Source organism: Bradyrhizobium prioriisuperbiae, from assembly GCF_032397745.1.
GTDB classification, from domain to species: Bacteria; Pseudomonadota; Alphaproteobacteria; order Rhizobiales; family Xanthobacteraceae; genus Bradyrhizobium_A; species Bradyrhizobium_A prioriisuperbiae.
The window spans coordinates 6,469,011-6,526,681 of record NZ_CP135921.1; the positions used below are offsets into that span (position 1 = coordinate 6,469,011).

At 62.6% G+C, this 57,671-nt stretch carries 46 protein-coding genes and 1 pseudogene (2 of these 47 cut by a window edge); 25 read left to right on the top strand and 22 right to left on the bottom strand.

The features are described 5' to 3' along the window. The 4 genes in view from tssM to RS897_RS30640 are tightly spaced (at most 49 nt apart) and all read left to right on the top strand, a layout consistent with a single transcriptional unit that may run on beyond the window. Positions 1-3,262, top strand: partial view of a type VI secretion system membrane subunit TssM gene (gene tssM / locus RS897_RS30625; protein WP_315832430.1) — the 3' portion only. The gene continues 284 nt to the left of window position 1, outside the view; 3,262 of the gene's 3,546 nt are visible here — the last part of the coding sequence; the start codon falls outside the window, past its left edge; it ends in the stop codon at positions 3,260-3,262. Beyond that, complete coding sequence (tagF, locus tag RS897_RS30630) at positions 3,259-3,957, top strand: type VI secretion system-associated protein TagF (protein WP_315832431.1); 699 nt, start codon at positions 3,259-3,261, stop codon at positions 3,955-3,957. The genes tssM and tagF overlap by 4 nt, the downstream gene beginning before the upstream one ends. A 49-nt stretch (positions 3,958-4,006) precedes the next feature. Beyond that, positions 4,007-4,777 (top strand): PP2C family protein-serine/threonine phosphatase, encoded by a 771-nt coding sequence (locus tag RS897_RS30635; protein WP_407654350.1) that lies wholly within the window; start codon positions 4,007-4,009, stop codon positions 4,775-4,777. After that, positions 4,774-6,630, top strand: coding sequence for a serine/threonine-protein kinase (locus RS897_RS30640; protein ID WP_315832433.1), 1,857 nt, complete (start codon positions 4,774-4,776; stop codon positions 6,628-6,630). The genes RS897_RS30635 and RS897_RS30640 overlap by 4 nt, the downstream gene beginning before the upstream one ends. Positions 6,631-6,688: 58 nt before the next feature. On the opposite strand, the gene RS897_RS30645 is transcribed toward RS897_RS30640, so the two are convergent. Continuing rightward, complete coding sequence (locus tag RS897_RS30645) at positions 6,689-7,702, bottom strand: DUF4424 domain-containing protein (RefSeq protein ID WP_315832434.1); 1,014 nt, start codon at positions 7,700-7,702, stop codon at positions 6,689-6,691. Between the two features lie 54 nt (positions 7,703-7,756). Further along, positions 7,757-8,038: a hypothetical protein gene (locus RS897_RS30650; RefSeq protein WP_315832435.1), complete on the bottom strand. Its 282-nt coding sequence runs from the start codon at positions 8,036-8,038 to the stop codon at positions 7,757-7,759. A 162-nt stretch (positions 8,039-8,200) separates the two neighbouring features. Between RS897_RS30650 and RS897_RS30655 the strand changes: the two genes are divergently transcribed. The 3 genes from RS897_RS30655 to RS897_RS30665 all read left to right on the top strand — a co-directional run bounded on the left by RS897_RS30655 (position 8,201) and on the right by RS897_RS30665 (position 12,337). After that, the gene (locus RS897_RS30655) at positions 8,201-9,931 is read left to right on the top strand and encodes a hypothetical protein (protein ID WP_315832436.1); all 1,731 of its coding nucleotides are present in this window, start codon (positions 8,201-8,203) and stop codon (positions 9,929-9,931) included. 88 nt (positions 9,932-10,019) lie between these two features. Beyond that, positions 10,020-11,756, top strand: a complete 1,737-nt coding sequence (locus RS897_RS30660) for a caspase family protein (RefSeq protein ID WP_315832437.1) — start codon at positions 10,020-10,022, stop codon at positions 11,754-11,756. A gap of 20 nt (positions 11,757-11,776) precedes the next feature. Further along, positions 11,777-12,337 carry a DUF4384 domain-containing protein gene (locus tag RS897_RS30665; RefSeq protein ID WP_315832438.1) on the top strand — a complete coding sequence of 187 codons (561 nt, stop codon included), beginning with the start codon at positions 11,777-11,779 and terminating at the stop codon, positions 12,335-12,337. Positions 12,338-12,396: 59 nt separating this feature from the next. Here RS897_RS30665 and RS897_RS30670 read toward each other — a convergent pair whose 3' ends face one another. Then, positions 12,397-14,331, bottom strand: a complete 1,935-nt coding sequence (locus RS897_RS30670) for a caspase family protein (protein ID WP_315832439.1) — start codon at positions 14,329-14,331, stop codon at positions 12,397-12,399. A 33-nt stretch (positions 14,332-14,364) separates the two neighbouring features. Further along, positions 14,365-15,282 carry a DUF4399 domain-containing protein gene (locus tag RS897_RS30675; RefSeq protein WP_315832440.1) on the bottom strand — a complete coding sequence of 306 codons (918 nt, stop codon included), beginning with the start codon at positions 15,280-15,282 and terminating at the stop codon, positions 14,365-14,367. A 473-nt stretch (positions 15,283-15,755) separates the two neighbouring features. Here RS897_RS30675 and RS897_RS30680 point away from each other — a divergent pair, with 473 nt between their 5' ends. From RS897_RS30680 to RS897_RS30710, 7 genes are all read left to right on the top strand, one after another. Then, positions 15,756-16,544, top strand: coding sequence for a formylglycine-generating enzyme family protein (locus RS897_RS30680; RefSeq protein WP_315832441.1), 789 nt, complete (start codon positions 15,756-15,758; stop codon positions 16,542-16,544). A 42-nt stretch (positions 16,545-16,586) separates the two neighbouring features. Then, positions 16,587-17,357, top strand: coding sequence for an exodeoxyribonuclease III (locus RS897_RS30685; RefSeq protein ID WP_315832442.1), 771 nt, complete (start codon positions 16,587-16,589; stop codon positions 17,355-17,357). A 204-nt stretch (positions 17,358-17,561) separates the two neighbouring features. Then, positions 17,562-19,112: an acyl-CoA synthetase gene (locus RS897_RS30690; RefSeq protein ID WP_315832443.1), complete on the top strand. Its 1,551-nt coding sequence runs from the start codon at positions 17,562-17,564 to the stop codon at positions 19,110-19,112. Positions 19,113-19,176: 64 nt separating this feature from the next. Beyond that, positions 19,177-20,403, top strand: coding sequence for an ABC transporter substrate-binding protein (locus RS897_RS30695; RefSeq protein WP_315832444.1), 1,227 nt, complete (start codon positions 19,177-19,179; stop codon positions 20,401-20,403). A 213-nt stretch (positions 20,404-20,616) separates the two neighbouring features. After that, positions 20,617-21,129 carry a hypothetical protein gene (locus tag RS897_RS30700; RefSeq protein WP_315832445.1) on the top strand — a complete coding sequence of 171 codons (513 nt, stop codon included), beginning with the start codon at positions 20,617-20,619 and terminating at the stop codon, positions 21,127-21,129. A gap of 214 nt (positions 21,130-21,343) precedes the next feature. Beyond that, positions 21,344-22,756: an MFS transporter gene (locus RS897_RS30705; protein WP_315832446.1), complete on the top strand. Its 1,413-nt coding sequence runs from the start codon at positions 21,344-21,346 to the stop codon at positions 22,754-22,756. 151 nt (positions 22,757-22,907) lie between these two features. Continuing rightward, positions 22,908-23,666, top strand: coding sequence for a GntR family transcriptional regulator (locus tag RS897_RS30710; protein WP_407654351.1), 759 nt, complete (start codon positions 22,908-22,910; stop codon positions 23,664-23,666). 4 nt (positions 23,667-23,670) lie between these two features. Here RS897_RS30710 and RS897_RS30715 read toward each other — a convergent pair whose 3' ends face one another. Genes RS897_RS30715 through RS897_RS30730 form a run of 4 tightly spaced genes read right to left on the bottom strand, consistent with a single transcriptional unit; the run spans position 23,671 to position 25,444 of the window. Further along, positions 23,671-23,982: a DUF6166 domain-containing protein gene (locus RS897_RS30715; protein ID WP_315832447.1), complete on the bottom strand. Its 312-nt coding sequence runs from the start codon at positions 23,980-23,982 to the stop codon at positions 23,671-23,673. Positions 23,983-24,007: 25 nt separating this feature from the next. Next, positions 24,008-24,205, bottom strand: a complete 198-nt coding sequence (locus RS897_RS30720) for a hypothetical protein (protein ID WP_315832448.1) — start codon at positions 24,203-24,205, stop codon at positions 24,008-24,010. 21 nt (positions 24,206-24,226) lie between these two features. Beyond that, on the bottom strand, positions 24,227-24,619 hold the full coding sequence (locus tag RS897_RS30725; RefSeq protein WP_315832449.1) for a hypothetical protein: 393 nt from the start codon (positions 24,617-24,619) through the stop codon (positions 24,227-24,229). A gap of 33 nt (positions 24,620-24,652) precedes the next feature. Further along, a complete protein-coding gene (locus RS897_RS30730) occupies positions 24,653-25,444 on the bottom strand; it encodes a sterol desaturase family protein (protein WP_315832450.1) in 792 nt (263 codons plus the stop codon). A 326-nt stretch (positions 25,445-25,770) separates the two neighbouring features. On the opposite strand from RS897_RS30730, the gene RS897_RS30735 reads away from it, so the two are divergent. The 4 genes from RS897_RS30735 to RS897_RS30750 all read left to right on the top strand — a co-directional run bounded on the left by RS897_RS30735 (position 25,771) and on the right by RS897_RS30750 (position 30,770). Next, entirely contained in the window at positions 25,771-27,750 is a 1,980-nt protein-coding gene (locus RS897_RS30735) for a phospholipase D-like domain-containing protein (protein WP_315832451.1), read from the top strand. Between the two features lie 175 nt (positions 27,751-27,925). After that, positions 27,926-28,726 carry an AMP nucleosidase gene (locus tag RS897_RS30740; protein WP_315832452.1) on the top strand — a complete coding sequence of 267 codons (801 nt, stop codon included), beginning with the start codon at positions 27,926-27,928 and terminating at the stop codon, positions 28,724-28,726. 335 nt (positions 28,727-29,061) lie between these two features. Next, entirely contained in the window at positions 29,062-29,838 is a 777-nt protein-coding gene (locus RS897_RS30745) for an alpha/beta hydrolase (protein WP_315832453.1), read from the top strand. A gap of 122 nt (positions 29,839-29,960) precedes the next feature. After that, positions 29,961-30,770 carry an NAD-dependent protein deacetylase gene (locus tag RS897_RS30750; RefSeq protein ID WP_315832454.1) on the top strand — a complete coding sequence of 270 codons (810 nt, stop codon included), beginning with the start codon at positions 29,961-29,963 and terminating at the stop codon, positions 30,768-30,770. Here RS897_RS30750 and RS897_RS30755 read toward each other — a convergent pair. The 10 genes from RS897_RS30755 to RS897_RS30800 all read right to left on the bottom strand — a co-directional run bounded on the left by RS897_RS30755 (position 30,724) and on the right by RS897_RS30800 (position 44,983). After that, a complete protein-coding gene (locus RS897_RS30755; protein ID WP_315832455.1) occupies positions 30,724-32,088 on the bottom strand; it encodes a L,D-transpeptidase family protein in 1,365 nt (454 codons plus the stop codon). The two genes, RS897_RS30750 and RS897_RS30755, sit on opposite strands and share 47 nt — an antisense overlap. 151 nt (positions 32,089-32,239) lie before the next feature. Then, on the bottom strand, positions 32,240-32,692 hold the full coding sequence (locus RS897_RS30760) for a hypothetical protein (protein WP_315832456.1): 453 nt from the start codon (positions 32,690-32,692) through the stop codon (positions 32,240-32,242). 288 nt (positions 32,693-32,980) lie between these two features. Then, on the bottom strand, positions 32,981-34,102 hold the full coding sequence (locus tag RS897_RS30765) for a Gfo/Idh/MocA family protein (protein WP_315832457.1): 1,122 nt from the start codon (positions 34,100-34,102) through the stop codon (positions 32,981-32,983). A gap of 58 nt (positions 34,103-34,160) precedes the next feature. Further along, positions 34,161-35,246, bottom strand: a complete 1,086-nt coding sequence (locus tag RS897_RS30770) for a Gfo/Idh/MocA family protein (protein WP_315832458.1) — start codon at positions 35,244-35,246, stop codon at positions 34,161-34,163. Positions 35,247-35,499: 253 nt separating this feature from the next. After that, a complete protein-coding gene (locus RS897_RS30775; RefSeq protein ID WP_315832459.1) occupies positions 35,500-36,582 on the bottom strand; it encodes a Bug family tripartite tricarboxylate transporter substrate binding protein in 1,083 nt (360 codons plus the stop codon). A gap of 154 nt (positions 36,583-36,736) precedes the next feature. Continuing rightward, a complete protein-coding gene (locus tag RS897_RS30780; RefSeq protein ID WP_315838798.1) occupies positions 36,737-37,852 on the bottom strand; it encodes a metallophosphoesterase in 1,116 nt (371 codons plus the stop codon). A 208-nt stretch (positions 37,853-38,060) separates the two neighbouring features. After that, on the bottom strand, positions 38,061-39,227 hold the full coding sequence (locus tag RS897_RS30785; RefSeq protein ID WP_315832460.1) for a Wadjet anti-phage system protein JetD domain-containing protein: 1,167 nt from the start codon (positions 39,225-39,227) through the stop codon (positions 38,061-38,063). After that, entirely contained in the window at positions 39,224-42,847 is a 3,624-nt protein-coding gene (locus RS897_RS30790; RefSeq protein WP_315832461.1) for an SbcC/MukB-like Walker B domain-containing protein, read from the bottom strand. Before RS897_RS30790 ends, RS897_RS30785 begins: the two co-directional genes overlap by 4 nt. Beyond that, positions 42,844-43,548, bottom strand: a complete 705-nt coding sequence (locus RS897_RS30795; protein WP_315832462.1) for a DUF4194 domain-containing protein — start codon at positions 43,546-43,548, stop codon at positions 42,844-42,846. Before RS897_RS30795 ends, RS897_RS30790 begins: the two co-directional genes overlap by 4 nt. 1 nt (position 43,549) lies before the next feature. Next, positions 43,550-44,983, bottom strand: a complete 1,434-nt coding sequence (locus RS897_RS30800; RefSeq protein WP_315832463.1) for a Wadjet anti-phage system protein JetA family protein — start codon at positions 44,981-44,983, stop codon at positions 43,550-43,552. A 447-nt stretch (positions 44,984-45,430) separates the two neighbouring features. Here RS897_RS30800 and RS897_RS30805 point away from each other — a divergent pair. Beyond that, positions 45,431-46,188 (top strand): annotated as a pseudogene (locus RS897_RS30805) (IS5 family transposase). Between the two features lie 160 nt (positions 46,189-46,348). On the opposite strand, the gene RS897_RS30810 reads toward RS897_RS30805, so the two are convergent. After that, on the bottom strand, positions 46,349-50,104 hold the full coding sequence (locus RS897_RS30810; protein WP_315832464.1) for a vitamin B12-dependent ribonucleotide reductase: 3,756 nt from the start codon (positions 50,102-50,104) through the stop codon (positions 46,349-46,351). A gap of 665 nt (positions 50,105-50,769) precedes the next feature. Here RS897_RS30810 and RS897_RS30815 point away from each other — a divergent pair. Further along, on the top strand, positions 50,770-51,693 hold the full coding sequence (locus RS897_RS30815; protein WP_407654352.1) for a DMT family transporter: 924 nt from the start codon (positions 50,770-50,772) through the stop codon (positions 51,691-51,693). Between the two features lie 217 nt (positions 51,694-51,910). Here RS897_RS30815 and RS897_RS30820 read toward each other — a convergent pair whose 3' ends face one another. Further along, the gene (locus RS897_RS30820) at positions 51,911-52,540 is read right to left on the bottom strand and encodes a BA14K family protein (protein WP_315832466.1); all 630 of its coding nucleotides are present in this window, start codon (positions 52,538-52,540) and stop codon (positions 51,911-51,913) included. A 177-nt stretch (positions 52,541-52,717) separates the two neighbouring features. Beyond that, entirely contained in the window at positions 52,718-52,960 is a 243-nt protein-coding gene (locus tag RS897_RS30825; protein ID WP_315832467.1) for a hypothetical protein, read from the bottom strand. Between the two features lie 35 nt (positions 52,961-52,995). Here RS897_RS30825 and RS897_RS30830 point away from each other — a divergent pair, with 35 nt between their 5' ends. From RS897_RS30830 to RS897_RS30840, 3 genes are all read left to right on the top strand, one after another. Continuing rightward, positions 52,996-53,406, top strand: a complete 411-nt coding sequence (locus RS897_RS30830) for an NADH:ubiquinone oxidoreductase subunit NDUFA12 (protein WP_315832468.1) — start codon at positions 52,996-52,998, stop codon at positions 53,404-53,406. 132 nt (positions 53,407-53,538) lie between these two features. Beyond that, positions 53,539-54,438 (top strand): AraC family transcriptional regulator, encoded by a 900-nt coding sequence (locus RS897_RS30835; protein WP_315832469.1) that lies wholly within the window; start codon positions 53,539-53,541, stop codon positions 54,436-54,438. Between the two features lie 9 nt (positions 54,439-54,447). Then, positions 54,448-54,867 carry a hypothetical protein gene (locus tag RS897_RS30840; protein WP_315832470.1) on the top strand — a complete coding sequence of 140 codons (420 nt, stop codon included), beginning with the start codon at positions 54,448-54,450 and terminating at the stop codon, positions 54,865-54,867. A gap of 8 nt (positions 54,868-54,875) precedes the next feature. Here the strand turns inward: RS897_RS30840 and RS897_RS30845 are convergent, their stop codons facing one another. Continuing rightward, positions 54,876-55,574 (bottom strand): DJ-1/PfpI family protein, encoded by a 699-nt coding sequence (locus RS897_RS30845; protein ID WP_315832471.1) that lies wholly within the window; start codon positions 55,572-55,574, stop codon positions 54,876-54,878. Between the two features lie 109 nt (positions 55,575-55,683). Between RS897_RS30845 and RS897_RS30850 the strand changes: the two genes are divergently transcribed. After that, positions 55,684-56,643, top strand: coding sequence for a GlxA family transcriptional regulator (locus tag RS897_RS30850; protein WP_315832472.1), 960 nt, complete (start codon positions 55,684-55,686; stop codon positions 56,641-56,643). A 140-nt stretch (positions 56,644-56,783) separates the two neighbouring features. Continuing rightward, positions 56,784-57,671 carry the 5' portion of a DUF2155 domain-containing protein gene (locus RS897_RS30855; protein ID WP_315832473.1) on the top strand. The gene runs 114 nt beyond the window's last position, so the window shows 888 of its 1,002 coding nt (coding positions 1-888); its start codon is at positions 56,784-56,786; its stop codon lies beyond the right edge, outside the window.

Below are 57,671 nucleotides of genomic sequence, written 5' to 3' on the forward strand. Positions count from 1 at the left end.
GGATGCGCTCGCGACCCTGAAGACGTCGAGCGGCAACAAATCAGGCTATCTCTACGATCTGCCCTGGTATGTCATCATCGGACCGCCCGGCGCGGGCAAGACCACGGCGCTGGTGAATTCCGGGCTGAAGTTCCCGCTGGCGCGGGGCGCGACGCCGGCGGCGATCGCCGGGGTCGGCGGCACCCGCTACTGCGACTGGTGGTTTACCGAAGAGGCGGTGCTGATCGACACCGCGGGGCGCTATACGACCCAGGATTCCGACAGCAAGGCCGACAAGGAGAGCTGGTTCTCCTTCCTCGACCTGCTGAAGAAAAACCGCTCGCGCCAGCCGATCAACGGCGTTCTGGTAGCGATCAGCATCGAAGACATTCTGACGCTGCCGAAGCCGGAACTGGCCGCGCATGCGGAAGCAATCCGCATGCGGCTGCTCGAACTGCACCAGCGGCTGAAGGTGAGTTTCCCGGTCTATGCGCTGTTCACCAAGGCCGACCTAGTTGCGGGCTTTACCGAGTACTTCAGTTATCTCAACGAGACCGGCCGACGCCAGGTTTGGGGCGCGACGTTCCAGACCGCGGACAAGAAACAGAACCTAGTCGGGCAGATTCCCGACCAGTTCGATCATCTGCTGGAACGTCTCAGCGAGGAGACGCTCGACCGCCTGCAGGACGAGCCGGCGCCGCAGCATCGGGTGCAGCTGTTCGGATTCCCGGCACAGATGGCGCGACTGAAGCCGCAGATCCATGATTTTCTGAACCAGATTTTTGAGCCGACCCGCTACCACGTCAATGCCAATCTGCGTGGTTTCTACTTCACATCCGGCACCCAGCAGGGCACGCCGATCGATCAGTTGATCGGATCGCTGGCGCGGACGTTCGGCGCGGAAGAGGTCAGCGCTGGCGGTTATTCCGGATCTGGCAAGAGCTTCTTCCTGACCGATCTGATTTCGAAGGTGATCATTGGCGAGGCCGACTGGGTTTCGACCGATCGGGGCGCGGTGCGCCGTGCGCTGATCATCAAGACCGCGGCGCTATCGCTGATCGGGCTGGTCTCAGTCGGATTGATCGTTGCCTGGCTGACCAGCTTCAAAAAGAATTCCGACCTGATCGAGCAGAGCCTGCAGGTCGACGGCGATTATGCGGCCGCCGGTGCGCCGCTGATCAAGCAGACCCTGATCGCGGATCGCGAGCTCGACAAGGTTCTGCCCTTGCTGCATCGGCTGCGCAACGCGCCCGCTGGATATGCGTCGCGCGAAACCCCGGTGCCGCTGTCGGCGCGCTATGGGCTGAACCAGCAGCCGCGATTGCTGTCGGCCTCGAATGCCGCCTATCACACGGCGCTGGAGCGGCTGTTCCGTCCGCGGCTGCTGTATCGTCTCGAAGAACAGCTCAATGCCAGGCTCACCGAGCCGGCCTTTGTCTATGAGGGCTTGAAGATCTACCTGATGCTCGGCGGACAGCATCCGCCGGAGCGTGAGCTGATCCGGTCCTGGATGCAGCGCGACTGGGCCGACAATCTCTATCCCGGCGCCACCAACGCAGAGGGACGCCGCCTGCTGGAGGAGCACCTGGTCGCGATGTTCGACCTGGAGACCGAGCAGCCGCCGCTGGTCGAACTCGACGGTCGCCTGGTCCAGGAAGCGCAGAAATCGCTGGCCCGGCTCAGCGTGTCGCAGCGCGCCTATGAGTTCCTGAAATCGGAAGCCCGCGCCGCGAGTTCCGGCGACTGGATCGTCAGCCGCAGGGGCGGGCCGGATGTCGCTGTTGTGTTCGAGACCACGAACGGACAGCCGCTGGATGCGGTGCGCATCCCCGCCTTCTTCACCTACAACGGTTTCCATCAGCAGTTCGTGGGGCGGTTGAGCGGGCTGGCGGATCGCATGAAGAACGAGCGCTGGGTGCTGGGCGACGCCGGTCAGCAGGCCGCGGTCGGGCAGCAGTACGACGATCTCGCCAACGATTTGCTGAACGTTTATTCGAACGAATTCGTGGTCGCCTGGCGCAATGCGCTTGGAAACCTGCGGCTGAAGAAGCTCCTGGCCGACAAGCCGAAGTACGAGGTGCTGCGCGCGCTGTCGGCGCCGACATCGCCGATGCGGCAGATCCTGGAATCGATCCGCGACGAAACCCTGCTGACCAAGGAACGGCAGAAGCCGGCGAACGCCGCCGCCAGCCCCGCCGGGGTGCCGGCCATCCCGTCGCCGACGCTGTTCACCAATGCGCAGGACGGACCGCCCGGCGCGAAAATCGAGTCCCAGTTCAAGCCGTATCATTCCGTGCTCGAGGGTGACAGCACGCGGCGTCCGATCGATTCCACCATCGCCAACCTGAACGACATTGCGCAGAACCTGACGCTGATGATCGAGAATCCGCAGCTGACGGCGCAGGCGACGCAGTCCCTGCAGACCCAGGTCGCGGCGCTGCGCAACAATGCGTCGCGAATGCCGCCGCCGTTCTCCGACATGATGCGCGCCGCCGCCGGTGAATTCGAAGGCAACATCGCGGCCTCGACGGCAGGACAGTTGTTGCAGACCCTGCGCGATCAGGTCACGCCGGTGTGCCAACAAACCGTGACCAACCGCTACCCCTTCGTCCGCGGCAGTGCCCAGGAGGTGCCGCTTGCGGATTTCGCCAAATTGTTCAGCCCGAACGGCATCATGGACAAGTTCTTCACCCAGTCGCTGGCGCCTTATGCGGACACCTCGCGGCCGGAGTGGGTGTGGCGCAAGGAGAGCCCGGTCGCTCGCTCGCTGTCTCCGGACACGCTGAAACAGTTCCAGAACGCCGCCTATATCCGCGATGCTTTCTTCCAGACCGGCGGCGGGGTCCCGATGGTGACCTTGTCGATCAAGCCGCCGGGTGCCGGTGCGCCCGGGGTCTCGATCAAGACCGAAATCGGCGGCACGGTGATCGACAGCCCGACAACACCGGGGGCGGCAGCTCCTCCGATGTTCGGCGCACCGCCGCCGCCGCCGCCATCCCCCAAAAGCGATGCGCCGACCACAGTACAGTGGCCAGGACCATCGACGCGGACAGCGATTTCGGTGAGCAACGAAACCGGGCCGCCGTCGGTGCTGGAACGGACCGGGCCGTGGTCGTTGTTCCGGATGCTTGAGGCGGGCTCGCTGACGGCCAAAGCCGAGACCGCCAGCGCGACCTTCATCGTTGCCGGGCGCGAGCTCAATTACCGGATTTCGACCGGGTCGGTTCGCAACCCGCTCAACCTGGTGACGCTCCGGGAATTCCGCTGCCCGACCGGAATATGACCATGCGCTGTGGCCTGTTCGGAAAACTGAGTGCCAAGCGCGATTTCATCGCGCTGGCGACACCGCGGAGCCTCCTCGAGGTTTGGGAGCCGTGGGTGCAGGCATCCTTGTCGGCGAGCCGCCATCAACTCGTTGACCGCTGGCAGCAGGCGTTTCTCACCGCGCCGGTGTGGCGGTTCTGGCTCGGCGCCGGGATCTGCGGAACCCCGATTGCGGGCGCGATCATGCCTTCGCTCGATGGTGTCGGCCGATACTATCCACTCACAGTGCATGCGGTAGCGGACGCCGGCGTGCCGATCGCGCCGCCCGATGTCGATATCCAGGACGACTGGTTCGGTATTGCCGAGAACTTCCTGCTGTCGACGCTGGACCGCGACGCTACGTTCGAGGCGATCTCGCAAGCCCTGGAGGGCCTGGCGACGCCGCGGGTGCAGACGCAACAAGCCGGCGAGGGCGAGGCCGTGATTGTCGCACTCGGCGACGACATGGCGGGGATGATGTCGGTCGGCAACACCTTCGCCGCGTCGTTCGCGAGCCTGCGCGCGGCACGCCCGGACATCTATGCGGCGGCGAGTTTCTGGTGGACGACCGGTGGCGGCGATTTTCCGCCGCTCGCGCTGAGTTGTCGCGGGTTGCCGGACCCCTTCCAGTATTCCACATTGTTGACCGGACAGCTCGCGGGGAGCGGGACGTGACACGTGCATTGAACAGCGATGCAAAATTCAAATGCAAGAATTGACGTCCATGTTTGATGTCGGCAGCGTGACCCATGCCGGCCGAGTGCGGGAGCGCAACGAGGATTCGTGCCTGGTGCGCACCAATGTCGGCCTCTGGGCGGTGGCCGATGGCATGGGCGGCCATGAGGCCGGCGACGTGGCAAGCCGGATCGTGGTCCAGTCGCTGGATGCCATTGGCGAACCGGCCTCGGCCGCCGATCTGCTGGCCCAGTGCGAGAACCAGATCTTCAACGCCAATCAGCAGATCTTGGCGCTGAGCCGCACGCGCCGTGGTGCTGTGATCGGCACCACGGCAGCGGTCCTGCTGATCCGCGACGAGCATTATGCCTGTGTCTGGGCGGGTGACAGCCGGGTGTACCTGATCAAGCAGGCGGCGATCAGCCAGATTTCCCGCGACCACACTGAAGTTGAGGATCTGGTGGCCGGCGGGACGCTGTCGCGCGACGAGGTGCGCAACTGGCCCAACAATGTCATCACCCGCGCTGTCGGCGTGGCGAAAGACCCGGAGCTGGAGGTTGTGATCGGCCCCGCCGAGCCCGGCGACATCTTCGTGGTCTGCAGCGATGGCCTGACCAAGCATCTGCAGGATGAGGAAATCCTGCAATGGGTGACGACACGCCACGCCCAGGCGTCCTGCGACGCGATGCTTGAACTGGCGCTGGAGCGGGGAGGTCTGGACAACGTCACGATCATCGTCGTTCGGCTGCAGCCGCCGGTGCGGACCTCATCGGAGCCGACGCAATCGCCCTTTACCGGCCGGCCGGAGCTGAGGTCATGAGCCCGAACGAGCCATTCCGGTCGAGCTATCGCGGCGTCCCAGCGGGGACGCGCCTCAACGGCATCTACGAGATCGACGAGATGATCGGTGCCGGCGGTATGGGCGAAGTCTACAAGTGCCGCGAAATCCAGACCGGCGCGCCCATCGCGATCAAGATGCTGCTGCCGGACATGGCGGAGAACGAAGCCGCGCTGGCGTTGTTCCGGCGCGAAGCGGCTGCGCTGCATAACCTGCCGCACGAGGCCATTGTCCGTTACTTCCTGTTCACGGTCGAGCCGGTTCTGCAGCGTCCGTATCTGGCGATGGAGTTCGTCGATGGACGTTCCCTGTCAGATATCCTGGCGGAAGGCCCGCTGACGTTCGAGGCGATGGTCAAGCTGATGCGACGTGTCGCGTCGGGGCTGCAGGCCGCTCACGAGCGCGGGATCATTCATCGCGACGTGTCGCCTGACAACATCATCATTCCCCTGGGCGACGTGACGCGCGCCAAGATTATCGATTTCGGCATCGCGCGCTCGACCCAGGTGGGCGACAAGACGATCATCGGCAACGGATTCGCCGGCAAGGACAATTACGTTTCTCCCGAGCAGGTTGGCCTGTTCAACAACGATGTCACAGCGAAATCCGATATCTACAGTCTCGGCCTGGTGCTGTTCCACGTTCTGACCGGACAGAAGCTCGACATGGGCGGAAGCCAGTATCAGCTGGTGGAAAAGCGCCGGCGTGTGCCCGATCTCGGAGCGATCGACATGCGCATCCGGCCGTTGCTGGAGCAGATGCTGCAGCCCGATCCGGCGCAGCGGCCGGCGTCGATGGCCGACATCGCCAACTGGACCATTGGCAGTCCGCGCAGCTTCAATCCAATGGCGGCTCCCGACGCCGCGGCGGCTCAGCCAGCTGCGCCATCCCAGCCGGTTCTTGCGCGCATTCTCGGCAATCGTGGCGTCCGGCTTGGCGCAGCAGTCGTCGGTGTCGCGGCCCTGCTGGGGCTAGGCGGCTACGGATTTTACGAGTTTGTCTGGTCGACACCGCCGGCTGCGATTCCGCCGCCATCGCCGGTGTTTGGCCAGACCACGCCGCCGGCCAAGACCGACACCAAATCCGACACGACCAAGACTGCAACCAAGTCCGATGGCAAATCTGACGCCAAGTCCGAAACCAAGCCGGAGACCAAGTCCAACCCGGCCGTGGTGAAGTCGCCACCACCGGTCACGCCACCGAGCGGCGATCTGGCCGGTCGTCCCGATCGCATCCGCAAATATGTCGAGCAGTACGATGGCGGCGACTGCTTCTTCATCCTGCCGGTGGCAGTGACGCAGAGCGCGGCGGTGATCGAAGGATTCGGTGCATCGACGGTGCCGTTCGATACGTTCGATCGGGCTTTCAAGCGCGATCAGGGGTTTGAGGCGACCGTCGGCGTTCGGCAGGTGACGCAGGCCCAGTGCCCGGCGGTCAAGTTTCTGAGTCAGCTCGGCAGCCAGGCCAGGGCCCCTCGGATCAATCTGACCTCGACCGAACTCAAGAGCGGTGAAACGCTGAATGGCACCATCGAAAATTTCGCCAACCGCGTTGTCGAGCTGTTGCTGGTGTCGGATCGGGGCGAGGTGCAGAGCCTGTCGTATCTTTTGAAACAGGGGACGGATTCGCTGTCGTTTTCGATCGGCGGACAGCGCGGGGGCAGCGGCAGTGGTCCGCAGCTCCTGATGGCGGTGACCACGCCGCGGGTACTGGATTCCCTGCGGCAGCCACGGCCGCTCGCGGCCGACATGTTTTTCCTGCAGGCCTTGAGCGAGGCCCAGCGCAACAACGTGACCATGGCGACGTCGGCGCGGTATTTCCAGATCAAGAACTGAGAACGGTTCAGGATACGCCGAATATCCGGCAGGATCGCACGAGCCACGATGCCGATCGTCAGAATTTGCCGATGATCAGGATATTCAGGTCGCGATCGGGTTTGAAATCGGCGGCCGTGAATTCAGTGGCCGCCGGAGAGGCAGCTTTCAGCGGGCCGGCACAGAAGCTGATCAGGCGATCGCCGCCGCCTGCATCGATGGTCAATTTGAAAGACTTGATCGGGCCGGCCCAGTTGGCGCCGGTCTTCAGCACGTAGCTGATGCGCCGTTCCTGCAGCATCGCGACATTGCCTTCGCCGGTTCCGGCGCGCTTGTCGAGCTCGGCCAGGAAGGCATCGGAAATGCAGTAGTCCTTGCGATAGCGTTTGATCTCCGAAGCCAAGCCTTGGCTGCCGCGGAGCGGGGCGCGCAGGATGGTGTCGGGCGCGGAGCCGACGCTTGGATGGTACTGGTGCTCGACCACGGTCTTGCGATCCGCCGGAAAGGTTTGCTGGCGGACGGCGGACGTCTTGGTGGTCCAGGCGGCCGCGTATTGCTCGTGACCTTTTTGGTCGAGATTTCCGTTCGGCAACACCAGCTTCTCGGCCAGCAGTTGGCTGCGGGCGGCGGCCGGCAGGTTGTCGAGCGGAATTTCGAGGTCTCCGACGGGCAGCAGCGACAGCTTGAGCTGGTTGAGCAGAGTGGTGAAGTCCTTGTCGCCGACCATCGCCCGCTGATCCATGGTGAACTGGACCGGACTGCCGTCGACTTTGGTTTCAAAGCCGACAAAGTTGGTTCGATCGTTGCTCGGCAACACCAGGCTGTCCGCGTCGGTAAGATCGATGTCGGGCAGCGGGAAGGCCACCGTCAGCGTGACGGGCTTGCCGGAGGTATTGGCGAACAGGTAACGGACGCTCACACGATCGAGGGAGATGCGCAGATCCTCGCTCTCCATCGCAACGTCTTTGGTCTGAACGAACTGCAGGCCGCCGATCGAGAGTTCAGCGCTGGAATCGTTGGCGCAGGCCGGCGCCGTGGCTGCCAGCAAGGTTGCTGCCGTGACGATAAAATGGCGATATTTCAATGTCTTCATGGCGCTTCCTTCCGTGCCGCAGCGCGATGGTCCTAAGCGGACGCAGCGACCAGATCAATCTACCGGATGATAGAGATCGCCCCAGTCCGGTTTCCACACGCCATCGGGATCGAACACTACGATGGCGGTCTTCATCTGATTGGCCAGACGAATGGCGCCGCGATAGGCGTCCTGGGCCGGAAGCGGGGAGGTGATCTGGTCCGTGCTCAGCCGGCCACCGCTGGCAGTGGCTGGGAACACCACCGACCCGGTTTCCCCGTCGCTCGCGCGCTTGAGGACCAGCGTGATCGCGTCGGGCTGGACCTCGTTGACCTGTTCAAATCGATTTTTCGCCATGGTTTTTGCACCGCAAGGCTCTGGGGTTTAGAATATCGCCGGTCCCGGTGATACTATTGAACTTTAGCGAGATACCTCGCCACTAATCAGGTGCCGCGCCTTCGCGCTGCATGGATTAGTCGATCCGACACCAAAATTGGTTCGGATATCATTGAGGCGAACATGCTTCGTCAAAATTGGTTGGCCTGGACGCTTCTGCTTGGATGTGCCGGCATTGTTACAAGCCCGGCACTCGCCGACGACGTCGTGGTCCGGACGTTCTCCAGCGGAACGACAGCGAACACGGTCGGCATTGTCGATGCCAGTGAAGACGTTGAACTCGCAGGCCCCCAGGCGTTGACCTCCGACGGCCAGGGCAGCCTGTTCCTGCTTGACCAGATCAACGGACGGATCCTGCAATTCGATCCCAAGCAGCCGACCAACGAGCCTGATGTCCTGAGCATGCCCGCCGACGTCCAGCCGACCGACCTGATCGTCCGCAACGACAGCATCATGGTCTGGGACGGTTCGGTCCGGACGCTGAAGGCGGCCGGCGACACCTCGACCCGCAGCATTGGCGGCAAGACTATTCAGCTCGAGGAAGTCACGACGCGCGACGTGGGAGATCCGTTCGCCACGTCGGCGTTCTCGCAAATGGGATCGCAGCCGCCGAGCAGCGCCGCCGAATTACTCGATCAGGGCACCCGCGCCGCCATCGTCAAGACCACCCGGCAGCCCGATCGCCAGTACGTGTCATCCCGTGGCAAGGGATCGGTGACCGCCGACGTTCTCCCCGACAAGGGCGACAACAGCGTCCGTGTCGAAGTGCGCACCATGACCACCGATGAGACGATCGCCCAGCTCGAGCTGAAAGTACGCAACCAGCTTGGGACGGTGGAGTTTCTCGAGATCGACAACAGCGACCGGTTCTACGTGCTGGGTGAGGATATTTCCAAGTCGACGAAAGGCGCCATCACCTTCGTTGCGCGATATGCGGCCAACGGCAAGCTCGAGGGTGTCTACGAACTGCCGCTGGAGAACACGCCGCTGACGCGGCGCTTCGTCACCATCTCTGGTGACGGCGACGTTTATTTCCTGCGGACCAAGGACGACGGCGTCGACGTGGTGGGGGTCGGTTTCCGTCCGCTGCGCAGTGCCTCGATCATCGATATTCGCCCCAAGAAGATCGCAACGAAGACGCCGTCGGCCACGCCGAGCGGAAAATTCAGCGCGGTTGCGGCGGTGCGGCCCTCGAACCGCCAGCAGGCGATCGAGACCGCTTTCGCTTTCGAGGGTATCCAGTGGAAACTGACGCCTGCGAATTACGGCGCCGATCCGGACAGCGCCTGCAGCGGTTTCAGCCGGATTCGGCGTCCCTGGTATTTGCAGGGCAAGGTCAATCAGGAGGTGCGCGGCGTGCCTTATTGCTGGGGCTGTCACGGTTCGCTGGCCAACTTCCGGCAGCGGATCGATGCCGGAACCATGGCCGGCAACGTCTGCACCCGCAACAATCCGCGAACCGATGTCGCCGGCGTCGACTGCTCGGCCTTCGTCAGCGCGACCTGGGGATTGTCGGTTCACTACACCACGGCGGCGATCCCGGCGATCGCCAAGCCGGTCGAGAATCCATGGGACCTGAAACCGGGAGACGCGCTGAACAAGCCGGGTTCCCATGTCATGCTGTTCCTGCGCTTCACGCCGGACCGCAAGGCCGAGGTGATGGAAGCGTCGACCGGCGGATGCAATGGGCGCGTGTGCCGCAATGTCTATCCGCTCGCCGGATTGCTGGCGCGGGGCTACGCACCGGTCCGCTTCAAGGCATTTGCCGATGACCAGATGGTGGTTTCGACCAATGCCTATCAAGATACCGGGCCGACCGGGCGCGCCAAGAAGCAGGGCAGTCAAAAACGGTGAACCTGCAAAGGCATGGGTGAGACTGATGGGTATCGAGCGACGATGGTTTGAATGCGTCGAGCAACGCAACTTGTTGAGGTGGTCGGCCATGCCCACGCTGGGGAAGGTGTTTCGAATTGCCGCGCTGGTTGCGGTTTCGGGTCTTGCCGCTCTGGGTCCGCGTGGCGCGCTGGCCGCCAGCGAATTCACCATCAACAATCCCGCCGGCGGCGAGGTGCGGGCCTTCGTGGTCGGGGTCGACGACTATCAGTATGTTCGCAAGCTGAAGGGGGCGGTGGCGGATGCCCGCGACCTGACATCGACGCTGAAGGAACTGGGCGTTCGCGACGTGATCTCGCTGATCGATGCCAAGGCCGACCGCGCGACGGTGGTGCGGGAGATCAGCGCGCTGGTCGAGCGGACCAAGCCCAACGACCTGATCTTCCTGTCGATCGCCGGACACGGCACCCAGGAGCCGGAGCGCATCAAGGGATCGGAACCTGACGGCATGGAGAATGTGTTCCTGCTGCCCGGTTTCGAGCCGACTGCAACCGGATCGCAGCAGCGCGTTCTCGGTGGCGAATTCAACCATTTCATCAAGCAGTTCGAATTGCGCGGGGCAAAGGTGATCTTTGTCGCCGATACCTGCCACGGCGGCGGCATGGCGCGGGACATCGATCCGCGCGCCAGTGAGATGAGTTTCCGCCAGGTTCCGAAGTACACGCTGCTGGTCGATACGCTGAAGCCGGTCGGCGACAAAAGCGATCCCCGGTCGGAGCTGGACTTCGACCACACCGCCTTTCTGGCGGCGGTCGATCGCAGCACAAAGGCGCCGGAGGTTCGCATCCCCGGTGTCGAGGGCCTGCGCGGCGCGCTGAGCTACGCCGTTGCCCGTGCGATGGAGGGAAGCGCGGACGCCAACCGTGACGGCAAGGTGACGCTCAAGGAACTGTTCGCCAACGTTCGCCAGGTGGTCTACCAGCTCTCCGACCAGCGCCAGAATGTGGTGACGATGTCGTCGCCGAACCTGTCGCCGGAGACCGACGTGGCTTTCGGGCTGACACGCGGGGTGGTGTTGATCCAGGGTGCCAATCCGTCGACCGACAGCGGCAAGAGCGTGGTGCCGGCGAACGTTCCGGCCACGGGAGCGCCGACCACCGCCACTGCGCCGGCGACGCCTTCGCCAGCCACCAGCAGCGCCACTGCATCGCCGCGGATCAGCACCCCGATCCGGCTGGCGGCGCTCGACGGAAAAACCAGTTATTTCCCCAATCTGAAATCGCGCGACACCGCGATCGAAGCGGTGCAGCCCACCGACAATCCCGACCTGATCTGGGATCCGACATCGCGCGATGTCATCGCCTGGGGTGATGTGATCGCTTACGGAGTCGATGTCGCTGATTTGTCGACGGTGGTGGACCGGACCGCGGCAATTCGCGAACTCAAGCGCATGGCGACGCAATCGCCGCAGCTGATGCGAGTCTCTCCGGACGACCGGCAGCACCGCAACGACCAGACCGTCGAGATCGATCTGTCCGACGTGGCGTCGCGGGCCGTGGTGCTGTTCAATGTATCCGGCGACGGCACCATCCAGATGCTGTATCCGATCGGCTCCGACGCGACACCGGCGCAGTCCGCCAACCTGAAGCTGCCGCTGCGTGTGCGCGAACCGTTTGGTGCGGAACAGATCGTCGCCGTGACGTCGCAGCAGCGAATGGTCGACCTGGAAAAGGTGTTGCTGCAGTTGAATCGCCGCCGTGCTCCCGGCCAGGTGATCAAGAGCCTGGAGCGCTATGCGCCGCCGGATGCCCGCATTGGATCGATCGGATTTTTCACCGTTCCCTAAGCTTTGTCGATGAGGCTGTGATGCGCTTGTTCCGGCCGGTTGGCGTTGTTTCATTCTGCCTGGCTGTGACGGCAAGTGCAGTCGCTTGGGCCCAGAATGCAAATCCGGCGAGCGTGACGCTGCGGATGATGCCGGAAAAGTCCGTTGATATCGGGACCAAGGTGTCGTTCCGCGTATCGACGAAAAAAGCCGGCTATCTCTTGTTGTTGGACGTCGATGCCGACGGCAAGATGTCGCAAATTTTCCCGAGCCCTGAATTGCTGGCGCGGTCCGCCGGCAAGGATATCAATTTCGTCAAGGCCGGGGATGAACTGCAGGTACCCACTGCCGCAGCCAAACAGCAGGGGTTCGAGTATGTCATCACGCCACCAACCGGCACCGCCACCGTTGTTGCCATCCTGAGCGAGCGGCGGGTGCAGATTCTGGACTTGCCCGACTTGCCGAAAAAGCTGCAGACACAGGCGGACGCCGTCACCTATTTGGCGACCTGGACCAGCGAGCTGCGGATTCCGGATTCGGACAGCGGAAAGCTGCTGCAGAACAGCTGGTCGTTCGACGTCAAGCAGTATTCGATCCAGTAAGTGAGGACATTCGGTGCGCGGTAGATCCCCAGCCGCTGCTCGAGCCGATTCGTGCCGCTCTACCGCGAGTTGGCAAGGCTCTCGCGCAGCCGCAAAACCTGGGGCCGCAAGTGTTCGCAGGCGAGTTCGCGCTCGAAGCGGACGACGTCGTCGCGCGATGAGCTGCTGCGCAGGCGCGCCAGTGTCGCCCGATCGCGTTCGCACGATTGCTCCGGCGACAGGGCAGGTGAGGCCGGTTGTTTGATGTCGACCTGGCGGGACGAACTGTCGCCGGTGGCGGTGGCCTGATCCGCCGGCCCAAGGCTTTCGCGCAGCCGTGCGATTTGCCGACGCAACCGATCACAGCGCAGCTCACGTTCGAAGGTGATGACATCGGCCAGCGACGGATTGGCGCGGAGCTTGGCAAGGCGGGCCTCGTCCTGCTTGCAGGCCGGCCCCTGGTCGACCGCTATCGCGGGTGGAACGGGCTGCGCAGCAGGCAGGCTGTTGAGGTTGGCCTGTTGCTCCGGCGGCTTTGGCGGCTCGGGGCGGGGCTGAACAGCGGCGGGTGGTGGCGGGGGCCGGATTGGTTCGGCGCTGGCTGATGCAGCCGAAGGCAGGGCGGCGGGTCCGAGGCTTTCCCGCAACCTGACAACCTGAGGACGCAGCCGCTCGCATCCGAGTTCACGCTCGAACTGGGTGATCTCATTCAGTGTTGGATTGCTGCGCAGACGGGTCAGCCGGGCATTGTCCTGCTCGCACGACTGCGTCGACGAGACCGGAGGCGGCAAAGGCGGTGTGACGACCGGGTCGATCCTGGCTTCCGGTCTTGTTTCCGGAGCTTTCAGGTCCTGTCGTTCGACCGCGGCAACCTGCTGTCGGGCATTTGGCCGAGGCGGATCCGGGGCGAGGGCCGGGGGATCGAGCCGGGCGGTTTGATTGCGCCGCTGCTCGTCCTGCAGGCGTTGCGCGGCCTCGCGTTCGGCGCGCGCACGTTCGGATTCGGCGGCTTTCGCGCGCGCCTCGTCCTGTCTGCGCTGCTCCTCCAGGATGCGTGCGGCGTCCTGTTGTCGGGCCTGCTGCAGCTGCCGCTCCTGCGCCTGCAGCTCGATGCGCTGGATCCGGTAGCGCGCATCGGTGACGAAGCTCGACGATGGAAATTTGGTGATGAAGTCGCGCAGTGCCGCCGGGTCCGCGGCCTCCTTGACGTCATCAAAGGCGATCCGGTCGGTCTGATTCAGATAGTAGTCGCTCAGCAGCGACACATAGGTTTCGGGCCGCTGCCGTCCACCGGTCTCGGAGTTGACGTCGGCGGCGACGCGCCGAAACAGTTGTTCGATCTCCAGCCCCGGTTCCTTGATGCGCTTCAGGAACGCGCGGGTGAACGGGCTGTTGCGGCCGCGTCCGTCGGCAGCGACTTCGTCCGCTGCGGTGGAATAGGCGATCACCATGCCCTGGGTCTTGTCGATCCGGGCCAGCCCGCGACTGCCGCCGCCGAAATTGCGGGTTTCGCCGCTGGCGCGGCGGCGGATCGATTCGACAATGGGATTGTTCCGGCAGGCATCCAGGATCATGACCTTGACGCCGGTGGCGCGGTCGAGCGCCGCGCGGACGTCGTCGATCGGCATCAGCTGATAACGCAGGCTGATCTCGTCCTCGACCTCGGCGTCAGTCGGAATCAGATAGTTGCGTCCCTGGTACTGCAACGCGTGACCTGCGTAGAAAAACAGCGCGGCATCGGAATCCGTCGCCTGGCGGGCGAACTTCGCCATCGCCAGATCCATGTCGCGTTTGTTGGCGTCGGTCGCCTGCAACACTTCGAAGCCGACACCGCGCAGCGCGGCGGCGACGTCCTCGGCATCGTTCTTGGGATTGGACAGTGCAAGGCTCGGATTGCCGTAGTGGGCATTGCCGATCACGAGCGCGATCCGCCGCTCAGCGCGCACATCACCAATGGCGCCGAGCGTCAGCACGGCACACAGCACGGCAATCCAGGCCGACGAACGCTTGCTCATGCTAGTCTCCGGATGCTCCGGATTGCATGCGGCTCAATCGTAACGGTACTTCCAGCGAAATCTCCTCTTCTTCTTGGCTGGCTTTGGTTTCTTGCCGCTTGCCGTCACCGTCACTTCGATCGGTGCCGAATAGATCGGCGGTTCGTGGGCGATGTGGTTCTCGTCCGCGAGCAGCAACTGCAATTTGTGCCGGCCCGGTGTCAGCGTCACCTTGGCTTCGGTCTGGCCAGCCCCAAAATGCAGATGGTTGAAGTCGTTCGGGATCGGTTGATCGAAGGGCGGCAACTCCGCGTCGACCAGCAGGTGGTGATGGCCGGTGTTGACCTTCTCGAAGCCAGCCGGTGCGACGCCCATTCCGATCAGGCCGAAGCGGATGACTGGATTTGGCGTCACATAAGCGCCGTCAGTGGGATACACGAAATAGACTTTCGCACCCGGCGGCGATGTATGGCGACCGCCCCGCGCCCCAGCGGGGGCCTGCGCAGCCGCCGGCGCTGTTGCACCGTCGACGACACGAACGCGGATGCGCTCGGAGATCACCGGGGGCGAATTCGGAATGTGCCCCTTGTCGCCCAGCAGGAGTTGCAGTGTGTGATCGCCGGGCGGAAGCGTCACTTCAGCCTCGGTCTGGCCGGCGCCATAGTGCAGATGATTGAAGTCGTTGGGGATGGGTTGGTCCATCGGCGGCGGATCGGTGTCGATCAGCAGATGATGATGCCCGGAATTTTCCTTATCGGAGCCCGCCGGCGCGACGCCCATGCCCCTGAGACCGAAATGCACCGTGAACTTGGTCGGAACGGTCTGGCCGTCCTTGAGATCGATGAAATAGACTGTGGCTCCCGCGGGCGACGGCGAGGGGCCTCCTTGGGCATTTTGTGCATTGGCGCTCCCGAGCGATCCGACAAGAATCAGGAGCGAGACCGAACTCGCGGCCACTGCGTTTGAGAACAAGAGCTCCTCCATAAGAATAGTGGCGCGCGGCTAAAGCCAATCGCCCAAATACTTTAAGGACCTGGTCCCTCGCAGGTATGAAAATGATACACTGGATTTATGCGAATGAATACGTTGTCGACTGGGGACGTCACCGATGATTGATAGTCCCGGTCAATCGACGGATATCGGCGTCATGGCGCAGGCTCTAATCATACAAACGGTTGATTGTTGAGGGTATTAAATTACCTCAAAGGAATTTGAACCTATTTGCGGATTCCTCATCTCCCTTCAATGCATGCGACTTTTTGATTTCCACCCACGATCGCTGGCGGCATACATAGTGCCTCGATCGGGATGAGAGTCACGTCGATAGGAATGAAATGATCAGGGCTTTGGTTCTTGTTGCAGTGTTGTTCGCGACCAGCGGAGTGGCTGCTCCGCTGCTCGGTCCGAGGCTTGATGTCCGAGCGCCTGTTCCGGACAGCATCGATTTGACTGCCGGTGCACCAGCGCAACGCAATGGCGTGATCCTGATCCAGGCCCAGTCGGCTACAGCGCCTGAGCCGGGCGAGACGTTCAACGATTGCCCGGACTGTCCGGAAATGGTGGTGGTCCCATCGGGCGATTTTGAAATGGGCAGCCGCGACTCTCCGTTTGAAGCCCCGCCGCACAAGGTCACCATCGGCAACCCGTTCGCCATTGCCCGACGTGAAACCACGTTCGCCGAATGGGATGCCTGCGTCGCTGGAGGCGGCTGCAAGTATCGGCCCGACGATCACGGCTGGGGCCGCGGCAACCAGCCAGTGATCGACGTGAGTTGGGAAGACGCCAAGGCCTTCGCAGCGTGGCTGAGCCGGAAGACCGGGCGGAAGTATCGCCTGCCGAGCGAGGCGGAATGGGAATACGCCGCCCGGGCCGGGACCACCTCGAAATTCTGGTGGGGCAAGGATGTCGGAAAGTCCAACGCGAATTGTGATGGGTGCGGCGACCTGCCGATCCGCAAGACGACGCCGGTCGGATCGTTCCGGCCGAACGGGTTTGGCCTCTACGACACGTCTGGGAATGCCTACGAGTGGGTGGAAGATTGCTGGAACGACAATTTCGGCAAGGCGCCCAAGGACGGTGCCGCCTGGACCACCGGGCAATGCGGCCAGCGCGTCCTGCGCGGCGGCTCGTTCGTCAACAAGTTCACGGCGGCGACGTCGTCGGCGCGCTTCCGTTACGATATCGACGTTCGCTATTATGCCAACGGATTTCGCGTGCTGCGCGATCTGCAGTGAGAAGACGCCGCGCCGGCTTGTGAGCGGATGGAGCCGCGCCCGGTGAAGATCGCCACTTTCAACATCAACAATGTGGTTCGCAGACTGCCGAACCTGCTGGCGTGGCTGCAGGCGGCGAAACCCGACGTGGTCAGCCTGCAGGAACTGAAATGCGACCACGACGCTTTTCCGGCCGATGCACTGGCGCGCGCCGGCTACGGTGCGGTGTGGCGGGGACAGCGGACCTGGAACGGCGTCGCAATCCTGGCGCGCAAGGCCGAACCGATCCTGATCCGCGACAGGCTGCCCGGCGACCTCGCCGACGATCAGAGCCGCTACATCGAGGCCGCGGTCAAAGGCATCGTGGTGACATCGCTCTATGCGCCCAATGGCAATCCGCAGCCGGGGCCGAAGTTCGATTACAAACTGAAATGGCTGGCGCGACTGCAGCGTCATGCTCGCGGACTGCTGCGCGAGCGGGTGCCGGTGGTGCTCGCGGGCGACTACAATGTGGCGCCGACGCCGCTGGATATTTATCCCACCAAGTCCTGGGACAAGGACGCCCTGATCCAGCCCAAAAGCCGCGCCGCCTTCGCCAAGCTGATCGCGCAGGGCTGGACCGACGCGCTGCGCACCCTGCATCCGGATCGGCCGATGTTCACCTTCTGGGACTACAAACGCAACCGCTGGGCCCGCGATGCGGGGCTGCGACTGGATCATTTGCTGCTGTCGCCGGACCTTGTCGACAGGCTCAGGCGTGCCGGCGTCGACCGGGAACTGCGAGGGGAGGAGAATGCGAGCGACCATGCGCCGGCCTGGATTCGGCTGAAGTGACCTTAATTTGAACAGGGCCATTCACCGTGCAGGGAGCACACTGTCGATAGCGACTTAACGCAAGACAGTTGGGTGAGGCGACGTCTCAACTGACGTCAAAAAACTGCGTGAAAACAAGGCGAGCGAAGTCTTCGGCCTGCCGCTCTTCAGTCTGACGCAGAGGCGGCACAAGAGCGCCGGGAGATCGCTGGGAGGAGAGGACGCATGCCGGTTCGGTATTACGACTGGATCGCTCACTATGCTCGTCGTACACCGGCGAAGATCGCCGTCATCGATCTCGCCAGCGAACGGCGCTGGTCTTACGCCACCTTCGACGATCGCATCGCGCGGCTCGCCCGGTTTCTGCGCGACCGGCTCGCCGTCGCACGTGGCGACCGGGTCGCCATTCTCGCCCTCAACACCACCGATACCCTCGAGCTGCAGTTCGCCTGCGGGCGGCTGGGCGCGATCTTCGTGCCGCTGAACACCCGTCTCACGGTGCCCGAGTTGCAGTTCATTGTCGGCGACGCGGCGCCACGCGTTCTGATCCACGACGGCGATCTCGCCGAGACGGCGCTTGCGGTGGCGAAGCTGTGCAACACGCCATCGACGCTGCTGCTCGGCCCGGGGCAATCCTATGAGGCGGCGATCGCCGGCACGGAGCGGCTGGCGACACCCGAGGTCGCGACCCTCGATGACATGTCGACGATCATGTACACCTCCGGCACCACCGGCCAGCCGAAGGGCGCCATCATCACCCACGGCATGACGCTGTGGAATTGCATCAATCTCGGCGGTCCGGCCTACATTACGCCGTCGTCGGTGCTGTTGACGGTGCTGCCGCTGTTCCACACCGGCGGGCTCAATTGCTACACCAATCCGGTGCTGCATGCGGGCGGCACCGTGCTGATCATGCGCGCGTTCGATCCCGGACAGGCGCTGAAGCTGATCAGCGATCCGGCGTGGGGGATCAACGTCTTTTTCGGCGTGCCGGCGATCTACCAGTTCATGGCGCAGCATCCGGCGTTCGCGGAGGCCGATTTCAGCCGGCTGGTCATCGGCGGCGTCGGTGGCGCCGCGATGCCGGTGCCGCTGCTGAAGATCTGGGAAGGACGCGGCGTCGCGCTGCAGCAGGGCTACGGCATGACCGAAACCAGCCCCGCGGTGCTGGCGCTCGATCGCGAGGATGCCGCGCGCAAGGCCGGCTCCGCCGGCAAGCCGGTGCTGCACACCGAAGTTCGGATTGTACGCCCCGACGGCACTGATGCCGAGATCGGTGAGCTCGGCGAGCTGTGGGTGAGGGGACCGAACATCACCCCCGGTTACTGGAACCGGCCCGACGCCAACGCGGCTTCGTTCACCGACGGCTGGCTGCACACCGGCGACGCCACCCGCGTCGACGACGAAGGCTTCTATTATATCGTCGATCGCTGGAAGGACATGTACATTTCCGGCGGCGAAAACGTCTATCCGGCCGAGGTCGAGAACGTGCTCTATCAGATGCCCGCGATCGGCGAGGCGGCAGTGATCGGCATCGCCGACGAACGCTGGGGCGAGGTCGGCGTTGCGATCGTGGCTGTGAAGGCCGGCCAGGCGATCAGCGTATCCGACATTCATGCGCACTGCCGCACCAACCTGGCGCGCTTCAAATGTCCCCACCTGATCCATTTTGTCGAGGCCTTGCCGCGCAATGCGACCGGCAAGGTGCACAAGCCGACGCTGCGGGACAAATTCGGCACGCCGGGGGCGGTCGACCGGGCAAAGGCGGCCTCCTGATGCTGAGGGCCCCGCGAAGCCATCCATGACGATTGTCGAAATTCATTCTCAAAGGGGACTGCCGATGACGATTGGACGATTGATTGCTGCATCCACCATTCTGGCACTGGGCACGCTGGTCACGGCGCAGGGTGCGCTGGCGCAGAAAAGATACGATCCCGGCGCCACCGACACCGAGATCAAGATCGGCAACATCGAGGCCTACAGCGGTCCGGCCTCCGCCTACGGCATCATCGGCAAAACCGAGGATGCCTACTTCAAGATGGTCAACGACCAGGGCGGCATCAACGGCCGCAAGATCAACTTCATCTCCTACGACGACGCTTACAGCCCGCCGAAGACTGTCGAGCAGGCGCGCAAGCTGATCGAGAGCGACGAGGTGCTGCTGATCTTCAACGCATTGGGGACGCCGCCGAACAACGCGATCCAGAAATATCACCAGGCCAAGAAGGTCCCGCAGCTGTTCGTCGCCACCGGCGCCAGCAAATGGGACGACGCCAAGCAGTTTCCCTGGACCATGGGATTCCAGCCGAGCTATCGCTCCGAAGCGCGGATTTTCGCCAAATACATTCTGAAGGCGAAGCCGGATGCCAGGATCGCGGTGTTCTATCAGAACGACGACTTCGGCAAGGACTATCTGGCCGGTATCAAGGATATCTTCGGTGACAGCGCGGCGAAGCTGATCGTCGCTGAAGAGAGTTATGAGATCTCCGAGCCGACCATCGATAGCCACATCGTCAAGCTGAAGGCGACCGGCGCCGATGTCCTGATCGATATCGCGACGCCGAAGTTCGCGGCCCAAGCCATCAAGAAGGTCGCCGAACTCGACTGGAAGCCGGTGCATCTGCTCACCGACGTCAGCGTGTCCATCGGCGCGGTGATGAAGCCGGCCGGGCTGGAGAATTCCGAGGGCGTGCTGTCCGCCACCTATCTCAAGGATCCCTCCGACCCGCAGTGGGCGAACGATGCTGGCATGAAAAAGCTCGAGGCGTTCCTCGACAAGTACATGCCGGGCGCCAATCGCTCCGACCTCAACATCGCATATGGCTATGCCGCGGCCCAGACCATGGCCCATGTGCTGCGGCAATCCGGCGACGACCTGACGCGGGCGAACGTCATGAAACAGGCCGCCAGCCTGAAGGACTTCGTCGCCGACACGCTGATCCCCGGCGTCCGGATCAACACCAGCGCCACCGACTTCGCACCGATCGAGCAGTTGCAGATGATGCGTTTCAGGAACGGCAGGTGGGAGATGTTCGGCGACGTCATCAGCGCCGAAACCGGTGGCTGATTTCCGCACGCTTTCATACAGTTGAGGCCGGCGATCCCGTACGATCGCCGGCCTTTTTCATGGGGGCTAGTCTAGCTCTTATTGCGGGCCACTGTGATGCACATCACGTTCGAATTCGCTCCCCGAAATTATGATGGTGGGGTCGGCAATCCAGGCCATTGAGAGAACCGTCGCACATTTTAATTTTATTGATGCGATTTTTGGAGAAGCAAAATGTGGATTGGAGCCATCAGATTTGTCGTACAGACCAAGGACACGTCGAATGCCGGTACCGATAGCCTGGTCACCGCGCACATTCTGCGTGACGGCGGGCAGCTTCCGGGTTTCAAGCTCGACTATCCGACCGAGGACGACCTCGAGCGTGGGGCGATCCGCGCCTATGATTATATCGGAGCGACCAAGCTGCCGCGTCGCAATGACCAGACCCCATCGTTGCCGCCCGGAATCGGCCAGAGTCCGATGCCGTATCCCGGCTGGGGTTATGAGTTTTCCAATGGCATGAACGGGCATCTCAAGATCCAGCTGCGCATTCACGGCGACGACATGTGGGTCAAGGACAATGTCGATTTCTACGTCCGCCGCATCCGCAATGTCGCGACCAGTTTCGACACGCTCGCCTGGCAGATGGATTCCGACTGGAGTTATGTCGCGTCCTGGACTCAGGATGTCGCCATGAGCACCGATGGATCGGAAGGCAAGACCGTCTGGAATTTGAACCTGAACTGATCAGGAGATGCTGCGTCGGCAGCATTGGATCGCCGCGCTGCAAAAGGCCGCCCTTTGGGCGGCCTTTTGACTTTGGGCGAACGCCAGAGCCCGTCGTCGATTGACAGACAACTGACATATTACTAACGTATCAGTTGATGAAGTCCTGATCGCATGATGACAAGCAGGAGCGCCGGCTCGAACCGGCGCCGGTTGCAAAGGGAGGACTCCGGACATGACCACCATTGATGCGGCCCGTGGATTGGCCGCCGATACGTCATTGGCGCAGCGCCGCGCGCAGACCGCCCAGGTCGCCGAGATCGCGGCACGGCTCGAACGGTTGCCGCTGACGTCCTATCAGCGCGGCATTTTCGGGATCATCGCCACCGCATGGTTGTTCGACAGCATGGATCTGGCAGCGCTCACTTTCGTGCTCGGTTCGATCCGGCAGACCTTCCAGTTGTCGACGGCGGAAGCGGGATTGCTGTCGAGCATGAGTTTCCTCGGCATGTTTCTCGGCGCAGCGTCTGCCGGCGTGCTGGCGGACCGGTTCGGCAGGTCCCGCGTGTTTCAGGTCAGCATGATCTTCTGGGGTCTCGGCAGTCTGTTCTGTGGTTTGTCGACGACTGTCACCATGCTCGGCGCGTCGCGACTCCTGCTGGGATTCGGAATGGGCATGGAGTTTCCGGTTGCCCAATCGATGGTGTCGGAAATCATGCCGGCAGCCAATCGCGGCCGCTACATCGCGCTGCTGGAAGGCTTCTGGCCGCTGGGGTTCATTGTGTCCGGCCTGCTGAGTTACGTCGTGCTTTCGGTCGCGGACTGGCATTGGGTGTTCATCCTGCAGGCCATTCCGGCGCTGTTTGTGCTGGTGATCAGGCGCTATGTGCCGGAATCGCCGCGCTGGCTCGCCTCCCGTGGCCATTCCGACCGCGCTGAAGCGACCATCCGCGAGATCGAGCGCAAGGTTTCAGAGCGTCTCGACGGCAAGCCGCTGCCGCCACCACAACCACAGCAGGCCTTCGGTACGGCGTCGGAAGGCGGCGGAATTGCGTCGCTTTTCTCCGGGATCTATGCCCGGCGCACCGCGATGCTGTGGTCGCTGTGGTTCTTTGCGCTGCTCGGCTTTTACGGGTTGACCACGTGGCTGGGCGCGCTGCTGCAGGCCAAGGGATTTCCGGTGACCAAGTCGGTGTTCTACACCATCCTGATTTCGCTGGCAGGCATCCCGGGGTTCCTGTGCTCGGCCTGGCTGGTGGAAGCCTGGGGGCGCAAGGGAACGCTGGCCCTCAACCTGCTTGCGGGGGCTGTAGCCTGCTATGCCTACGGCTCGGCCACCGGCCAGACCCAGTTGATCGTCGCCAGCCTGTGCATGCAGTTCTTCCTGTTCGGGATGTGGTCGGCGCTCTACGCTTACACGCCGGAGCTTTATCCGACACGGATACGCGCCACCGGGACCGGATTCGCCTCCGCGATCGGGCGCGTCGGCTCGCTGATCGGTCCTTATGTCATCGGCATCATCCTGCCGACGGCGGGGCAGGCCGGCGTGTTCGCGCTGGGTGCGGGAGCGTTCGTCCTGGCCGCACTTGCCGTCCTCATCCTTGGCGAGGAAACGCAGGGACGGACGCTGGAAAGCATTTCGCACTAGCCTTCACCATCCGGCTGTGACGAAGGGACGGCTTTTCGCCGTCCCTTATCGTTTGTGTAACAATGCCGTGCAACGATCGCTGTTGCCCGCACTGGAACGGGTGTGAGATATCTGTTGCCGACAACTGATTGGCGATCGAATCGAAGGTTTCATGGTCGACAGACGAAAGCGTGCGGCGGCACCGCGAGCGCCGGGCAAGGCCGCAACTCCCAAGCGTGCGTCAGCGGCGGTGCAGGCCGCGATGAGCCGCAAGGCCACCCGGCCGGTAACCGCGCCAGGGGACGCCACAATGACCGACAAGGCCTATGCCTTGCTGGAAGAGCTGATCGTCACCCTGCAATTGCCGCCCGGCGCTGTGCTGTCGGAGATCGTGCTGGCCAAGCGGCTTGCGACCGGGCGCACGCCGATCCGCGAGGCGTTGCAGCGGTTGTCGCGCGATGGCCTGGTGAACATCCTGCCGCGCCGCGGCGTGCTGGTCTCCGACATCGATCTCAGTGCGCAGCTGCGGCTGCTCGAGGTTCGCCGCGAGCTGGAGCGGTTGATGGCGCGGGGTGCGGCCAAACGAGCCACACCGGACGAGCGCCAGGAGTTTGCCGAAATCGCGCGCGGCATGCGCCTTGCGGCGGACAAGGAAGACGATCTGGCGTTCATGCGGCTCGACCAGCAGTTCAACCTGCTGATCGCCACTTCCTCGCGCAACGAGTTCGCCATGCGCGCGATGGGGGTGATGCATGGCCTGTCGCGCCGCTTCTGGTATCAGCACTACAAGCAGGCCGCCGACCTGCCGCTGGCCGCACGGCTGCACGCCGAAGTCGCCGAAGCGGTTGCCGTCCAGGATATCAAGCAGGCGGGGGCCGCATCCGACGCGCTGATGAGCTACATCGAGAGCTTCGCCCGCTCCACATTGTGACCGATCAGGCCGGCTGGGTCTTGCCGCGGAGAACTTCGACGGCAGCGGCGAGATCGGCCGAGGTCAGCTCCCACTCATTGTCGAAATTGGCAACGACGCGCTCCATGAATGTCTTGTGCAGGCTCCTGGCGGCTTCGGCGTCGGCCAGATGGTCGTACAACAGGGCGAATGCCAGTTGCGCCGGCTCCGGGCCCTCATAGCTCCACTCGAATCCAAAGTCGGTCAGCCGCAATTGATCGCAGGCAGCGGACAGCGGCTGGCCGTCGACCGTGACGACAATCCCGTCGATCGTCCGGTCACCCGCATAGTGTTTCATGAAATTCCTCCAGCGCTGTCACGGACTACTTCGGCGGCGCGGTCGGCTTGACGTCTTTTTTGACGACTTCGGGAAACACCCACATCGCGGCGGTGGCGAACACGCCGAGAAAGGCGACGGCGTAGCTGGGGCCGCTCTGACCGAGATGGATCATGAAGGCATAGCCGGCCGCGGCCGTGGCGAGGCAGGCCACCGACAGCAGCGCTTTGATGTGAGGGGGCATGGCAGTCTCTCCTGGTCCGGATCAGATCAGCGGTGCAATCCCGCCAACGACATTGCTCGCAAGCAGCAGCAGCGCAAGGGCAAACGTACAGGCGGAGAGGGCCAGTCCTTGCCGTCCGTCGCGGAGGCGTCGCGGCAGCGCCTGGAACAGCTCGGGCATGAACAGGAACAGCAGGCCGGCCATGATGATAATGGTGGTCCAGCGCAGCGCGCCGGCGGCAAAATGCAGCGTCGCGGTTGATAGCGCAAGCCAGAGCACGGTGTTCGTCAGCACCAGGAGTGTCGAAATCGGCCCCCGGTCGGTCCGGCGAGCAAGCGGATACATTCCGGCCAGTTGAAAGAAACCGAGGCAGCAGATGCCCCAGAGCAGGGAAAACCAGCCCAGCGCCTGGATGTTCGGTTCGATCTGGCTCATGGGCATCTCCCGGACAGCGCAGGGGGCGGCGGCTTATTCCGCCGGGGCTGAGACTGATGTCGCCGACAGGCGCGGAGTCCTGGCGGTCCGGCGCATGTCGGTTTTGACATGGCGTGTGCTGGTGCCATTGAAGACATGACCGAGCAGGCCCCGATTGAGGTCCGAGGTAGCGAACAGATAGTCCATCACCGGGAAAGTGAGGTTCATGTTGCGCTCCATCATGATCGACTGGTGGTGGTGCGCGGTGTGGTGCCGGCGGATGGTGTTGACGAACGGCATGGTGCGGACGAACCAGTTCTCCTCGACATGGCAGCAAAAGTGCATGAACTCGTAGATCAGGTACATCGAGGTGGTGGTCGAGATCAGCAGCCAGCCCACGTTGGGCGAAATCAGCAGGCCGGCGACGATGGCGGCGGGGATCGACATGAAGGTGAAAACGACAAGCGCATAGGGCGGGAAGAACGTCACGCGCCAGTCATGGTGATCGGCGAAGCGCATCTCCTGCTCGGTGAAGAACTGGTGATGCATCAGGGTATGGCGGCTGTAGATCGCGCGCAGCAGCGCGATGTTGGACGGGCGATGCATGACGTAACGGTGCACGGCCCATTCGAAGAAGTTGGCGATCAGAAAGATGGCCGGCACCGTCAGCCACTCCCACCAGCGAACGGCGCGAATGTTGGCGATGTAGACGTACAACGCGGTGAAGCCGATGGTGTAGATCAGCACCACATGAAGCCAGCCATTGTACCAGCCGGCCACGCGCTGGCGATAATTCGCCCGGTAGCTGCGTTGCCGGTCGGTCATGGGGGTAGCTGCGAGTTCCATGGAGGCCTCCGTGCGATCCTAAATTAGTGCAATTCCATCTGACATATTAGTCGCATGTCAGATAAAAGCAAGTCCGGCCGCGAAGGGGCGTCTCGTCGCGGAATCGGTCGCCAGCAGTCGCGAAATGGTGTGGTCGAAACGACCGCTCCGGCCGGTCGCATTCCCCGTATTTTCCTAAACTGTGAGGTCCGTCACATTTCCCGGCGCATCAAGCGATTATGGTTGAGTCGCGCATTTCAGGGCTCGCAAGTCTGGGCCACCAGTTTTTGATGACGGATTTTTTTCACTTGGGACAGCCTTCAATTCAGGGCTGGGGGAGCATCATCATGAGCGCCGTCGCAATTTCCAACAACGACATGGTTTATCTGCACTGGAACGTGGCCGAGAAAATCCCGGATTGTCTCGGCTTCAGTGTGATCCGGCATGATGCGAAGACCGGCTCGAGGCAGCCGGTGCCGGCCATGGTCGGCTTTTCGTCGACCCCGGCCAAGGCGGCCGGCGTCAACAAGGCGGCGGGAAAAACGTTCGAAACCACCGACATCTGGCCGGTGCAGAAATATTCCTGGAAGGATCTGTTTGCGAAGCGGGGCGGGACCTACTGGTACGAAATCGTGCCGATGCTGGGCAAACCCGGTAGCTTGAAGCCGGATGCCGGCCGTACCATGCGGACCAACAGTGTCACGGTCGACAGCCATCACGGCGATTGTTCGGTGTATTTCAATCGCGGCATCATCTCGACACAGGCGATCGCGCACAGCCTGCCCAAAGGCAAGGGCGGCAAGCCCAGCACGGAGTTTCTCAAGACCGAGATCGCGAAGCCTGACAGCCCGCTGCGGAAACGACTGGTCGGCGACCTCGAAACCGGCGTCCTGTCCCTGCTCGAGCGCGCCAAGAGCGAGCCGGGGGGCACGTGCTATTGCGCCCTGTATGAATTGTCCGACCAGGATCTGGTCGATCACCTGGCCTCGCTGAAAAAGAAAGTCCACATCGTGCTGTCGAATGCGGGTGATGACACCGAGGACGGCAGCAAGGATGGCGACAGCACCAATGTGGAGGCCCGCAAGAAGCTCCACAAGCTCAAGCTGGACATCAAGGATCGCATGCTCATCAAAGGGCATATCGGCCACAACAAGTTCGTGGTCTATGCCAACAAAAAGGGGCCGCAGGCGGTGCTGTCGGGCAGCACCAACTGGACGCCGACCGGGCTGTGCGCGCAGAGCAACAACGCCATCGTGATCGAATCGCCGGAGCTCGCGAAACAGTATCTTGCCTATTGGAAGATCCTGCAGGCCGACACCGTCAAAGCGAAGAAGGATCGCTCAAAGCTGCAGGACAAGGGGTTTCGCGCGGCGAACAAGAAAGAAAAGCCGGATCAGGATCTCGAGGACAGCGCCGACAAGCCAGGCGGAACCGTCCGGGTCTGGTTCTCGCCGAACACGGTGCAGAAGAGCGTGCCAAGGAGCAAGAAGCCGGGCGTCAAGCCGCCCACACCTGCCGACCTGACCGAGGTGTTCGGTCTGATCGAGAACGCCAAGCAGGGGGCGCTGTTCCTGGCCTTCATTCCCGGCAATCCGAGCATCGTGTCGAAACTGAAAGAGGTCTACGACGCCAAAACCAAGGGCGGCAAGCTGTTCTACCTGCGCGGCGCCGCGACGTCGCCGGATCCGGCGAGCGTGTTCCGGGTCGATCTCTATCACCGCTCGGCAACGTCGGACGCGACCGTGCGCGCCGTCGACAATCCGCCGCAGCTTCGCTCAAAAGCCTCGGTCGCGTCGGTGGCCGGAATTTTCGCGTCGTTCGCGAAATGGGAGGCAGAGATCTACAAGGTGGGTCATGCCGTCATCCACGACAAGATCCTGGTGATCGATCCGTTTACCGACAACAGCGTGGTGGTGACCGGCAGTCATAACCTCGGCTTCCGCGCGTCCTACAATAATGACGAAAACCTGCTGATCATCCGGGGCAACCGCGAGGTGGCGGAAGCGTATGCGGCCCACGTTCTCGACGTCTACGAGCACTACCGCTGGCGCTGGAAGCTGCAGGAGCCGCTTCGCGACGCGCTCGAGAAACTGAAAAAGCAAAAGCCGGATGCCAAGTCGGCGGAGCTCTGGAAAGAAGTGATGCAGAAGGTCGCTCCGACCGTCATCGACAAGGCCTGGAAGAACTTGAATCCGAGCGACAAGTGGCAGGACTTCTACGTCAAGAACAAGGACTTCCTCGCGGCCGAGACCAACTTCTGGTCGTCGTTCGGCGGCGAAGGGGTGGCGCGCGGCACCCGCCGGGATCCGGCGCGAGACAATCGGTAGCCGACTGTTGAATTATCGGACATCGAAAAGCCGCGCCAACAGCGCGGCGTTTGCTTTCTAAGGCCAATTCAGGGGCCGGAATCGCGGCTCCAACTCCTGCTCGCGGTGGCCTTCTTTCATGCTTATATACCGGGCTGGGATGGCTTCTGGCCGTCCGAACCGCCTGGATGGGATGATGAGAGAGAAAAAGGATATCGTTGAGAACTGGCTGCCGCGCTACACCGGGACGCCGCTGGCCGACTTCGGAGACCACGTTCTCCTGACCAATTTCGACAACTACGTCGAATGGTTCGCGGACCACCATGGCGTGCCCGTCAAGGGGGCGGACCGTCCGATGCCCAATGTCACCGCTGACGGTATCACCCTGATCAATTTCGGTATGGGCAGCCCGAATGCCGCCACCGTGATGGACCTGCTCAGCGCCATCGCACCGAAAGCTGCGCTGTTTCTCGGCAAGTGCGGCGGCCTCAAGCGCAAGAACCATATCGGCGACCTGATCCTGCCGATCGCAGCCATCCGCGGCGAGGGGACCTCGAACGAATACCTGCCGCCGGAGGTGCCGGCGCTGCCGGCCTTCCAGTTGCAGCGCGCGGTCTCATCCTCGATCCGCGACGCCGGGCGGGATTACTGGACCGGCACCGTCTACACCACCAACCGCCGGGTCTGGGAGCATGACGAGGCGTTCAAGGAGCGGCTGCGCGGCACCCGCAGCATGGCGATCGACATGGAGACCGCGACCATCTTTGCCGCGGGGTTCGCCAACCATATTCCGACCGGAGCGCTGCTGCTGGTCTCCGACCAGCCGATGGTCCCCGAAGGCGTGAAGACCGAGGCGTCGGACCGGTTGGTGACGGCCAACTTCGTGGAGATGCATATCCGGATCGGGATCGAGGCGCTGAAGCATGTGCGCAGCCGTGGCCAGAGCGTGAAGCATCTGCGCTTTGAGGACGAGTCCGACGGCGGGCATGTGCCATAACGGATCGTGGCGGCTCGTCCTGGCCGAGTATCCGGATCGCGAAGAGAAGGCTGCTCATTGGAGCGGCCTTTGTATTTTCGTCCAAGATTAAAATCGAATTTAGATTCCCGACAACGTGGTCATCGACGGTCGGCGGATGAAGGCGTTTGTCCGCAGCCTCCCAATTCTAAACTCCTATTTAATGTGCCCGCAGCGTCGCCGTGCGTAACACGCATCATGGTCGACGCGTATCACCATCGAAGCCTAACGCTTCCGTGCGGTCTCGCAGGACTAAACGCACTCGGCCGCCCGGTTCGAGTGAGATTAAATCCAACATCGGAGATGGAGATAGAGTGATGACCAAATTACATATGGCTCTTGCAATGACGGCCGGACTGCTGAGCCTGCCGCTCGGCGGACTGGCTGCGAATGCCGAAACCGGGGCGCCGGTGAAAGCGCACAATGTGGTGCTGGTGCATGGCGCCTGGGCCGATGGATCGAGCTGGTCCAAGGTGATCGCGCGCCTGCAGGCGGCCGGGCTCAAGGTGACCGCCGTGCAAAATCCGCTGACGTCGATCGCCGACTCCGACGCGGCGACGCGCCGGGTGCTGGCGCAGCAGGATGGACCCACCGTGCTGGTCGCGCATTCCTGGGGCGGCACCGTCATCAGCGATGTCGGCAACGATCCCAAGGTCTCCGCGCTGGTCTATGTGGCCGCGCGCGCGCCCGATGCCGGTGAAGATTTCGTCGCGCTGTCCGGCAAATTTCCGGTCGGGCCGGTGCGCGCCGGTGTCAAGGAGCACGACGGGTTCACCACCATTGCCGAAGACCATTTCCTGAAATATTTCGCCAATGGCGTGCCGAAGGCGGAAGCCGAGGTGCTTTACGCCGAGCAGCAGCCCGCTGCGGCATCCCTGTTCGGGCAGCGAACCACTGAGGCCGCCTGGCACAGCAAGCCGTCATGGTATGCCGTGTCCAAGCAGGACGAGACCATCAATCCGGATTTCGAACGCTTCCTGGCCAAGCGGATGAACGCCACGACCGTCGAGCTGGAGGCGGGGCATCTCTCTCTGGTTTCACATTCGAAAGAGGTTGCCGACCTGATCCTGGCGGCCGCCGGACAGACAAAGTAACTGCCAGGCCGTGCAGGCTTCTTAGGACAAATCCGGCGGCCATTGAGCCGCCGGCCCCACTTCGTTCGATCGTATGACGGCTCCCTTGCCGAAAATCGGTCGGGGGGCCATATCTGCGTCCCATGACCGAATTCAATTCACTCCAGGACTTCGTCGATCGGCATCAGCGCCTGTTCGTGTTGACCGGCGCCGGCTGCAGCACGAACTCAGGTATTCCCGATTATCGGGACACGCATGGACAATGGAAACGCCAGCCGCCGGTCACCTATCAGGCGTTCATGGGAGAGGCGGCAACGCGCCAGCGTTATTGGGCGCGCAGCCTGATCGGATGGCGGCCGTTCGGCCGGGCCCAGCCCAATGCCGCGCATCGGGCTTTGGCACGGCTTGAAGCAAGGGGCAGCTCCGAACTCATTCTCACCCAGAACGTCGATCGGCTGCATCAGGCGGCCGGCAGCGACAAGGTGATCGATTTGCACGGCCGGCTCGATCTGGTCCGTTGCATGGGATGCGAACACAAGATCACGCGAAACGAGTTTCAGGACGAACTCAGCCGATTGAACGCGGGCTGGATTGATCTGGAGGCGACCGATGCGCCCGACGGCGACGCCGATCTCGACATCCAGGATTTTTCCACCTTCGCAGTGCCGGCCTGCCGGCACTGCGGCGGCATCGTCAAACCGGACGTCGTGTTTTTCGGCGAGAACGTACCCCGCAGTTCCGTCGAGACCGCCACAGAGCACCTGCAACAGTCCGACGGCATGCTGATCGTCGGAAGCTCGCTGATGGTCTATTCGGGTTTTCGTTTTGTGCAGATGGCGGCCCGCGCAGGCATTCCGATCGCGGCGGTGAATCTGGGACGCACGCGGGCCGATGACATGCTGGCCTTCAAGCTGGAAGAGGCTTGTGAGACGGCGCTGGAGTTTTTGCTCTGATCTGCGCTATTGCCTGGAGACCTGCTGGGGCTTTCCAAAAAAATTCGCGCGCTTCCGCGGCGGCATCCAGCAACTGGTCGTCCTGTTCATAGATGTCGTCACGGAAATTGACGGTGCCGTCGCGCGTCATCCAGCCGGTCAGGTAGATCCAGGCCACGGGCACCTTCTTCGGCAGCGCCACGTTCTGCCGCTCGCCGGTGGCGATCGCGGCGTCGATCCTGGTGCGGTCCCAGTCCGCCGCGCCTTGCAGCAGCCAGGCCGCGAGATCGCGGATCTGGTCGACGCGCGCGCAACCATGGGAGTCGAAGCGGTAGTCCTTGCTCAGCAGGCTCTTCTGGTTGGTGTCGTGCATGTAGACGGCGTAGGCGTTCGGCATGTTGATCTTGAGCTGTCCCAGCGCGTTCCATGGCCCGGGCAACTGGCGAACGATGACGTTCGGCGTCTTGCCCTCGCTCCAATCAACAGTCGAGGGATCGATGACGCCGTCATGCTCATCATTCAGCTGCATATGCATGCGGTCGAGATAGCCCGGGTCCGTCCGCATGTGGGCCGCGATCTCATTCTTGGTGATGGAGGCGGGGACAGTCCATCGCGGGTTCAGGCTGATGTCGGTGATCTCGGCGGACACCGTCGGCGACGGCTTTTCGGTCTTGCCGACCACCACACGGTAGCGGTGCACGACCCTGTCGCCTTCGACCGCCTCGACATAGGCGGCGGGGATGTTGACGGCCACGAACCTCTGGCCGAAGCCGAAATTGATGGCGGAGGTGCGCAGCAGCGACGCTTCCAGCTGCTTGCTGCGTTTTTCAACGGGGACATTGAGGGCGGCGAGGGTGCGCGGGCCGACGGTTCCAGTCTCAGGCAGGCCATGGCGCGCCTGGAAGTGTTTCACGGCGGCGGACACGGTGGCGTCGAAAGCTCCGGTGGCCTGGTCGGAGGCCAGATCTCCGGTGGCGATCAGCCGGCGTCGCAGCGCAGCGTCATTGGCGCCTTCCGTGCCCACCACGAACTTCGCATCCTTGGGCAGCATTGGCCATCCGCCTTGCGCGGCAAGGGCTGCGTATTTCTGAATGGCCTGCTTGAGGCGCTCCGCCGTTCCCTGGTCGAACGTGGGATCGGTGGTTGTGGGCAGGTCGCGCGTTGTCTTGAGAGCGAGCTCCGGTGTTTTCAGCTGTTCTACTGCGGCCGCGTTTGGTTGTGTCGGGGCCGCGGCCGCGACACCCGTGGTCTTCCCAGCGGGCGGCGATGTCTGGGCGTGGGCCAGGGGAATGCCGAGGCCGGCTGCCGCAGCCAGCACGAAAACAGTCGTTCGCTTCATGGGGAGCCCACCGTGAATGAGGGCGGCAGCATAGGATCAGACCATCAACCATCCGTTAACGATGTTTTGGCCGTGGGGCAGGGGCGCGGCTGCCATCGGGGGCGATGTAGGAGCCCTCCAGCCGCTGCGGCAGCACCCTGTCGAGCTGCACCTACCCTTGGCTAGTGCTCCCCCTCAGCTCGCGCGGAGCCACGGGATGCACGAAGCGCGCCGGCGGGCGAGGCGCGCACTCCGACCGCTGAAGGAAGCCGCCACGCCGGCATGCTTGAATGGTGTAAGCGAATCTCCTGGCGCTATTGATCTCGAAGGAGAAGCGGCCGAGGCTTTCAAACTGCCTGCCGCAGGTGCCCACAACGCCGCCGCACTGGACGAAGACGTTGTAGTGGCTGATACCCACCAAACGATTGCTTAGCGCCACCGTGATGAACAGTTTTGTGAAGCCGGGTCCGTGACGTACATTCAGTCTGCTCGTGGCGCAGACGCCGCCGGAGCAGGCCGCCTCTGCAGGCGAGCTGGTGAAAGCCACTAATCCAATCGACCCGGTCAATGCGACGGCGATGGCCATGAAGGTGCGCATCATTTTCGCTGCGCGAGTTTCAGTCATACGGCCTCCCGACGCTCTTTAAGGGGGCGCGTCCAGGACGCGGTCACCCGTCCAAGGAACCTGGCTGAGAAACAACCTACCGCTGCACTGTTGAAAAGTGTAACTTTTCAAAATAACAACCTCAAGATGTTTGAAAGCGGAGAGTGCGACCAGTTGAAGCATTGACATGATACACCGGCAGGAAGTGCCGCTGTTACAGAACAGTAACGGCGAATACATCGTGGTGATGCGCCAATCGGTATGGGATCGCAATATTCAATCGGGATCCGCAGGCTCGCCCGGCTCCCGTTACGTGTAGAACTCCTCGAGATCGAGCGGCAGCTTGATCTCGGTGCCGCGCTTGGCTGAAAGGTCCATCGCCATGGTCAGCAGCAGGTTGCGGTGACCCTGCGCGGCCGACGCGTGCGGCGTCTTCAGGCCGGTGTGGATGCGTCCGAACCAGGAATTGGTTTCGTCGCGCATCGGGCCCCAGAGCTGGCCATCGTTCATGTCTCCCGGCGGATAGCTGGTGAGGAAATCGACATGGCGCTCGAACTCGGGCTTGTAATTGCGCGACGTATAACCGGCGCCGATCGGCTTTTCGGTCGCCATCACCAGATCGCGGTGGGTGTCCTCGATGTCGATGACGCCCTCGGTGCCGACGATGCCGACTTGAAGACCATATACAGCGCCCGGCCAGACGTGGGGCAGGGCCCAGCTGATGTTCATGCTCCAGATCGTGCCGTCATCCATTGTGAAGATGCCGAAGGTCGAGTCCTTGGTGCCCAACATCCCGAGTGCCTTGTCGACCGAGCGGGCAAACACCGATACCGGCGTCTTGCCCTCCATCAGATACAACGACATATCGAGCGCGTGCGTCCCCGAGACCACCATCGGCGTCAGGTTCTGGCGCTGATTGGTCTTGCGGATGGTGGCGATCGGCACCATGCGATTCATGAATGCGCGCGTCACCACGGAGGTCACGTCGCCGATGTCGCCGCGGGCGAGCTTGCCCTTGACCGCCTGGAAACGCCGCCGGAAGCGGTTGGTATAGCCCATTACGGCATCGACCCCGGCTTGTTCGATCGCCTTCAGCACCTTCGCGGATTCCCGCGCGTCGGTCGCCAGCGGCTTTTCAATGAACAGGTCCAGCTTGCGCTCGCACGCGGCCAGCAGCGGGCCGACATGGGCATTCTCATCGGTTGCAATGATCGCCGCCGTGACCTCGGGGCGCCTCAACAGCTCGTTGTAGTCGGTGGTGAAGAAATCGGCCTCGGCGTCCTCGGCAAGCTTCTGGCCGACCTCGGCGTTGGAGTCGCACAGGCCAAGCCAGCCGATGCCGGGATAGTCGCGCGCGAACTCGGCCCGGATGCGGCCGATCGTGCCGCAGCCGATCACGGCCAAGCCGATGTCTTTTCGGTGGGATCTCATCTCTTCGCCCTTCTGCAAAGCGGGGTGTTTCAAGAAAAGCTATTTTCGAATTGAAGCTCTACACCGGCGTGCGGAATTTCTTGTAGAGGTCCTGGACCGCGGACAGCGACTGGTTGTCGAGCGGAAGGCTGATGGGCGCCCCGGATTCCGCCGAGAGGTCCGCGCCGAGATAGGTCTCCATCACCCGGCGCGCGCTTTCCGGCGACACCATCGGCGGCTGGTCCCGCAACACGCATTCAAGAAAGTGTATCGTTTCGGGCCCCATCTGCCCGGCATAGACGTGATCGACCCACTCGCCCGGCATCGTCGACATCGGATACTGCGTCCCGTCCTTCATCGTATTGAGCCAGTTGTCACGTTGCGTATCGTCGAGGAACAGCGAGCCTTCCGTTCCGGTGATCTCGATGGTCGTTGCGCAGTAGTTCGGGTAGCTCGGCGGCAGGTTCCAGCCCCCGCCGATCGAAACCAGCACGCCGTTGTCCATGGTCACTGTGCTCCACATGATGTCATAGGAGCCGTTGACCGCCTGCATGTAGCCGTAGGCGCCCTGCGAATAGACACGGACGGGTTTCGCGGGCTCGAGCAGCCAGAACACGAAATCGAGGTCGTGGGTCGATTCCATCGTCGCCGGCGACAGCCGGCCCCGGCTCGAGATCTTCTTGCCGAGACTGCGGGACAGATGCCGGCTCACCATCACCGACACCGGTTTGCCCAGCGTGCCGTCGGTGATCTTCTTCTTGGCGTAAGCGAGCTTCGGATTGAAGCGCTGCGAATAGCCGATGGTGAATTTGAGATTGGCGCGCCTGGCGATCTCGATCAGCTCATCGGCTTCGAACAGTTCGATCGCGATCGGCTTTTCCAGCAGCACGTGCTTGCCGGCGCGAAGGCAATCGCGCGCGATCGGATAGTGGTTGGATTCCGGCGTGGTCGAGATGTAGACCACCTTGATCCGGTCGTTCTCGATGATGTCACGGTAGTCGAGCGTCGCGGTGGCCGCGTCGGTCAGCGCCTTGACCTCCGCCAGGCGGTCGGGCCTGATGTCACAGATATGAAGCTTGTCGACGAGCGAGGAGCGCGACAGCGTTTCCGCCCGTATTCCCCCACACCATCCCGTTCCAATAACAGCGACTTCAACCTGTTGCACGCGTGTGTCTCCTGTTTTGCTCGTTGGAGCGGGATGAATTTGCGTTGAATCAGCTCCGTCATCCTGAGGTGGCCGTGCGCAGCGCGGCCCTCGAAGGGCGACGGCCAATGCTTAAGTAGAATCGGCCGTCCATCCTTCGAGGCTCGCCCAGCGGTGCAAGTGCACCGCAAGGCTCGCACCTCAGGATGACGGATTACGTTGAGCGAACCATATCTCCTCATGCATCTAGAGTTTGTTTTCGGTGGGCGCCGCGTCAATCGGCGCGCACGCCGCTGTCTGCGATCACCCCGGTCCACTTGGCGGTTTCGCCGTCGATATAGCTCTTGAAGTCCTCCGGCGATTTGCTGCTGACGGCGATCGCGCCGCCCTTGCGCATGCGCTCCTGAATCTGCGGATCGGCGAGCACCTTGACGATCGCGGCGTGCAGCTTGTCGACGATCGGCCGCGGCGTGCCTGTGGGCACCATCACGCCCTGCCAGGATGACGTCACGAGGTTTGTCCAGCCGAGCTCGTACATGGTCGGTACGCCGGGCAGGTCGGCCATTCGCTCCCGGGTGGTGACGGCGAGCGCCTTGACTTGCTTGTCCCTGACGAACTGCAGCGCGGACGACAGGGTCGTGAACATCAGGTCGACATGGCCGCCGAGAACATCCGTCACCGCCGGCCCGGCGCCGCCCTTATAGGGCACATGCACCATGTCGAGCCCCGCGTCCTTTTTGAACACCTCCATCTCCAGCCGATTGAGCGTGCTGCTGCCGGGCGAGGCAAAGGCAACCTTGCCCTGGTTCGCCTTCACATAGGCGATCAGCTCGCTGACGCTGTTGGCGGGGAAGTCGGGCCGGGTGATCAGGATGCTCGGCGTATCGGCGCAAATCGTGACGGGGCTCAGATCCTTGTCCGGCTTGAAACGCATGTTGGCGGCGTAGACGCCGGGATTGATCGACACGGTGCCGATATTGCCGAGAAAGGTGGTGTAACCGTCCGCCGCTGCGCGGGCCGCAACCTCGGTGCCGATGATGCCCGCAGCCCCCGGCCGATTGTCGACCACGAGCTGCTGGCCAAGGATCTCGCTCACGCCTTGCTGGATGATGCGGGCGACGAAATCGGAAGCGCCGCCTGGTGCGAACGGCACGATCATCATGACCGGCCGATTGGGATAGCTGCCGGCGTGGTTACTCGTGTCTTGGGCGGAGGCCGCTCCGCCGAACAAGAGCAGTGCGCAGGCGAGCGCCGCTGTGAGTCCGGTCCGAATTCGGCGTCGCCGGCACAAACCCGGCATGGCAGCGGCACCGTTCGCAAAGTCGATCGTTATCGACAGCGTGTCACCGTTCGCCACGTCGCCCCCCTGACCGAATTTTTATGTCTTGTTCGTCATTCTCGGCGGTCCGATCAACGATGGTAATGATTCAGCTGGACTAGAAAAATGATTATTTCTACTCGCTTGCATTAGATTTATTGATACCTGGCCAGAGCTGGCACCGTAACCGTGATTACGCCCGGCGCAGCGTGATCCGCGTCAGTTCCGAGGGCCGTCCGAGCCTGAGCGCAAAACCGGGCCAAAGCCCGGTGCCGTTGTTCACGTACAGCGTCATGCCATCGACGTCGTAGCGGCCCGAGACGTAGCCGGCGTTGGCGCGCGCGGCCAGCCGGTCAAGCCCGACCACCATTCCGCCGTGGGTGTGTCCCGACAGCTGCAGTGCGACGCCTTTCGCAGCGGCGCGCCGCGCCTCCCGCGGCTGGTGATCGAGCAGGATGACGGTTACGTCCTTCGGTGCACCCTTGAGCGCAATGGCGAGATCCGGGGCGGGATGGCCGCTATGGACCGCCGACAGGTCGGTGACGCCGGCGATCACCAGTTGGCCGCCCTCGCGGTCGAGAACCACGTGATCGTTCTCCAGGACGCGCATCCCGATGGCGGCGTAGTGCGCCATCCACGCGCGATAGCCGAAAAAGTATTCGTGGTTGCCGGGGATGACGATGACGCCATCCGCCGCGCGCAGGCCCCGCAACGGCTCGACGTCCGCGCGCCGCATCGTCAGGCTGCCGTCGATCAGGTCTCCCGTCACCACGATCAGATCGGCGCCAAGGGCATTGGCCCGCGCGACCACGGCGCGCGTCCACGCCGCGGGGAAGAGGCGGCTGATGTGAAGATCGGTCAGGTGCAGCAGCTTGTAGCCGTCGAATGGCGGCGCGAGCCCCGGGATGCCGATCTCGATATCCCTGAGCGGCGGCACCCGGATCGCCTGATGGACGCCGATCGCGGCCACTGCGGCGGCCACGGTGCCGATGGCATAACGGACATCGTCAGGCACAAACACGCCGCCGCCATGGACCGCCATCGCGAAGAGCGTTCCAAAGTCGAGCAGCAGTTGCAGCCCAGCGAGAAGGAAGATCGCAGCAAATGCCCAGTTGAACAGGATGACGACCGGGCGAGGGAATTCGGGTGCGAACACCGAACCCGAGGAGAGTCGGCTCCAGAAATGGTACTGCGAGGCCACGAGAAGCAGCACGGTCACCACGCACTTGACCGAAAGCGGCAACTGCAAAGGCCAGACGAACCGGGTGACGACCAGGAGGCAGGGCAGGCTCATTATGACGCGGAAAATCGGTCTTCTCCCGGGGATCGGTCGCGGAGCTAAGTGCTTAGGAGGAACCGGACACGTTCGCAATGATCATGGGGCGGCTTCGCCCGGGCTACGTTTTTTTGAATGGAAAAAGTGCGGAGTCCGCCCAACTAATTAACAAAGGAAACCCACGCTGTTCCAGTATGGTTTTCGCTTCCTCAAATCTGCGCGCGTAGCCTTTGATAACCGTTCACTCCTGATCAATGAATCGACCGTGTTTCACCAATGCGGGGATCACGATATTGTCGGCATAGCCGCAGCCTGTCGATAAGATCGGCTTCTGGCCGCCTTTCTTGGCCTCCTCCGGAGCGTGACCTTCCCCGGCATCGAGGCGAACTAACATAGGTGCGTAACCTGGCTCCCATGCTCGCGCGGAAGGGAAGATGGTTCGCAAGCTCGAAAGGATTGCCATGCCGGTATGATCGAGATCGCCCCAGAAGGCCGCGCAGACATCGATGTTACTGTGGAATGCGGCATCGAAGGCCCGTATCTCACTTGCATTCGAGACAGTGTCCAGAGAATAGAACGTCCTGCATCCGGATGGTTTTCGCATCCGTCCGGCCGTTCCCATGAAGCCGCTAGAGTAGATCAGAGCAGCGCCCGCGTATGGCGAGAATCGTCCATGCAGGAGCGCCTCTCTGGCGTCGCGGATGGCCCGCTCGAATGATGTCTTGTTCTCGACAAAGAGAATCCAGGAAAAAGGCCCCACAAAATAGACGTTTAGGTGGATCGGTTGCGCCGGGTAAGGGCACTCCGCCAATCCAAGCAGAGCAGCTACTAGGTCGGACCGGTTGTCGAGAACCTTCGATAGTCCCCAGAACGTCCGGCTAGATACCTCACGCAGATATAGGGTTTCCCGGTGATCATAAAGGGCGCGGATTGAGATCAAACGACTGAAGACCTCGGTGGCGGATCGTCCAGGGATGGAGACCGGAACATCCAAGATAGCCGCCTTGATGTCGCTATCGAGGTCGCTCGAACGGACCAGGCAGCGCCATTCCTCTGAATATTTCAGGCCTGGCCGCGGGCGGTCGTAGAAAGCGCGAAGGCGATTCTCGTTGGCCAGGGCGGTCGAGATTTCGAATGCCGGCTGGCGGTTTTCGCGCGAGCCGTGGCGAGCCGCCCGGCGATAGGCGAGGGTTCCAATGCCAGCGTCGACGAGCACTTCAAGCACGTGCCATGCAATCTCGCGGTCGGCGTTGGTCTCTGCCTTGAATATCTCTGGCGCCGTATTCTGGTCGATTGGGATTCTGATCGCGTTCGTTCGGCCCTCCGGAAGTAATCTATCCAGCCGATCGAGCGCGTTCCCGAGAATGCGCTTCGCGAGCGGATCGCTGAGGGCGGTCTCGGGAGTCATTCTGCCGCTACGCCTACGTCTGTCTTGAATGGATTCGCGAGTTCGAACTTCGCCTTCACATCCCGGACCGTGTTACGACGGTGCTCTTCGTAGATTTCTGAGATCCGCTGTTGTTCAAGATCGACCTCGTCGATCCAAGTCTGCGATCCAGCCGTCGGCGCCTTTGAGAAGCTGATGCGCCGATTGAATACGTCCATCAGGGCTGCCATCGACTTGGTCGGCGCGGCGCAAACGAGCTGGAAACCCATTTCCTTGGTCAAGAAATCGATGACGCGTCGGGTCCTGCTCTCGTCCATGTTCTTGAAGACCTCGTCCAGGAACAACGTGCGGAAATGCGAGATCTTCTGTTTCGAGAACAGTTTGAAACTCGCCGCGAAAACGGCGGCGCGGATGATGTAAAACGGCGTCTCGGCCTCTCCACCGGATCCCGTTCCCCACGTCGACAAGCCGCGCGGATCTCCGCCTTTCGAGGACTTCTCGAAATCGTATTTTTTGTAGTTCCGGTAGTCCGCGATCCGGTTGAGCTCCCGCATCGAATGTTCGATGTCATTCGACAAGAGAAGCAATCGGAGGGCTTCGAGCGTCGCCTTCTCCGCGGGGGCTAAGTCTGCCGCCGAGAATAGATCGGCCGGTCCGGCTTCGGTGCGTTCCCGCACGGCCCGGAATAGATCGAGATACTGACTGTACTCTTCGCGCAATGACTGCGTCATGAGGATCTTGTCGCCGGAGAAGCTGATGTCCTCCAGGCTTTTGTTGACGACGTCGATAGTTCGGTCCGGCCCCGTCACCCTCTGCAGGATGCGCAGACAGAAGTTTGAAGTGAACGATCTGGTGAATTGCTGTTCCGCCAGCACCAGCTTTTCGCGCTGCTCGACTAGGCCGGTATCCCGCTGGCGCCTTATTTGGTCGGCCACCTGCTCGAACTGGGACCGAAGCCACTCCGTCATGAGCTCGGGGGATGGCGAGGGGGAGGGATACTGAAGAGTGTGGGCTGCGATCTTCTGGTATTCGAGCGCTTCGCGATTGTAGTCGCGAAGCGTGTTTTCGGCGGCGTTCTTGGCGTCCTGCGCCCACGACCGCCGCTCGATGTTGCGGTCGTGGAACGACTTCACCGGCCGTCCCGATTCGATCTCCTGCCGGTACTGAGTTTCGTAGGGCATCAGTCTGATCGGCGGAACGCAGGAAAGCGCGTTCCTCCAGTTTTTTTCGGCGCGTTCGGCGTCGGGAGTTAGCTTGCTGATCTGAAGGTTTTCGTCGGTCGCTTTTTCATCGGCGATCCGGATATCACGGTTGAGTTCGCCGACTTTGGGAAGCAGATCATTCTTGCGCTCAGTGAACTCGGAGATCTTCCTTTTGGCTTCAGCAGCCTGCTGCTCTAGATCCGCAATGCTGGATACGTCGAGGCTTTCAAGTTCTTGAGTCGCAGCGTTGAGTTCCTTCCCTGCCGACTGGAATGACCCAACGTCCAAGTCCTGCAGTTCGGCTTGCTTCGCTCGGCCCATCAGGGTGATGGCATTCCTGACGTTCTGTTCGCTGGTCGCCTTGCTTGTGATTTCCTTGCTGATCTGCTCGATCGCAAGGGTGAGAATTTCGGCCTGACGGCGACGAACTTCGATGCCGAACACCAGCCCCTCGTCGGGCTCCGATCTGTTCCGGTAGTTGTATCCCGCCACCGAGACACCGTCCTGCAGCAATCCGCTGCGGACGTCCTTCAACGCGTCCTCGGTCGCGACACAGACGCTCCGGCCGTAACGCGCGGTCAGGTAACCGAGCGCGACCCGGTCATCGCTCCTGAGCTTGCCGACTAACGAGTCCGGTACGGCCGTGCCCGCATCCCTGAGGGCCCGGCCTATCTGAGCCACCGAGGGGCGGGCGCCGCTGGCGTCGCGGTAGGAACGCAGCAGCGCGATGACCCGAGTCTCATACTCCGGTTCGTAGAGGATGGCGAATCTGTCGCCGCCGATGAAGCCTTCCACCGCGTTTTGCCATGAAGGATCTTTCATCTCGACCACGTCGCAGAGTATGCGTGGCTTCGCCTCGGGCAGGACCCGTGCTAGGTGCGCGACAAACTCCGATACGCCGCGCGGATAGTTCGTCCGGCCGGACGCCAGCGCCTGACGCTTGGTCTCGCTGTCGCTGCGTTTCATTCTCAGCAAGTCCAGGTGTTGGCGCAACTTGTCGTGGGCGAAGAGGAACGTTTCGGCGACGGAGTCGACTTCAATGGTCCAGCCTGAACCGACGGCAGCGTCGATCGCGACGATAGCCTCCTGGAGGCTGGCAGCGGCACCGCCGTCGAGTCCATCCCTTACAGCGCGGAAGTGTGCTTCGATTTTAGGCAGGTCAATCCCGTCGATCTTCTCTCCGACCGCGGAAAGCCGTATCGCAGCGTCGCGCAGGTCGTCGATGCCTGAGCAGGCGGATATTGATTGCCGGATCACGTTCCGGGCGGCGCTCAGCGTGAGGGTGGCGCTCCGCAGCTTCTGTTCGAAGCTTCGGATCGTGTCGCTGCTCCGCGCGATCCGATCCTGGATGCCTAGTCGGATGCGATGAACGTCACTGTCGTTGATGCGTGACTTCAGCCTATCCCAGGCGTCGTTGTGGAATACCGTCTGGACGTCGCAGTCGACGATTTCTTTGTTGATCTCGCCAAGAGCGGCGGTGGCCCTCTCTTTCGCCTCGAGAGCTTCGTTGCGGCGGTTAACAGCATCCTGCAGCAGCCTAGCGGCTTCGAGTGCCGCAAACATCCACTCCTCGATGAAATGTTTCGCGCCCTCGGTGAGAAATCCGTTAGCCTCCTCCAGCAGCCGAACGTTGTTCTCCATCCGCTCGGCTTGTTGTCGCAGGTTCGAGACGTCGGTAATCGTGGTCTTAAGGGTTTCGATCATCCTGGCGTTGTCGTCGGGCTCCAGGATATCTTCTCGGATAAGCGCATCGATGTCGTCGGGCTGCCGATAGGCGATCGAGTTGACGAAGGCGCGCATGCAGCCTTCCGCCTCGCGCCGGTCTACCGGCGAGGATTGTCCCTTGAGGGTCGCGTAAAGACGACAGACGTATTCGGTCTTCGTGCTGTAGTCGCGCACGGAATCCCTGCCGAACTTCTTGCGAAGCGCGACAAGAAGCTCGTTGACTGGAATGACCTCCTCGGCACCGTCGACGATCCTGATCAGGTCGGCCGCGCCGACCTTGGCGCCAAAGGCGATGATCCGGACGTCTTCCAGCGATTTGAAGACGGGCTGGTTCGCCAGCTTTTCGAGTCGCGCTTCCGTGCCCACGATGGCGGTGAACGGCTGGCCTGCTCCGTCGTCCCTCTCGTCCGGCTCGAAATAGAGGCCGGCATAGCCGTGGGCGCCGTGCTGGCGGTGCGGCTCGGCGCTGTCGTCGGCGCCAAGGACGTAGGACGCGATCGTTCGCTTCGTCTTTTTGCTCGACGAAGTCTCGCTCTGGGCCGAGTTATATTTGGCGAACCGCAACTCGTTTCCCGTCATCACACTGATCACAGCATCGATGAACGAGGACTTTCCAGCGCCCGTTTCACCGCCGAGCAATACAATCTCGGCAAGTTGCACGTCGCCGATCGGGAGCTGGCCCCAGTTGACGGTCGTCACCTCCTTCATGATCATACGGCGGCATCCATTTCTATATCGTCGATGCCGGCCGAGGGCCCGGTCACGTCGTCTGAATTGTGGCTAGACTGCTGGATCGAGGCGACTGCCGCAGCTACTGCGCTGTCGTAGACCAGCGAGGCGATCTCCGGCCGGATGCTGATGACGGCATCTTCATCCTTGAGCTCATCGATATTGAATTCGGCGACGCCGTGCTTCTTCAGTTTCATGAAGATCGCCTTGCGATGCGAGTCCGCTGCTGGCAGATCGACCTTGAAGTTGACCTTCATTGCTGTGACGAACTCCGTCACCCTGACGGCGACCCGGCCGCCGGGACCTATCCTGCGTTCTACGATGAGTTCGTCGTAGAGCAGCTTCAGGGTCAGCAGTGCCGCCGTAAAGTCCTTATGAACGGCTCCCTTCAGTTCGCGCCGGATTTCGATCTCTTCACCGATATCCGGCAGGCCGATGTCGCGCGCGCCGAATGGCTGGAGGCGAAAATGCGAAGTGCTAGGATCGTGAAACAACGATGCGCCGTAGATGAACGCGAGCACATCCTGGATCTCGTCCTGGCACCTTTGAGCGACCATGTAGAGAGCACGGTGCCGTACGCCGTCATCGCGCGAAAGGAAGCCGCGGCTGATGAGGAGCGCATTGATCGCCTGGAACTCCTCCAGCTTGACGTTCTTGGTCTTCAGCCGGTCCTGGATCGACTTCATTTCAAGCCCTCTGCGAGATCTTATGGTCGACGGTGCGAAATGCGCCATTAGAACGGCATTCGTCCCCCACCGAGACCGTCAGGCCGATCTCCGGACCGAGGCTCCGGACGATCTCGACGGCGGACATTGCTGCAAGCAGTTGGCGGGCATCGCCGACAGGCAGTTGCGTCACTGAGGTCGATCCGCCATTGGCCAGCACGGCGGCGTGGACGCGGCTGACCACCTCCTTGGCTGGCACTGCAAAGGCTGCGGTCATGGCGTTGCGGATGTCCGCCGCTAGCATTTCCTCCCGCGAGCGCTGCTTGCGGACGATCACGGTCGGTGTCCGTGCCCGGTCGGCGCGGTCTGCTATCTTGAGGTCGGCTGGATCGATCAGATCTGCGCGTAACGGGAATAGGTGGTGGAGCATCTCGCGGCAAATTTCGTCGCGCTCCTCGTCACCGGCCGCCGCGAACAAGCCGGCGAATCTGATCAGCGGATCGTCATTGCCGACGGCGCTCAGCTTGATCAGTCTGCCGATCAGGATCGCGTAGTTGGTCGAAAATTCGCCCACGACCCGATGGAGCTCTTCGTGTTTGATGTCCCGGGTCGACTCGACAACCCTGCGGATCCTCGCCAGCATCCAGGTGTGCAGCCGCTCGCCGTTGGCTTCCTCCTCTAGCGCCGGGTGCTCGTCCATCATCTTTCTGTCTGCCGCTTCCAGCACCGCGGGATTCATCGCCGCTATGCTTTCGGTTAGATCGACGATGTCAGAGGCGTGATTGTATATGTTATCGCTGTCGAAGTAGCGCGAGGCACGCTTGTCGAAATCGTTCACGCCAAGCATGTATCCGACGAGGGCCTCCTTCGAGGTCGAGAAGGAGTGCCCCATGATGCGGCGCTGGTGCTCGGTAAAGAGGTCGGAAACCTGGCAGACGTCGTCGAAGATGGTCGAGGCGTACTCGTAAGCGTCGACCAGATATTCGTGGTTGCCTTCTTCGGAGAAGGCCTTTAGCGCCCCCTTGCAAGCGCGCACGCTGCGTTGGCGCGCAACTGATGTCTTGCGCCTGGTATCCGCGAACATCTTGGCGATCCGCTTGCCCTCCGGCGTGAAGCGCCAGAGTACCTTGAGGTAGGCGGAGTCGTTGTATTCCTCGATTACGCCAAAGCGCTTCAGGCGCTTACGCACCTTGTCGGCGTAGTCGCGATCGTCACCGGCGCAATCGAGCTCCTCGTCGCCTTCTTCGCCGGAAAAGATCAAAGACCGGTTCTTATCCAGCGCGTCCACTATGATTTCTGTCAGCGCGAGCCGGTCCAGTACGATCTCATAATCGGCATTCACCCCAAGCGTGCGTTCGTAGATTTCTGTAACCACCTCGAAAAACACGGCGCGATGCCTGCCGGTAAACGGCCGGAATATGTCAACGCGTGCCTTAGATAGGAAGTGATCTTGCATGGAAACTCTTAGTAGCCACAGCGAAAATACACAACGCGAAGGTGCAATCCTATGCTTCAAGCTCGGCTGAGACTAGACCGAACCCAGCTATCCATTGGGACGAAGAAATGCTGAGTTCAAAATGAGAGACAGCATCGGAAGGGCCGATCGGTAGAAGGCTGGCGGGCCTCATCGCCCTCCACGCGTAAGGCGCGCCGTTCGGCCGACCGCACCGGTTAGCTGCCGCTACGGCTGGGAATCTCAAGCCAGCTCATGCGCGCATCACAATAGAACAAAATAAGAACACTGTCAAACAAGCCGCCATTATTGGACGGGGAATTTCGGAAGCGAACCTTCTTCACAGCACGCAAGTTGCGATCCACACACTAGGGCCCGTCCTCAATTAGAGGATTCCCCGGCAGATTATCGCGTGATTCATAGGCAGTCAGCTGATTCGGGAGCTGACAGATGCGCCGCTACGCCCTTCGGGACGATCAATGGGACAGGATCGAGGAGTTTTTACCCGGCCGCAAAGGGCACGTTGGGGTCACCGCCAAGGACAATCGGCTGTTTGTCGAGGCGGTGCTGTACCGTTATCGCGCCGGGATTCCCTGGCGGGATTTGCCGGAGCGCTTTGGCGATCCGATCAAGGTTCACACGAGGTTTTCACGCTGGGCCAAGAGCGGTGTGTGGAAGAAGTTGTTTGAGATGCTGGCGAGCGATGCCGACAATGAGTACGCGATGATCGACAGCACAATCGTGCGGGCGCATCAGCACAGTGCCGGGGCGCAAAAAAAGCGGGCGAAGACGAGGCGCTCGGGCGCAGCAAAGGCGGGTTAAGCACCAAGATTCATGCGCTCGTCGATGCGCTGGGCAATCCGCTAGGGTTCAAACTTACGCCCGGCCAGGCCCATGATTTGCAAGGCGCCGATGCTCTGCTGCCGGACATGGCGGCCAATACCTTGCTGGCAGACAAGGCCTACGATGCCGACCAGCGGGTGATCGAACCGTTACTCGCCCGGGCAAAATCGGTCGTGATCCCGCCAAGAGGCCACCGCCAAATCCAGCGCGACTTCGATAAAGACGCCTACAAGGCGCGCCATCTCATCGAGAACTTCTTCTGCAAACTCAAGCAGTATCGCGCCATCGCAACCCGCTACGATAAAACTGCGAGAAATTTCCTTGCCGCAATCCACCTCGCCGCTGCTATCATTTGGCTCAATTGAGGACAGGCCCTAGTCCAACTGCCCGAATGGCCAGCCTGATCATCAACGGCAAAAGCGGGACTCAGATGTACGGCATTAAAAACAAGAAGCCCGCCATTTGGCGGGCTTCTTCAGTTTTCGGGCTTCTTCAGTTTTACTGACCGAGCGCTAGATCATCCGCTCACGAGCACCCGGTCGTGCTGCCGCACGTATCGCACTTCATGCACGTGCCGTTCCGCACCAGCGTGAAGTTGCCGCACTCGCCGCACATCTCGCCCTCATAGCCCTTGGCCTTGGCTTCCGCCCGGCGTTCGGCCTTTGACGGAGCAAGCTGCGCCGCCGTGCCGGCCTTGCTCCAAGCTTGCGCTTCCAGCCGTTCGGTCGGCGACAAATCGGCCTCGACCTCGGCCTTCAGCGCGGTGGCGCCTTCGAACTGGGAGGAGACGTCGCTGCCATGACGCGCGGTGGCACCGGCAGAGGCGATCGAGGTGACATTGCCGGAGGCGCGGGTTTCGGGTTCATGCGCGCCGCCCTGCATCACCACCAGTTTGTCGGTGCGCGAGCGGGTCAGGCCCTTCGACAGGTACTTGTTGGCGGGCGCGGGTTCCGGCGACTTGCCTTCTTCCACACCCTTGCCGAGTGCATCGAAGTTCGACTCGGTCGGATCGACATGGGCGAGGTCGAACCGCGACATGTAGCTGACAGCGAGTTCGCGGAACACATAGTCGAGAATCGAGGTCGCATACTTGATGGAGTCGTTGCCCTGCACTGGCCCTGCGGGTTCGAAGCGGGTGAAGGTGAAGGCGTCGACATACTCCTCCAGCGGCACGCCGTATTGCAGGCCCAGCGACACCGCGATGGCGAAGTTGTTGATGAAGGAGCGCAGCGCCGCGCCTTCCTTGTGCATGTCGATGAAGATCTCGCCGATGCGGCCGTCGTCGTATTCGCCGGTGCGCAGGTAGACCTTGTGGCCGCCGACCACCGCCTTCTGGGTGTAACCCTTGCGGCGATCCGGCATCTTCTCGCGCTCGCGCATCACCACGATGCGCTCGACCAGCTTCTCGACGATCTTTTCCGACACCTGGACGGCACGGGCGGCCATCGGCTTTTCCATCAGAGACTCGATGGCATCCTCTTCCTCGTCGTCGTCGGAGATGAGCTGCGAGTTCAGCGGCTGCGACAGCTTGGAGCCGTCGCGATAGAGCGCGTTGGCCTTCAGCGCCAGTTTCCACGACAACAGGTAAGCGGACTTGCAGTCATCCACCGTGGCGTCGTTCGGCATGTTGATGGTCTTGGAGATCGCACCCGAGATAAAGGGCTGCGAGGCCGCCATCATGCGGATGTGGCTTTCCACCGACAGATAACGCTTGCCGATCTTGCCGCAGGGATTGGCGCAGTCGAACACCGCATAGTGCTCGGCCTTCAGATGCGGCGCACCTTCCACGGTCATGGCGCCGCAGACATGGATGTTGGCGGCCTCGATCTCGCGCTTGGTGAAACCGATCGAGGCCAGCAGGTCGAAGGTCGGGGCGGCGAGGGCCTCGGCGCTGACGCCGAGTGTCTCGCGGATGAAGTCTTCACCCAGCGTCCACTTGTTGAAGGCGAACTTGATGTCGAACGCCGTCGGCAACGCCTTCTCGATCTTGGCGATCGCCTCGTCGGTGAAGCCCTTGGCCTTCAGCGTCGAATGATTGACGCCGGGCGATTGCGCCAGCGAGCCGTGGCCGACCGCATAGACCTCGATCTCGGCGATCTCGCTTTCACGATACCCCAGCCGGCGCAAGGCCGCGGGCACCGCCTGGTTGATGATCTTCCAGTAGCCGCCGCCGGCGAGCTTCTTGAACTTCACCAGCGCGAAATCAGGCTCGATGCCGGTGGTGTCGCAATCCATGACGAGGCCGATGGTGCCGGTCGGCGCCACCACCGTGGTCTGGGCGTTGCGGAAGCCGTGGGTTTCGCCTGATGACAGCGCCAGATCCCAGGCCGCGATGACGTGGGTGACGAGGTCGGGCTGCGGGCAGCTGGCGTGGTCGAGCGGCACCGGATTGACGGCGAGCGCTTCGTAACCAGCCGCATTGCCATGGGCGGCGCGGCGGTGATTGCGGATCACCCGCAGCATATGGCTGGCGTTCTTCTTGTAGGACGGGAAGGTGCCGAGCTCCTTGGCCATCTCCGCCGAGGTCGCATACGCCACACCGGTCATGATCGCAGTCAGGGCGCCGCACAGCGCGCGGCCTTCCTTGGAGTCGTAAGGCAGGCCCATGTTCATCAAAAGGCCGCCGATGTTGGCGTAGCCGAGGCCCAGGGTGCGGAATTCAAACGAGAGTTCAGCAATCGCCTTGGACGGGAACTGGGCCATCATCACCGAGATTTCGAGCACGACGGTCCACAGACGGCACAGGTGCTCATAGGCCTCGACATCGAAACGGCGGGTCTCGACATCGTAGAAGGTGATCAGGTTGGCGGAGGCCAGATTGCAGGCGGTGTCGTCGAGGAACATGTATTCGGAGCAGGGGTTGCTCGCGCGGATGTCGCCGGACGACTTGCAGGTGTGCCAGTCGTTCATGGTGGTGTTGAAGTGAAGGCCGGGATCGGCGCTGGCCCAGGCGGCATAGCCGATCTTTTCCCAGAGGTCGCGTGCTCTGAGGGTCTTCACCACCTTCTTGTTGGTGCGGCCGATCAGGTTCCAGTCGCTGTCGGTCTCGACCGCGCGCAGGAAGTCGTCCTTCAGCGAGACCGAGTTGTTCGAGTTCTGGCCGGATACCGTGAGATAGGCTTCCGAATCCCAGTCGGTGTCATAGGTGTCGAACTGGATGTCGGTGTAACCCTGCCTGGCGAACTGGATGACACGCTTGATGACGTTGTCGTTCACCAGGGCACGGCGTGCCAGCTTGATCTCACGGCGCAGCGCCGGGTTCTTTTCGGCATCGAAGCAATCGTCGCCGGATCCCTCGCAATTGACACAGGCCTTCAGGATCGCCTTGAGGTGCTTCTGGTTGATCTTGGAGCCGGTGACCAGCGCCGCGACCTTCTGCTCCTCTTTCACCTTCCATTCGATGTAGGTCTCGATATCCGGATGGTCGGCGTCGACGACAACCATCTTGGCCGCGCGGCGCGTGGTGCCGCCGGACTTGATCGCGCCCGCCGCGCGGTCGCCGATCTTGAGGAAGCTCATCAGGCCGGACGAGCGGCCGCCACCCGACAGCTTCTCGCCTTCGCCGCGCAGTCGCGAGAAGTTCGAGCCGGTGCCGGAGCCATATTTGAACAGGCGCGCTTCACGCACCCACAGGTCCATGATGCCGCCCTCGTTGACGAGGTCGTCATCGACGCCCTGGATGAAGCAGGCATGCGGTTGCGGATGCTCGTAGGCCGATTTCGACTTGGTCAGCTTGCCGGTCTTCCAGTCCACATAGAAGTGGCCCTGGCCCGGGCCATCGATGCCATAGGCCCAGTGCAAGCCGGTGTTGAACCACTGCGGCGAGTTCGGCGCGACCATCTGCTTGGCCAGCATGAAGCGCAGCTCGTCATAGAACGCGCGGGCGTCGTCCTCGGAGGAATAATAGCCGCCCTTCCAGCCCCAGTAGGTCCAGCAGCCGGCGAGGCGATCGAACACCTGCTTGGAGGAGAGCTCGCTGCCGAAGCGCTCGGCCTCGGGGAGGTTGGCCATTGCGTCAGTGTCGGGCACCGAGCGCCACAGCCACGACGGCACGGTCTCTTCCTCGACCTTCTTGAGAACCTTGGCGACGCCGGCCTTGCGGAAATACTTCTGGGCGAGAACGTCTGAGGCGACCTGGGACCAGACCTGCGGCACCTCGACATTCTCGAGCCGGAACACCACCGACCCGTCGGGATTGCGAATCTCGCTGGTCGTCAACCGGAATTGAATGTCCGCGTAGGGGGACTGGCCGTCCTTGGTGTAGCGCCGATCGATCCGCATTTTATTCTCGCCCCGTCTTGTGCCGGCGGTCTGCTCGTTGGCGACCCCCGGCAGATTTCCATTCGCGTGCGTTGCCGCCCGCAGTTCCAGCCGGTAGTCCCGGCTCTATTCAACGCCCCAACTGTCAACGCGTGAAGCCGCGTTTCGCTCGTTTGTGGGGCTCAAAACCCCATTATTTCGCGTGCCGGGGCCCGGTTCCGCCAGGGATAGGCAAGCCGTTCGTCCGTTGCCTTTTCGGCCTCGGAGCGGCGTGCAGGACCCTGTCAGGAGGTGCCCGGCGGGACACAAAACCATTCGCGCCGAACAGTTCGAAAACTAGGACAACTGCGTGACGCCCGTCAAGGAATAGTACGGGTTCCTGAATCAAATACTAAATATGGGGGAATGTGGGGAAAACCAGGGGGCCGAGCCGCGTCCTGATGTCTGCAAGTATCGGTGAGTCCTCAGGGATTCGAAAGCCAAAATAATTTATTCGAGGGGCCTTTCCCAGGACTGCTCCCGCTGTTCACAGGGCGGGTTCCAGATGAATAAATTGCTTGCATACCCAAAGACTCGGCCATGCGGGCAGAACCGCATGGCCGTCCCGGCGGCAGCCCCGGTGGCGGGGTGCCGCTTTTGCGGTCATTCTGGCCGCGAATCTCCAGCTCCAGTGCTCAATCCCCATCATGACAGCCCTGAATGACGGCCGCGCGACGTCGCGGAACGCGACGAATGCCGCCGGCTCACGGGGCAGGGGCGGACTCGTGTTCCTGCTCATCACCTCGGTCGGCTGGGGCCTGAACTGGCCGGTGATGAAGCACCTGCTCACCGAGTGGCCGCCGCTGTCCGCGCGCGGGCTGTCGGGCGTGGTGGGCGGAGCCCTGCTGCTGATCATCGCCATGGTGGGCGGACAGAGCCTGCGGGTGCCACGCGACCAATGGGGCCGGCTGCTGCTGTCGTCGCTGCTCAATATCAGTTCGTGGATGACGCTGATGGGGCTGGCGCTGCTGTGGCTGCCCGCCAGCGAAGGCGCCGTGATCGCCTACACCATGCCGGTGTGGGCTTCGGTGCTGGCCTGGCCGATTCTCGGCGAGCGGCTGACGCTGCTGCGGGTGATCTCGCTGCTGCTGGCGTTCGGCGGACCGCTGGCGCTGATGGGCGGCAACGGTGTCGCTGCCAGCATGGAAAAGCTGCCGGGTATCATCCTTGCGATGGCCGGCGCATTCCTGTTCGCGCTCGGCACGGTGGTCGCCAAGCGGCTGCCGGTCAGACTGCCGGCGATTACGTCCGCGGCCTGGCAGATCACGGTGGGATGTCTGCCGCTGGTCGCCGCGGGGCTGCTGCTCGAGGATCCGCAGATCAGCGCGCTGTCGGCGGTGGGCTGGGCGTCGCTGGTCTATATGACCCTGATCGTGTTCTGTCTCAGCTATGTGACCTGGTTCGCGGCACTGGCGCGGCTGCCCGCATCAGTCGCCGCGATCGGGACGCTGCTCGTTCCGGTGATCGGCGTCGTCGCTTCGGCGGTCTTTCTCCACGAGCCGCTCGGCGCCGGCCAGATCACCGCGCTGGTCATGACGGTGGCCGGCGTGGTGCTGGCGACGCGGTCTTGATGCGCCCGCGCAACGTAATCCGTCATCCTGAGGTGGCCATGCAAAGCATGGCCCTCGAAGGACGACGGCCCGTACGCAAGCTCCTTGGCCGTCGTCCTTCGAGGCGCGCAAGAGCGCGCACCTCAGGATGACGGAGTCGATTCAACGTAAACTCATATGGCCAACGAAAAAGGGCAGCTCTAACGAGCCGCCCCCTCACGCGAGACAGTAAATTGCCTTACGGGCAGGAATGTCTCAGGCCGTCATAGCCGAGATAGGTCCCAGACGCCGTGTCGTAGGAGCGATAGGTCTGCTGGCAATAGGCAACGGTGTCGCCGTCGGCCGGAGCTTCGCTGTAGGTGACCTCGGGGGCGACCGGGGCGTCGTAAGCGTAACTGTCGCCGTAGTAGCCGTCGTCGTAATAACCGTAGCCACCGTAGTACGACCCATAGGCTGCGCCGGCCGCCAGGCCTGCTGCGAGGCCAATGCCGGGGCCGATCCAGCGGTGGCCGTTCCAATGACGTCCGCCTCCATTCCAGTGACCGCCGCCATTCCAGTTACGGCCCGCGACAGCGGGACTGGTGGCTGCAAAGCTGCGACCGGCGAAACCGGCGCCGCCGCCCGGGCGCGCGGCGAAGCTGGGACGGGCCGCGAAACCTGCGCCACCGCCGCGGAAGCCACCGCCGCCGCCGCCGTGGAAAGCCATACCGCCACCGCGGAAGCCACCGCCGCCGCCATGAGCGACTGCGCCGCCACCACGACCGCCGCCGCCGCGGCCACCGAATCCCTGCGCGTCAGCGGATGACGACATCAGCACGGGCGTGATCGCGAGAAGCGCGGCTGCACCGGCAATTTTGAGATTGATCATCGTTGTCTACTCCAGAGGTCTGATCGGGCAACGTCCGCTGGAACGAAGAGTTCCGCGTTTCGCGCCAGCTGTCTGACCTGCGTGCAGAGCATCGCAGAGCGCGGCTGTATCGCTGCTGAATGGATTGCGTTGAAATCGTGTTGAGTGGCTGCACGATCGTGGCGCTTCGCCATGATCTCAAGTCGCGCCATTCGACATTTCGTCGGCCGCGATCGTAAGCACGATCAACCTCTCGCGAGGTGCCGATGTTCGAACTTTAGTAAAACTGCATTTTATCAATTGGATGGCGTCTTTTTCGGTGAAGATGGATGAGATTGTTCGGTTGGTTCGCATGCGCGCGATGGGGATCGGCGGGAAGGCTGCTTCCCGCGGTGCATCAAGCGACTGCCGGCGCTGGACAATCCTGCTGTCGGGTGTCATCACAGGCGATCGGTCAACGCCCCGGATTCCTGACGATGAAGCAGTTTTTCCTGAAGCTTTTCACCTGGTGGAGCAGCCAGACCTTCGGCACCCAGCTGTGGACCTGGCGCTTCGGCGAGCTGGTCGGCGAGGATGAGGGCGGCAACCGATATTACCGGACCACTGGCGGCAAGATCGACCCCTCGCTCGGATTCGAGCGGCGCTGGGTGGTCTATAACGGCTACGCCGAAGCCACGCGTATTCCGGCCGGGTGGCATAGCTGGATGCACCACACCGTGGATACGCCGCCGACGGAGGAGGCCTACAAGCCGCGCGAGTGGGAAAAGCCGCACCGTCCGAACATGACCGGCACGCCGCAGGCCTATCGGCCGTCCGGCTCGACGCTTGCGGCCGGCAAGCGGCCGAAGGCAACCGGCGACTACCAGGCCTGGACGCCCGGCCAGTAAGAGGGGCTTGTAGAGAGAGGGATTGGGCGCCAGCCGGGCTCCCGGACCTCTTGTCGCGGCACCTGAACTCCGCAAGATTTGTCAAAACCGTCTATGCTCTACCTGCCTCGCACCAATCACGAGGTTATAGGCATGAGCATCGCGTCTGCACACATCACCGCAAGTCTTGTCAAAGCAAGCCGCGACGAGCGGGTCGACTATAACGACCGTCTCAATCGCGTGACGGCGTATATCTACGATCATCTCGACGACGACATCGACCTGAACCGGCTGGCAGAGGTCGCCTGCCTGTCGCCGTATCACTGGCATCGCGTCTATCACGCCATGCACGGGGAGACGATCGCCACCACGGTGCGGCGGCTGTGGCTGCATCGCGCGGCGGGCTATCTCGCCTACAGCGCGATGCCGATGGACGAGATCGCGGCGAAGTCCGGCTATTCCAGCGTTGCGGCCTTCACGCGGGCCTTCCACACCGACTACGGACTGCCGCCGGCGCAATACCGCAAGGAGGGCGCGCATGCGGTGTTCCGGGCCTCGCAGAGCGATGCCGACGTCAGCTCCTACGAGATCACAATCAGGCAGGTGGCGCCCATGACGGCTGTCGCCATCGATCACACCGGCTCGTACATGCAGGTCGGCAGGGCGTTCGACCCGCTGTTCGGCTGGTGCGCCATGAAGGGCCTGCTCAGTGCCGAGGCGCGCGCCTTTGGAATCTTCTACGACGATCCGATGGCGGTGCCGGAAGCCGAATTGCGGTCGCGCGCCTGTGTGGTCGTGAAGACGGCGGTCACCGTCGAAGCGCCGGTGTTGCAGGCGGAGATTCCCGGCGGCCGATGCGCGGTGCTGCGTCATCGCGGTCCCTATGCGACCATGCGGGCGGCCTATCAGTGGCTGTATGGCACGTGGCTGACTCAGTCAGGCGAAGAGCCCGCGGACGCGCCGGTGTTCGAGGAATACCTCAATAATCCTCGCGACACCGCGCCGAGCGATCTGTTGACCGATATCTATCTGCCGCTGGTGGCGCGTTCATAGGGGGCAGCGATGGGAAAATCACCGGCAAGATCCTGGACCGAAAAATTCGAGAGCTCGAAGCCGCACGAAGTGAAGCCGGTTCCGATCAACATCGCCGGCATGAAGAAGGGCGAGATCATGCTGGTGCCGTCGCCGCGGATCGTCGCCGATTTCATTGCGCGAATTCCGGCCGGCGAGAGCATGGACGTGAGAACCCTGCGCGAACGGCTGGCGCGCCGATACAAGGCCGAGGTGACTTGTCCGATCACCACCGGCTTTCATCTGCGCACGGTGGCGGAGGCCGCGCTCGAAGCCAGGAGCAGGGGTGCAGCGCTCACGGAGATCACGCCGTTCTGGCGCGTGCTGGACGAGCACGCGCCGACCACGGAGAAACTTTCCTGCGGCACAGCCTTCGTAAAAAAGCTGCGCCGGCGGGAAGGCCTGCGTTAGCCAGCGATCTAGGATGCGGCCTGCCTCAGGTGTTCAGCTGCAGTCTCGATCGCGATGCGGCGCCGTTCCCGCGACGGCGCGAGCAGCGGTTCAAGGCGCGCCAGCACCTCGGGCGGTGCAATGTCGGGCGAGCCGGCGTTGAATGGCGGTGCCGGATTGTATTCGAGGCCAAGCTGGATCATTTCGGCTGTGGTTTGGCCGGCAAGCTCGGCGGCAAGCGTCAGCGCGAAATCGATGCCGGCGGTGACACCGCCACCGGTGAAGCGGTTACGGTCGACGCAGACCCGCGTCTTCTCAGGCGTTGCACCAAACGCCGCAAGATGCTGCATCGCCGACCAGTGGGTGGTGGCGCGATAGCCGTCGAGCAGACCGGCTGCCCCCAACACCAGTGATCCGGTGCACACCGACGTGACATAACGCGCGCCGGCGGCCTGCTTGCGCAGGAAGTCCAGCGTCTCGGCATCGTTGACCATGTCGTCGGTGCCGCTGCCGCCGGGCACGCAGATCACATCGAGCTGCGGGCAGTCCGCGTAGGTGATGGTCGGAAGCAGCGCCAGCACGGCGTCGCTCGGCACCGGTTCGATCCGCTTCCAGATCAGATGGACTTTCGCGCCGGGCACCCGTGAAAACACCTGGAGCGGACCGGTGAGATCGAGTTGCGTCAGCTTCGGAAACACGAGCAGGCCGATATGGATGGTGTCCGGCATGGAATTCTCCGCGGGGGATGTGTTGACAGCGGCCATTCGAGCATGGTTGGCTCTTGTCACAAATGGCATAATTCCCTCGTTTCTAGACATTGTTCCAACGGGTATCTCCATGGCCGGCACGATCGGAGTTCTGATTTTCCCGGACTTCCAGCTGCTCGACGCCGCCGGGCCGATTTCGGCGTTCGAAATCGCCGGGCGGTTGTCGGGCCGGCGTGCCACGATCCGCACGCTTGCCCTGGAGGCCGGTCCGGTTCGCAGTTCGTCCGGCGTGGAGATGCTTGCCCGCAGCATCAAGGGATGTGGTCCGCTCGATACCCTGATCGTGGTGGGCGGCGAGGGGACGCGCGCGCCGACATTGTCGGAGCCGATCATCGCTTTTGTGACCGCCGCTGCACGCCGGGTCCGGCGGATCGCCAGCGTCTGTTCGGGCGCCTATGTGCTGGCGCAGGCGGGCCTGCTCGACGGCCGCCGCGCCACCACCCATTGGGGACGCAGCAGCCACTTCCTGGCGACCTATCCCAAGGTGCGGCTGGAGCCCGATCGCATCTACGTCAAGGACGGCAATGTCTGGACCTCGGCGGGTATCAGCGCCGGCATCGATCTCGCGCTGGCCATGATCGCCGAGGACGACGGCGACGAGATCGCCAAGGACACCGCGCGCCAGCTCGTGGTCTATCACCGCCGCGCCGGCGGGCAGTCGCAGTTCTCCACGCTGCTGGAATTGAAGGAGCCGACGGGGCGCTTCAAGCCGCTGCTGGCGTGGGCGCGGGAACATCTGGAGCAGCCGCTGACGGTCGAACGGATGGCGGAGCAGGCTCACATGAGCTCGCGGCACTTCACCCGCGCGTTCATTGCCGAGACTGGCATGACGCCGTCGAAGGCCGTGGAGAAGCTGCGGGTCGAGGTTGCGAAGACGCGGGTGGAGTGCATCAGCGAGCCGATCGAGGAGATCGCCAGGCAGACCGGATTTCGCGATCCGGAACGCATGCGGCGCGCTTTTGTCCGCGCCTTTGGGCAGCCGCCGCAGTCCCTGCGCCGGGCTGCGCGGTCGGGGCAGCCGTCTGCGTAAAGCGCGTGGGATCACGCCCCTAACCTTATGCTGCAAGCGGCTTTTCCGCCCTTTCCCCGCCGTATTCAGCGTGTTAACCCGATGACAGCGAGTGGCGATAGACTGTGCCGTAACCCGATTCGCCGATTGAAACGCGCGAGATGCTCCGAACCGTAACCTTGGTTGCCCTTGCGACGCTGGCCGTCGCCCCGGTGATGTCGCTTGCGCCGACCGCGCACGCGCAGATCGGCAACATTTTCTCGAACGCGCCGCCGCGTCCGCCAGGCAATGTTCCGGCCCCTCAAGACCAGGATGAGGAAGAGGTTCCGGATTTGCCGGCACAGGGGCGTATTTTGCCAATCCCCAGCCGTCCGCAGCCGGGCGTGGGCGTGCCGCCTCCCGGATCGGTGCAGTCCCAGCCATTGCCGCCTCCGCCGGGCACGACCGTTGTTCCGCAGAACCAGCCGGGTGTTGCGACCGCGCCGCCGGCCGGGCCGGGTGGTGTCGCCAACGCGCCGGCGCAGCCGAATCCGTTGCCGGGCCTGCCGCCCGGTCAGCGTCAGCCGCGCGGAACACCGCAAACCGGCACCCCGCCAACAGGGGCACCGCCAACGCCCGCCACCCTGCAGCCGGGCGACGAAATCGTCACCGAACCGCCGGCGCAGAAGATCGTCAACAAGAAGGCGGTGTTCTCCGGGCTCGACAAGATCACCGGCCGTATCATCAATTTCGATGTCGATATCGGCGAGACCGTGCAGTTCGGCGCGCTGCGGGTGAAGCCCGACGCCTGCTACACACGGCCGGCGACGGAAGCGACCAACACCGATGCCTTTGTCGAGGTCGAGGAAATCACCTTGCAGGGCGAGGTGAAGAAGATTTTTTCTGGCTGGATGTTCGCGGCCAGTCCGGGACTGCACGGCGTCGAGCATCCGATCTATGACATCTGGCTGACCGACTGCAAGGCGCCGGACCAGACGGTTGCGACCCAGGTCGATACGCCTCCGCCGCCAAAGCCCGCGCCGCCACCGGCGCAAAAGCGCCAGACCGCT

Coding starts and splice junctions, on each gene's coding strand:
- tagF (WP_315832431.1), top strand. CDS start 3,259: ATGACCATGCGCTGTGGCCTGTTCGGAAAACTGAGTGCCAAGCGCGAT.
- RS897_RS30635 (WP_407654350.1), top strand. CDS start 4,007: ATGTTTGATGTCGGCAGCGTGACCCATGCCGGCCGAGTGCGGGAGCGC.
- RS897_RS30640 (WP_315832433.1), top strand. CDS start 4,774: ATGAGCCCGAACGAGCCATTCCGGTCGAGCTATCGCGGCGTCCCAGCG.
- RS897_RS30645 (WP_315832434.1), bottom strand. CDS start 7,702: ATGAAGACATTGAAATATCGCCATTTTATCGTCACGGCAGCAACCTTG.
- RS897_RS30650 (WP_315832435.1), bottom strand. CDS start 8,038: ATGGCGAAAAATCGATTTGAACAGGTCAACGAGGTCCAGCCCGACGCG.
- RS897_RS30655 (WP_315832436.1), top strand. CDS start 8,201: ATGCTTCGTCAAAATTGGTTGGCCTGGACGCTTCTGCTTGGATGTGCC.
- RS897_RS30660 (WP_315832437.1), top strand. CDS start 10,020: ATGCCCACGCTGGGGAAGGTGTTTCGAATTGCCGCGCTGGTTGCGGTT.
- RS897_RS30665 (WP_315832438.1), top strand. CDS start 11,777: ATGCGCTTGTTCCGGCCGGTTGGCGTTGTTTCATTCTGCCTGGCTGTG.
- RS897_RS30670 (WP_315832439.1), bottom strand. CDS start 14,331: ATGAGCAAGCGTTCGTCGGCCTGGATTGCCGTGCTGTGTGCCGTGCTG.
- RS897_RS30690 (WP_315832443.1), top strand. CDS start 17,562: ATGCCGGTTCGGTATTACGACTGGATCGCTCACTATGCTCGTCGTACA.
- RS897_RS30695 (WP_315832444.1), top strand. CDS start 19,177: ATGACGATTGGACGATTGATTGCTGCATCCACCATTCTGGCACTGGGC.
- RS897_RS30700 (WP_315832445.1), top strand. CDS start 20,617: ATGTGGATTGGAGCCATCAGATTTGTCGTACAGACCAAGGACACGTCG.
- RS897_RS30705 (WP_315832446.1), top strand. CDS start 21,344: ATGACCACCATTGATGCGGCCCGTGGATTGGCCGCCGATACGTCATTG.
- RS897_RS30710 (WP_407654351.1), top strand. CDS start 22,908: ATGGTCGACAGACGAAAGCGTGCGGCGGCACCGCGAGCGCCGGGCAAG.
- RS897_RS30715 (WP_315832447.1), bottom strand. CDS start 23,982: ATGAAACACTATGCGGGTGACCGGACGATCGACGGGATTGTCGTCACG.
- RS897_RS30720 (WP_315832448.1), bottom strand. CDS start 24,205: ATGCCCCCTCACATCAAAGCGCTGCTGTCGGTGGCCTGCCTCGCCACG.
- RS897_RS30725 (WP_315832449.1), bottom strand. CDS start 24,619: ATGAGCCAGATCGAACCGAACATCCAGGCGCTGGGCTGGTTTTCCCTG.
- RS897_RS30730 (WP_315832450.1), bottom strand. CDS start 25,444: ATGGAACTCGCAGCTACCCCCATGACCGACCGGCAACGCAGCTACCGG.
- RS897_RS30735 (WP_315832451.1), top strand. CDS start 25,771: ATGAGCGCCGTCGCAATTTCCAACAACGACATGGTTTATCTGCACTGG.
- RS897_RS30740 (WP_315832452.1), top strand. CDS start 27,926: ATGAGAGAGAAAAAGGATATCGTTGAGAACTGGCTGCCGCGCTACACC.
- RS897_RS30745 (WP_315832453.1), top strand. CDS start 29,062: ATGACCAAATTACATATGGCTCTTGCAATGACGGCCGGACTGCTGAGC.
- RS897_RS30750 (WP_315832454.1), top strand. CDS start 29,961: ATGACCGAATTCAATTCACTCCAGGACTTCGTCGATCGGCATCAGCGC.
- RS897_RS30755 (WP_315832455.1), bottom strand. CDS start 32,088: ATGAAGCGAACGACTGTTTTCGTGCTGGCTGCGGCAGCCGGCCTCGGC.
- RS897_RS30760 (WP_315832456.1), bottom strand. CDS start 32,692: ATGACTGAAACTCGCGCAGCGAAAATGATGCGCACCTTCATGGCCATC.
- RS897_RS30765 (WP_315832457.1), bottom strand. CDS start 34,102: ATGAGATCCCACCGAAAAGACATCGGCTTGGCCGTGATCGGCTGCGGC.
- RS897_RS30785 (WP_315832460.1), bottom strand. CDS start 39,227: ATGACTCCCGAGACCGCCCTCAGCGATCCGCTCGCGAAGCGCATTCTC.
- RS897_RS30790 (WP_315832461.1), bottom strand. CDS start 42,847: ATGATCATGAAGGAGGTGACGACCGTCAACTGGGGCCAGCTCCCGATC.
- RS897_RS30795 (WP_315832462.1), bottom strand. CDS start 43,548: ATGAAGTCGATCCAGGACCGGCTGAAGACCAAGAACGTCAAGCTGGAG.
- RS897_RS30800 (WP_315832463.1), bottom strand. CDS start 44,983: ATGCAAGATCACTTCCTATCTAAGGCACGCGTTGACATATTCCGGCCG.
- RS897_RS30810 (WP_315832464.1), bottom strand. CDS start 50,104: ATGCGGATCGATCGGCGCTACACCAAGGACGGCCAGTCCCCCTACGCG.
- RS897_RS30815 (WP_407654352.1), top strand. CDS start 50,770: ATGACAGCCCTGAATGACGGCCGCGCGACGTCGCGGAACGCGACGAAT.
- RS897_RS30820 (WP_315832466.1), bottom strand. CDS start 52,540: ATGATCAATCTCAAAATTGCCGGTGCAGCCGCGCTTCTCGCGATCACG.
- RS897_RS30825 (WP_315832467.1), bottom strand. CDS start 52,960: ATGACACCCGACAGCAGGATTGTCCAGCGCCGGCAGTCGCTTGATGCA.
- RS897_RS30830 (WP_315832468.1), top strand. CDS start 52,996: ATGAAGCAGTTTTTCCTGAAGCTTTTCACCTGGTGGAGCAGCCAGACC.
- RS897_RS30835 (WP_315832469.1), top strand. CDS start 53,539: ATGAGCATCGCGTCTGCACACATCACCGCAAGTCTTGTCAAAGCAAGC.
- RS897_RS30840 (WP_315832470.1), top strand. CDS start 54,448: ATGGGAAAATCACCGGCAAGATCCTGGACCGAAAAATTCGAGAGCTCG.
- RS897_RS30845 (WP_315832471.1), bottom strand. CDS start 55,574: ATGCCGGACACCATCCATATCGGCCTGCTCGTGTTTCCGAAGCTGACG.
- RS897_RS30850 (WP_315832472.1), top strand. CDS start 55,684: ATGGCCGGCACGATCGGAGTTCTGATTTTCCCGGACTTCCAGCTGCTC.